This is a genomic window from Paenibacillus sp. UMB7766-LJ446 (assembly GCF_030226665.1).
Lineage (GTDB): Bacteria > Bacillota > Bacilli > Paenibacillales > Paenibacillaceae > Paenibacillus > Paenibacillus vandeheii.
Genome location: NZ_JASOYM010000004.1, coordinates 634,386 through 679,185 on the forward strand (window position 1 = coordinate 634,386; position 44,800 = coordinate 679,185).

Below are 44,800 nucleotides of genomic sequence, written 5' to 3' on the forward strand. Positions count from 1 at the left end.
AAACCACGGTGGGCACAGTCAACCATTTGGGTCCGGAATACATCGCCCATGCGGCTAAAACCGCAGCGGACTTGACGGATATCCCCATCGCACTTCATTTGGATCACTGCACTGATTTTTCGACAATTATTCGATGCATACGAGCAGGCTATACATCCGTTATGATCGATGCATCCATGTACCCTTTTGAAGAAAACGTGAATCTAACCCGTAAAGTGATGGAGGTTGCCCAAGCATCTGGTGTAAACGTGGAGGCGGAGCTAGGCAAAGTCGGAGGCGTCGAAGATGATATTGTCGTTGAGGAACAGCATGCTTCCTTGGCTGATCCCGAAGATTGCGTACAGTTTGTTGAACGTACCGGCGTAACTACCCTTGCTCCGGCAATCGGAACTGCGCACGGTATATACAAAGGCCTGCCGAACATTGATTTCGAACGAATCGAAACCATTGCGAATCGTGTAGCAGTTCCTCTGGTATTGCACGGTGGTTCGGGCATTCCAGCCGAGCAAATTCATCGGGCGGTCGCGTTGGGGATGTCGAAGGTAAACATAGCTACTGAGCTGCGTATTGCGTTTTCCGAAGCCATCAAGGATGTGTTCTTAATTCACCCGGAAGAGAATGATCCACGCAAATACATGGCTCCGGCGAAGGAAGCAGTTAAACGGCTTGCCATGGAGAAAATGCGATTATGCGGATGCACTGGCAGAGCCGGCGTGGCCCGATGATTACCACAGTCACACTCCACGCGGCCATTGACCGGACGTTGTACGTTGACAAGTTTGGCGTAGGCCAGGTGCATCGGGTTACACGGGAGGTTAATGAACCGGGTGGCAAAGGTAATAATGTAGCCAAAGTGATTCGGCAGCTTGGCGGTCAAGTCACAGCTACAGGCATTATTGCTGGCAATAACGGCGGATTTATTGAGAGCAGTCTGACTGAACGGGGGATACGAACTGCTTTTATCCAATCCGCTGGAGACTCGCGAGTCTGCCTTAACATTCTGGACGATTCCAGTGGGAGCTCTACCGAGCTGCTTGGGCAGGGTCCAACCATGTCAGAAGCCGAAGTTGAAGCAATCAAGAACAAAGTACAGGAGCTTGCCATCCAGTCCAGTGTGGTTGTCATGTCTGGGAGTTTACCCCCAGGCGCACCGAACACATTGTACGCAGAACTGATTCGGATTGTCCGTTCAGCAGGCGCGAGAGCTTTTCTAGATACAGGTGGAACAGCTTTCAACATTGGGTTGAGTGCAACGCCTCATTTCGTGAAGCCTAATGAGCACGAGCTAGCCGAATGGCTGGGACAGAAGCCGAGAGACGTAAGTGAGTGGACTCGAGCAGCACATATGCTGGCGGATCAGGGAATTGACGAGGTGTGCATAACACTAGGCAGTAACGGTGCTCTGGCCATTCTAAACGGAACAGCGTATATGGTGAAGCCGCCAGCCATTCAACCCGTAAACACGGTAGGATGCGGGGATGCCTTTGTTGCTGGCATGGCGTATGCGGCAGAGCGCGGCGATTCGGCTGAGTCCAGGCTGCGAACAGCTGTCTCGGCGGCAGCGGTCAATGCCATGTCTTCCAAAGCAGGTGACATCGACTATGTTCTCTTTGAGGAGTACGAACATCAGGTGCAGATTATACTTTTATAAAAGTTGAAGGTTGTACAAATCAGCTTCACATCCCTCATGAATAATCGCCAGAGAGATGCTTTTCTGATGGAATGCAGTTCACGTCGGCATATTGCAATCCATCCTTTCATCCTACACAATAGAGCTAGCACGGGCTGTAGTTAACGGATATCTTACAAGCCCAGACATAATAAAGGAGAGACTTATGCAATATTCAAAGGGTGAACTGCGCAGAGCACAAACATTGGAACTGATTAAATCGCATGGGAAAATATCGCTGCTAGAGATTGTCCAAACGGTCGGTTGCTCGGAAGCTACCGCAAGACGGGATTTGGATGCGCTCGAAAAAGCGGGCGAGATTATTCGAACAACTGGGGGAGCCATTTATGAAGGGAGTCTGACGTCGGCGATATCGGAGCTGCCTTTTGCAGCAAAACGCGATTTCAGACGGTTGGATAAGGAACGGATCGCCGCCACGGCCGCCGCCCTCGTTGAAGAGGGGGACATTATCTGCCTGACAGGAGGTACAACGACGTTTTTTATTGCGAAAGCACTCAAAAAGCACCGTAATATTACGATTGTCACGAACGCGGTGAATATTGCTTATGAACTGGCTGATGCCGAAGATATTCAGGTCGTGGTTATTGGCGGCGTTATGCGGTCCAAAAGCTACGAATTATGCGGTCCGCTGGCGGAAAGTGTAATTGATAAAATTAACATTACGAAAATGTTCCTCGGGGTGGACGGAGTAACGCAGAATTTCGGCTTTACGATGCATTCCGAGCTTGAAGCCCGTATAGCCCAATTAACAATGGAACGTTCCAGCGAGGTTTATGCTGTATTCGATCAAAGCAAGGTTGAGAAAAGTGCTTTGTTTACCATTGCTCCCTTGAATCAGGTGACAGGAGTAATTACGAATAAGCAGCCGGAGGGATGGTTTGAGCAAGCGTGCAGGGAGCAGCAGATTGCTATACATACAACTACAGATCACAATGCTTCTATATAAGTACGCCTGATTCTCAAACGACCCTCTCTTCAGATGCTGGCTAATTTGCAGAACAAGGGAGGATATGCGAATGCATTTTTCCAAGTTTATGCTGATCCTTGCGATGATTTGCGTTGTAATCGCTGAAGCGGGCTGTTCCAGTTCTTCCACTTCCGGCGGCGAACCATCTGCAGACTCGCAAGGCAAGGTGAATCTGGTCTTTTGGAGTCATCAGGAAGACGCCATAGTGGGCGCTTACAAGAAATTAATATCCAAATATCAGAGCTTACACCCCGATGTAACAATCGAGTATCAGACCTTTCCGTATGATGTGTACAGCCAGAAGCTGAAAGCTTCATTCTCCGCGAAGAAACCACCTGACATTGCCGAATTCTTCGGCACCTGGGTGCCCGAATATTCCAAGAACAACCTTCTTGTTGAAATTCCTGATAGTGAAAATGTGAAAAAAGCATATTATGATGCCCCCCTGGGGGGATATTTGCGAGACAACAAGTTATATGGGCTGCCGCTCGAATACAACATTGAGAACGGTGGCATGCTGATTCATCCGCAAATGCTCAAAGAACAAGGCTTGGATCATCCACCTTCAAGCTGGACAGAACTTGTGGATTACGCCCAAAAACTAACCGTACGTGAAAGCGGTATCATCAAAGTAAAAGGCTTCGATTTTGTATCGGCAGACAATATTACGTTCACTTTCCTATCGCTCATTTTGCAGCAGGGCGCAAGTTTTATGAGTGAAGACGGACATGTTAATTTTCACACGCCGGAGGCTCAGAAAGCGATGTCCACCTTGGTTTCGCTTGTAGCTGATGACAAAGTTGCGGATTTAACCACTTTCGGTGGTGAGCTGGACACTTCTGACTATTTTTTTCAGGGGAAATCAGCGATGACCTATCGCGGCCCCTGGACCATTGCTGCAGGGCAGAACAACTATAAGGTAGATGATTTTGAATATGTTTCCGTGCCTTCCTTTACGGAGAATCCACCTGTTTTTGCTGCCGAATCCGGTTGGGGGCTAGCAGTATCTAAGCAAAGCAAACAGCAGGAGGCCGCACTTGATTTCATCCAATTCATCTCGGAGAAGGACAACCTTACGACATGGAATACGGACACCTTTACCGTTCCAGCCAAAAAGGAAATTGCTGAAAATCCGGAATTCCTGAAGAACAATCCCCATTTAAAGCCCTCGCTGGCTATATTGGCGTTAGGTCAATGGATTGGGCCTATAGCAGACCGGGATTTCTTCTTCAAGCAGATCAACGACAATTTTCAATTGATGGCTGGTGGACAGCAAAGTGTTGAAGACGGATTGACGAACATTGAACGGACGATCAACGATAATCAGGATCAACATAAGTGATAGGGGTGCTGGGGCATGAGTACTGCTATATCTACCAAAAAGGCCGAAAAGGGTAACCCAGCGGTAAAGTCGACAGCTTACAGGGCAAAACGAAGGTTCATCATCATTTCACTCGTACCGATCTTGCTTCTGTTCGGGGTGTTTGCTTTCCTTCCCATCGCATGGAGCCTGGGCTTGTCCGCATTCAAGTATGACCCGCTCAGTTCAAACGCGATATTCGTGGGGGCGGAGAACTATATCCGTATGTTCCAGGATTCCATATTTCTGAAGTCACTATGGGTAACCTTCAAATTTGTATTTATCGGGGTACTGATTAACATTGTCATTACGCTTTTAATCGCTTCAGCGATTCAGCGAGTCCGCATCCCGTGGCTCAAAAATGGCTTTCGAACTATATTCTTTCTTCCTACAATCGCTCCGCTGGCGGGAACGGCCATCGTATGGAATACCATGTTCAATTACAATGACGGCTTGTTCAACATGATTCTTGCCAAGCTGAATATGGCTCCAATCCAGTGGCTCAGTGATCCACATTATGCGCTCTATTCCGTCATTATGATGACCTTGTGGGCTGATATTGGGTATAACATCGTTCTTTTCATTGCCGGATTGGATTCCATCCCGGATATGTACTATGAAGCAGCGACACTGGAGGGGGCGGGCCGATGGCATGTCTTTCTTCACATCACACTGCCTTTACTGCGCAGAACGACGCTATTTGTTTCTATCACGACAGTTGTTTCCTATTTTCAAGCCTTCCCGCAATTTCAGATTATGACCAAGGGCGGACCCTTCAACGAAACACGAGTGCTATCACTGCAAATTTATGAGCAGGCATTCTCCAGTTCCAACATGGGGTACGCCTCCGCTATGGCAACAGTGTTTCTAATGATCATCCTGCTTGTGACACTGCTGCAGCTGCGATGGGGACGCACACAATGGGAACATTGAGGAGAACAGGAGGAGAAGCCGATGCGACGTAAAGTAAGTCTATGGGAAGGCGTCACGATCGCAGTTCTTGCAGTCATAGCCTGTATTATGCTTTTGCCTTATGCCTGGATGGTATTGTCATCTCTGAAAAGCAACATGGACATCGTCTCGGGTTCTGGCGGGTTGTTACCAAGCAAGCCGAGCCTCGATGGATACCGAACGGTTTTTAGCGAGGCGCCATTTGTTACGTGGCTGCTTAACAGCCTGATGACATCTGTCATCATAACGATAGTTACCTTATTTACCAGTGCTCTAGCCGGATATGTATTTGCCAAGCATCAGTTTAAAGGCAAGAAACTGCTGTTCATTCTGATCCTGGCAACGATGATGATTCCCTTTCAGGTTATTATGATTCCAACTTATCTGATTACCGCTGAGCTTGGACTGGTTAACCATTTGCTGGCGATCATTTTGCCCAATCTGGTCAGCTCCTATGGTGTATTTTTGGCTAAACAATTCATTGAAGAGATTCCACAAGAGCTGCTGGAAGCAGCCAGGATAGACGGTTCGGGCGAATTCAGGCTGATGCTTCGCATCGTTATGCCGCTTATTATGCCCATGCTATCAGCCTTGGGGATATTCACGTTCATGAACTCCTGGAATAACTATCTGTGGCCATTGATTGTATTAAATGATGAGAGCAAAATGACCGTTCCGCTGGCATTGGTCTATTTTAACGGAACGCATCAGGTCAACTACAACGTCGTCATGTCAGCTGCGGTGCTGATTACGATACCGGTTATTATAATGTTCCTGATCTTCCAGAAGCAATTCATTAAAGGCCTGGCGATGACAGGCATGAAATAACGGGCGAGGAGAAAAGTGATGACTAAAATCTCAATTATCGGAGCAGGCAGTGCATTTACGCGCGAGATCGCTATGGATATTCTGCTGATTGAAGGCTTGGAGGGTGGTACCATTGCCCTTGTTGATATCGACGAACGTCGGCTTGAGTTGGCACGCAGGCTGGTACTCCAGATCGTGGAAATGACAGGGAAGACGTGGGAGGTGCTTGCCTCCACGGATCGCAGAGAAGTAATCGGCGGTTCACAGTTCGTAATTAACCAAATTGAAGTGGGCGGGCTGGAGACGGTTCGTTATGAATATGAAATTCCGCTGAAATACGGGGTAAAGCAATGTATTGGCGATACGTTGGGACCGGGAGGGCTATTCAAGACACTCCGAACCCTTCCCAGCTGGGTAGAGATCGTTCGGGACATTGAAGCGCTCTGTCCAGACTGCATCATTCTGAACTATACTAATCCGATGTCTGCGGTTACACTCCTGACTTCCCGCATTACGAACATTCCGGTAGTGGGATTATGTCACTCCATCCAGAACACATCGGCTCAACTGGCCGAATATGCCGGAGTTCCTTATGAAGAGATGTCATGGAAAGCCGGAGGTATTAACCACATGTCCTGGTTCGTGGAGCTGTCTCACGAGGGGAGAGATCTGTACCCTGTTCTTTTGGAGAAAATACAAACCACTCCTGAACTGCTGCGACAGGACCCGGTCCGCTTGGATGCCATGAAGTATTTAGGCGCTTTTGTCTCGGAATCCAGCGGCCATTTCTCGGAATATATCCCGTATTACCGAAAACGCCAATCGCTTATCGATCAACACTGCAGCACAGGTTATAACGGAGCCACAGGGTTCTATGCGGATAACTGGCCGATCTGGCGGAGAGAAAATGATGAGCAGATCGTTTCGCAGCTTGAAGGTACGGTACCGCTTGAGCTTCAATCGAGTAATGAATATGCAGCCATTATCATCGAAGCGGTATTGAAAAATGAGCCGAAGGTCATTTATGGTAACGTTCCAAATCGAGGATTGATCGAAAATTTGCAGCCTGACGGTGTGGTGGAAGTGGCCTGCCTCGTTGACGGGAAAGGCGTTCAGCCTTGCCGCTTCGGAAGACTGCCTGAACATTTGGCTGCCTTGTGCCGCTCGAATATGGCTTTTTTTGATCTGGCTGTCGAAGCTGTACGGAGAAATGACAAGGAAATGGCCCGCCATGCACTGATGTTGGACCCGTTAACTGCTGCCGTATGCTCCCTAGAGGAGATCGGAAGTATGTTCGATGAACTGTACGAGGCGGAACAAGGATTTGTTCCGGTATTGAAATGATGAAGAGACGGGAAACAAGTCCCGTTGTTGTCATTGCTGGTGAGCTAAATGTAGACGTCATTGTATCCGGAAGGGACGTGATGCCGGAATGGAATCGGGAGAAAATGGTCGATGGCTTCGAGGTTGTACTGGGTTCCTCTTCAGCAATTACAGCTTGTGCACTGGCAAGCTTGGGAGCAGATGTGAGATTCGTCAGCGTCGTGGGGGATGACGATTTCGGAAAGTTCTGTATAGCTGAGTTACAACGTATGGGCGTAAATACAGAGCATGTAACCCGATTGTCTCGCATCAAAACAGGTGTGACCCTATCCCTCTCTACACCTGTGGACCGCGGACTGTTAACGTACGCTGGCAGCATCCCGTTGTTGACACCGGATTATATACCAGAGTCACTGTTGAAGCAGGCCACGCATCTTCATTTTGGTTCTTATTATTTACAGGATGGAATGAGACCCCATTGGGCTGGGCTTTTTGCAAAGCTGCGGGCCAATGGGATCAGCACATCTTTTGATACAGGCTGGGATGTATCCAATCAATGGGACCGCGAGGGAATAAGTGCACTACTGACGGTAACTGATTTGTTTATTCCCAGCGAGGATGAACTACTGCACATTTACCCAGCGGATGGGGTAGCCGATGTGCTTGACTCCATGCTTCCTGCTGTGGCGGGAATTGTAGCAGTCAAACAGGGATCAAAAGGTGCTACACTGCGCGACCTGGACGAAAGTACAATATCTGCTGGATCTTACACTTTGTCTCCTATCGATACGACGGGAGCAGGCGACTGTTTCAACGCTGGGATCATATATGGATATTTACTGGGAATGCGAGGGGGCGAACTGCTGCGCTTTGCCAATGCATGTGGTGCATTGTCCACGCTTGGCATCGGTGGCACAGGCAGCCTGCCGACGATGGAGGCTGTACTTCATTTGCAAGAAGGGCTTAAATCGTAAAGTCTGGCTTTATTCTGCGTAACCTATTAATCAAAGGGAGTTGAGGGTATGTTGAAATTCGGTAAAACATTGCTGGTAGGATTAAGTATGGCGGTAGGTATAGGAATGGTTTCAGGGATTGAATGGTCCTCATCCGCTGCCGCAGCAGGCACGGATTACTATGTGGCGACAAGTGGAAATGACTCCAATGCGGGCACGAGCAGCGCGCCGTGGAAGACACTTCAGCACGCAGCTGATGCTGTTCCTGCAGGCAGTACAGTGCATGTTCGTGGCGGTGTTTACAACCAGAAGCTGAAGTTCACCCGCTCTGGCTCTGCTTCACAGGGACCGATTGTATTCACTAACGACGGCACAGAGACTCCAATCATTGACGGCACCGGACTTTCCGTTAGCGGGATTGAAGGGTTGATTGACCTGACCGATGTAAATTACGTTACCATTCAGGGATTTGAGATTCGCAATTACACCACGGCAACCAAGGACGTTATGCCCGTAGGCATCTATGTTCACGGATCAGGCAGCTTTATCAATTTGTCCAGCAACAAAGTTCATGATATCAAAAATACGGCTACACCAACCGGCAGTGACCTGCTGGGCCGGGATGCGCATGGAATTGCCGTATATGGTACAAAAGCGCCGGACTCCATTCACGATATTACGATTAACGGTAATGAACTGTACAATCTCGTGCTCGGCTCCAGCGAATCACTGGTTCTGAATGGTAACGTAGATACCTTTTCGGTGACCAATAATGTCATTCACGATAACGATAACATCGGTATTGATCTCATCGGTTATGAGGGTAAAGCGCCAAATACGGCTTACGATCAGGTACGGAACGGACTCGTGAAGGGTAACCGGGTATATAATATTTCTTCCAATAATAATCCTTCGTACGGGAAGTCACTTCCGAATAACAGTAATGCCGCGGATGGTATCTATGTCGATGGCGGCAAGGACAGTATTATTGAACAGAACTACAGCTATAACAACGATATCGGTATCGAGATTGCATCCGAGCATGCCGGTAAGTCCACCAGCAATATTACGGTGCGCAGCAATGCAGTCTACAACAACCGACTCACCGGCATTGCTATGGGTGGCTATGATACCAAACGTGGCTCCACAGTAAACTGCAAGATCGTCAACAATACGGTTTACAAAAATGACACGCTTGGCGATGGCAGCGGCCAGCTTTACGTTCAGTTTGATACACAAAATAATGTAATTAAGAACAATATTTTCGTAGCCAGTTCCACAGATGTGTTGATTTACAATGAATACACCAAAAATTCTGGAAACGTTGTGGATTACAATCTCTATTTTGCTCCTGCAGGTAGCACTGGGGCGAACTGGACTTGGAAAAATAAAGACTACACCGGTTTCTCCGCTTATAAAGCGGGAACAGGCAATGACGCACACTCTTTGTTCGTCGATCCCAAATTTGTGAATGCTGCAGCATACGATTTCCATCTCCAAACTTCGTCTCCAGCGATCGATGCCGGGAACACGGACAATGCAATCATTGGAACACTGGACATTGAGGGGAAACCAAGAGTACAGGGAGCTGCTGTAAATATCGGCGCCTACGAGTGAGACGTATAATTTAACGAAATATTCTTCCCTGAAGCCAATCCATCAAAGGCAGCTGATTACTCAGCTGTCTTTGTTCTATTTAAATATAAATAACCCTCTTTATATGGCTGTGCCTGTGTTAGACCCTACCTAAACCCCAATATTTAGGTAAGGAGCGGCATTTCCATTTCGAGCCAGGGATAGTAAAATCGGTTATAGCATAATTAATGCTAAGGTTAATTCATAACTGTAACCAAGAAAGGAGGATATATGGAATGAAAACCAGTTTCATCAAGCACTGTATGTTCATCTATTGGAGCATAATCCTGATGCTAGTCTTGGCAGCGTGTTCCGGGTCAGAGCAAAGTGGAAATCTGTCACCCCCACAACCTACTCACCCTATACAACAGCCAGGTGAATACAAGCCGGACCCCGATGAACCTGCATGGAAGCTTGATACCACGCCTGTGGATTTGACCTGGTTTGTTGGCGCGAACTGGTATGGTCACACCTGGGGTGAAAGTATGACCTCCAAGTATGTAACAGAAAAAACAGGCGTTCATATCAAATTTGAAGTGCCATCCGGGGAAGCGGGCGAACAAATTACGCTGATGATGACCTCCGGCAAAATGCCGGATTTGATGACAATAGGCTCGTGGGAAAGTGCGATTAATAAGTTGTTGGAGAGCGATCAGGTATATGCTTTAAATGAATTGGCGGAGCAGTATGATCCCTACTTTTTCAAGGTCGCGGGCGACGGTACATTGAAGTGGTATCGTCAGAAAAACGGAAATACATATGGCATTCCAAATGATTCATACAGTCCCAGCCAGATGCAAGCAACTGGTTTGACGGCTGCCAACCAAACCTTTTTAGTGCGAAAAGATCTGTATGAAGCTATGGGCAGACCGGATTTGAGCACTCCGGAAGGTTTTCTGAACGCATTGCAATTGTTAAAGGATCAGTATTCTGTGTATAAAGGTCAGCTCATCAGTCCCTTCTTTGCTCAGGGAACTGTCTCTTACGGGATGACCGAGTACCTGCAGAACCTGCTGGCTATTCCACATGAAAAGGACGGCAAATATAACGATCGTATGACCGACCCGGACTATATCACCTGGCTGAAAACCTTCCGCACAGCCTATGAGCGTGGCTTGATTAATGTAGATTTTCTGGTGGACTCGAATGCTCAGGTAGAGGAAAAAACCAGTAATGCCCGCTATTTTATGATGATTCGTGAGTGGAATGGCATGGCGGCGATCAATCCGATATTGGCAGCAGGTGCATATCCGAATTCGTACTACATCGCTGTGGATGGCCCACAAAACAAACACGGTGATTCCGCAACACTGTTCCCCGGCAATATGGACGGCTGGATGGTTACAATGATTAGCAAATCCACCAAAAACCCTGAACGAGCCATCCGCTTCTTGACCTATCTCGCAAGCGAAGAAGGCCAAAGGGATGTATTTCTGGGCAAAGAAGGCGAAACATGGGTGATGAGGAATGGTAAGCCGCAGTTGAAAGCCGATATGGTTCAATTGCTTGATACGGACAGAGAGAGGCTGGAAAAGGAATACGGCATCATGGATACCTACTGGATGCTGCGAAACCCGGCCTTCGTTAACCCATGGAGACCAGAGAAGGCTCCATCCGTTAAGCAAATGGAGGAGTTCGCTAACAAACAGGCCGATATGGACAGCGGCATCTATAAGGGAATAGATCCGGTAGGAGATTCCGATATAGCGTTAGCTTGGTCCCGTATTTCACAGAATTGGGAGGAAGTACTACCGGAATTGATTACCGCCAAGGATGAAGCTGCTTTTGATAAGATATTCGAAAATTTCCTAGCCCGCCGTGTGAATTATGGATTTAATCAGGTAATGGAATACCGTCAGGCCGAACTGGATGCGCGAAAAGCCAAGATGTCGGAATAACCATTCCCTATCAGCCTCGTTACCTATCAGACAACTTGTAATATATGGTATAACAAAGGTGGGGAGGCATCAGAATGAAATATTTACGGACTAGACTGAGGAAGCTTTACCGCAATTCCCGTATTTCCCAAAAGCTGTTTCTTGCGTTTAGCCTGATGATTGCCATACCTGTTATTTTGGTATCCTTTTTATATATTCGGATGCAGGAAACCCAGCTATACAAGGACGCTATGGCGACGGGCAACAGCCATGTGTCATGGCTAAACGAACAATTACGCAGCAGAATGGACATCATTGAGAACGCTTCCACTACTGCGCTTACTCAAAAGGCATTTGTGGATTTTATTCATTCCAACATGATTGTGGATGGATTGCGACTGGTGAAATTCAAACAAAACCAATTTGAGCAGATGCAAAATATCATTCAAAGCAATGCGATGATCAGTGAGCTCAGCTTTTACGTGGATAATCCGAACTTGTATGAAATCTGGCCTGAAATCTATCATTACAAGAAATTTTGGCCGCAGGATTACTGGGCAAAGCTTCGGGATGAAGGCGGGGCCGCATATCGTTTATTTTCCTTTAAGGATGGTGAACATACGTTATCCTATTACCGGCTGGTTCGCCTACAGGGACAGGAGCAGAAGCGTCCCAGTATTATGGAAATTCGTGTTCAGCACAGTATGTTTTTCAGCGACCTGCTCCAGGAGAGCAAGGGAGACTTCTTCTCTGTTTTAATGAATGAAAGCGATCCTCCGCAGTATGTATACAATTCCCAGCATGAGTTTTCTCGAAAGGCCGGGGATGGTCTGGACGAAATCCTTGGCAGTATTCATCGTCAACTGGATGTACTCCCGCAGGAAAGTCCCGTTAAGATTAAGGTAGGTGATCAGAGCTACTATGCACTATACCGCTACATCGCTCCGCTGAATACTTATGTGGTTGACATTGTCTCCCATCAGGCGTTGATGAAGGGGCCGCGCAGCTGGTATGCATTTGTGGTAACGATTACATTGTGTGTACTGCTACTTCTGATGTTACTTGTATCACATACAACTCGGCGCATTTTCCGACGATTGGACAGCGTACTGGCTTCAATGCGCCTGGTACGGAAAGGTGAGCTGGATGCAATGATTGATACAGGCCTTGATGAGAACGAAAGAGGGGATGAAATCGACGAGGTGGCTGTGAGCTACAACAAAATGTTATATGAGGTCAAACGTCTGATGACACAGGTCGTGGATAAACAGTTAATCGCCAAAAACGCGCAGCTGCACTCCCTTCATTCCCAGATCAACTCTCATTTTTTGTATAACGCACTGGAATCTATTCGTATGCTCGCTGAGGTTCAACGGCAACCTGCTATTGCCAATTCTTTGGTATCGTTAGGTTCGCAACTTCGGTACAGTATGCAATGGCGCAGCGATACGGTTGCCCTTCATGAGGAGCTTGCTAATATCCAAAGCTATATTCAATTCATCAATCTAATGGAAGGCGGCAGCATCCTATTGACGGCAGATCTCCCACAGGAAGTGCTCCGCTATGCGATTCCGAAGATGTGCATGCAGCCCATCGTTGAAAATGCAGTTCATCACGCAGCGCCTTCGGGCGGTAAGGTTTGTATTCAGATTACGGTTTCAGTGGAGAATGACCACGTACTCCTTATTAAGATACAAGATGATGGAGTGGGGCTAGACCCTGAGATGTTAGTCCGACTGCAAGCGGCACTGCGGGGAGATTTGGATACGCCTATTGTTACCAGTAAGAACGGACTAGGTCTGGAAAACGTGAATAAGCGGTTGCAGCTTCATTATGGCCAGGATTGTGGTCTTTGGATTGATAGCACGCAGGGCAATTATACGTGTGTCACAATACGGCTGCCTTGGGAGAATGTAAATCTTGGGGGGTGGTAGGAAATGATGAATATTCTGATTGTGGATGATCAAAAGCATATACGTGATGGTCTGCAGGCGATGCTGCCTCAATTTCCTCTGGAACTGAACAACATTTACTGTGCGGCGAGCGGGATTGAGGCGCTAAACCTTTTGCGCCAGCACAGCATCCACATCGTTATAACCGATATTAGGATGCCGGATATGGATGGACTTGCCCTCATGGCACAAACCAAAGAGGAGCGCATTGAGGTGGAATACCTCATTATTAGCGGTTATAGTGATTTTACATATGCCCAAAAAGCTATTGAACTTGGGGCAAAGGGGTACTTGCTAAAACCCCTGAAACGGGAGGATCTGCAAACTTCGTTAGAGCATATATGGCAAGAACTCCAAACACGGCTGGTACTTAGGCATAACATGCAGCATGTATCCCGTCTCGCCCGAGAGACAGATCGTAAAGAATTACGAATGTTTATGCAGGGAGCATTAAACGAGGAGACTTGGACTCTGCAAATCCAGGAACAAAATCCTTCCTTATGGTCCAATTATCGTCTATGCCTGCTGCGGGAGAAATGTTGGATTAATCAGCCCGGGGCGAGCAACGTCCATAGCATGGAAGCTATTGCCTATGGTGTGTTCGGTAGACAAGGTTGTATTTGTCTGCAACACAGCCCTTATCTGATCCTCGCAGTGGATGCAGCCATAGACCCGGATGCTTTGTCAGCGGCGCTTAAGGAAGGAATGATCGATGCCGTAACCGTTATGACTGACCCTCAGCAGGGATTAAAGGTGCTGCCAGGCAGCTATACACAAGTACTTGAGCTATACCGCCATAGTTACCTGTTTCCAGATCAGTACAGCATCCTGCCAGCACATATTGAGCATATGGAGCAGCAGTGGCAGCTTCCCTATGAAGAGCTCTATGATCTGTTCCAATCCGTAGGGACCGACAACAGTGGTAAAATCGCTCAAGGCATTTCCATAATATTTCACAAAAATGTGCTGCAGCGCTATCATATTCGCTATACGCAGCAGCTCTGCGGCGCTACCGTGCAGATGATGGAAGAATACGAGCGTGTTATTCGCCCCTATATGGGGGAGGAGGCGCTGGATCTTGAGTCTTTGCGTAATCTCTTTGATTATCCGGGGATGCGCGATTATATTCAAGCACTGCAGCAGCAGCTGCTTCGGTTAAATCAGTTCTATTTTGAATATAAATGCAGCTATCGCAATTCGCAGGACTTAAATGAAGCCATACGTTTTATACATGAGAGCTACCATAAGCCGCTGGACCTCGCAATGGTATCCAATCATGTGTCACTTAATTATGCCTATTTCTCAAATCTGTTCAAGAAAAATATTGGCAAAGGCTTTGCCGAATACTTGCGAGATGTGCGTCTGGATAAAGCGCGGCGGCTCCTAGCCGAAACCGATTATAAAATTGTTGAGGTAGCTTCTATGGTAGGCTACGAAAGCTACAAAAGCTTTACACGAGCTTTTCGCCTCGTGATGCAGATCCAACCCTCAGAGTACAGACAAATGATGAGGCAAAAGGCAGAACGTGAAGTGCAGTACCACAGCTCAACACCCTGAGGCAGCATGCTTACTTGGGAAATACCATGGGGTGAGTATGCATATGCATCAAAACCCAAAAAAATGGGATACAACAAAAATAAATGTACCTTTTCAGCAGATTATCCTATTCGATAGAATAAAGATATTCCCCCATGTAAGCGATTTCCTTTATACGCATAGATTGGGAGAAACTATGATTCTATCAAAGGAGGGCAATTATGAAACCATCTCACTTTGCGGAGAAACGGTTGATGAAGAAGGTTTTTGGTTTGTTCTTAGTGGTTGTGATGCTGGCTAGTGTTGGCATTTTGCCAACTTCGAAAGTTCAAGCAGCTGGAACCACAGTTACTTCAATGGAGTACTTCTCACCAGCAGATGGACCTGTTATTTCAAAATCTGGGGTTGGCAAAGCCAGCTACGGATTTGTTATGCCTAAGTTTAATGGAGGCTCCGCTACGTGGAACGATGTATACAGTGACGTGGGTGTCAATGTGAGAGTGGGTAACAACTGGGTTGATATTGACCAGGCAGGCGGTTATATCTATAACCAAAACTGGGGGCACTGGAGCGATGGCGGCTTCAATGGTTATTGGTTCACGCTTTCCGCAACAACCGAAATTCAACTGTACTCCAAAGCCAACAATGGTGTTAAGCTAGAATATCAGCTTGTATTCCAAAACATTAACAAAACAACGATTACGGCTATGAGCCCAACACAAGGGCCGCAGATTACAGCAAGTTTCACAGGCGGTGCAGGCTTTACATATCCAACGTTCAATAATGATTCTGCGGTAACCTATGAAGCCGTAGCTGATGACCTGAAGGTGTATGTAAAACCTGTAAACAGCAGCACATGGATTGATATTGACAATAACGCAGCCAGTGGCTGGATCTATGATCACAACTTCGGCCAATTCACCGATGGTGGGGGCGGATACTGGTTTACCGTAACGGAGTCGATCAATGTCAAATTGGAATCAAAGACTTCTTCGGCTAACCTCATTTATACAATTACCTTTAATGAACCGACAAGAAATTCATATGTCATTACGCCATACGAAGGAACAACTTTTACAGCAGATGCAAATGGTTCCATTGGGTTACCGCTTCCCAAAATTGACGGAGGTGCGGCAATCGCCAAGGAACTGGGCAATTTCGTATACCAGATTAACATTAATGGTCAATGGGTGGATTTGAGTAACTCCAGTCAGAGCAAATTTGCATACTCCGGTAATGGCTACAACAATATGTCTGATGCCAATCAGTGGGGATACTGGGCTGATTATATCTATGGCCTTTGGTTCCAGCCAATCCAGGAAAATATGCAAATCCGTATCGGCTATCCGTTGAACGGACAGGCGGGCGGAAATATCGGCAACAACTTCGTGAACTATACCTTCATCGGTAATCCAAATGCTCCTCGCCCGGATGTATCGGATCAAGAGGATATCTCCATCGGAACACCAACCGACCCGGCTATCTCGGGTATGAATCTCATCTGGCAGGATGAATTCAACGGAACTACGCTTGATACAAGTAAATGGAACTATGAAACAGGCTATTATCTCAATAACGATCCTGCTACCTGGGGTTGGGGCAACGCAGAACTGCAGCATTACACGAACAGCACCCAAAATGTATTTGTACAGGACGGAAAGCTGAATATCAAAGCCATGAACGACAGCAAATCTTTCCCGCAGGATCCGAATCGGTATGCACAGTACTCCTCCGGTAAGATTAACACCAAGGATAAACTCTCCTTGAAGTACGGCAGAGTAGATTTTCGTGCCAAGCTGCCTACGGGCGATGGAGTTTGGCCGGCACTATGGATGCTTCCTAAAGATTCTGTATATGGCACATGGGCAGCATCGGGTGAAATCGATGTCATGGAAGCGAGAGGACGTTTGCCAGGATCTGTAAGCGGAACCATACACTTTGGCGGACAATGGCCTGTGAACCAGTCTTCGGGTGGCGATTACCACTTCCCAGATGGGCAAACTTTTGCCAATGATTATCATGTATACTCGGTAGTCTGGGAAGAGGACAGCATTAAATGGTATGTCGACGGCAAGTTTTTCTATAAAGTCACCAACCAGCAGTGGTATTCCGCAGCTGCACCGAATAATCCGAACGCACCTTTCGATGAGCAGTTCTACCTTATTATGAACTTGGCAATCGGCGGAAACTTCGACGGTGGGCGTACGCCAAACGCGTCCGATATCCCGGCAACGATGCAAGTGGATTATGTACGTGTGTATAAAGCACAGTAATAAGACAGACGTCTCCACGATGCGGTCGTGTTAAGGCTATCCACCATAACTATTACTGTTTGAGAAGGGAGCTATTCAATTCAAATAGTATCTCTCTTCTTAAAATAATGAAGCAGCCTTCGTTCAATTGTTGAACGAAGGCTGCTTCAATTTTGTATATAATGCCTAGTTATTTTCCAATCGGTTAAAAATGATTTTAATGACTATTAGAAGCTTCTATCGCTGGACTACGGACTACAGAAGGTTCCTCACGGACCGCCGTTTGCTCCGATGGACGTGACACCACAGAAGATTCCTCACGGACCACTGTTCGCTCCGATGGATGTGCTACCACAGGAGTTTCTTCGCGGACAACCACCCGTTCCGATGGACGTGTTACCACAGGAGTTTCTTCGCGGACAACCACCCGTTCCGATGGACGTGTTACCACAGGAGTTTCTTCGCGGACAATCGCCTGTACCGATGAACGTGTTACTACAGGAGTTTCTTCGCGGACAACCGCCTGTTCCGTTGAACGTGTTACCTGGGAAGCTTCCTCACTCGCAACCACCCTGGGAGTATTGCTGGAAGCCCAAGCCGTTGACACCGTAGTAATTGCAGTTACTAGAAATAGTGTTGATATCGCTATAACAAAGGTTTTCTTATTCACATTCTTTACGTTAAGCATCATAGTTAATCTCCTTTTTAGTTGTTTCCCATCCCCGGATAAAGAGGAGCAGAATTGTAAAGGTAAACTCCTTGATCCGGCCACTACGTTAAGAATTGTTTCTCCATAGCGTTTACGATCCGCATAGGACATTCCCTTTACAACTTCTTCATCGCAGGACAGTTCACTCCATGTCTGAATATCTTTGGAAAGCATATGCACCAATGGATTGAACCAATGCAATGCACGAGCTATTAATATGAGCGCCTTGATCCATAGGTCTTTCCTTTTCAGGTGGATCAGTTCATGATGGAACACCATACCGATATCCACATTTGCAGAATTCTTCACAGGCAGATAAATAGTAGGTTTTCTCAGCCCGATTAGAAAAGGACTGCGAATCATAGCGCTGTAAGCAAGCCTAACCTCGCTCTTGAGACCCAGATTGCCCTTGATTACCGGGAGCAGCATAGCCACTTCACTGTTATTCGGAACAGTGGTTCGCGTAAGTTTTAATTTCTTGAGAAACCTGCGATAACAATAGATTTGCCATGCTATAAAAGCTATGGCTCCGATTACCCATAAGCATATAAAAACGAGAGCAACGTTTGCCGAAATGGTCTGTACCTGAATGGCAGGAGCCGGATTCAATGCTCCAGGGAATACATGTTCAACATTTAAGGGTAACTCGTTTACTGTAGTACTAGAAGTGAATAATGGAAAAATCCAGTTAAAAACAAGAAAGACGGGAAATAGATATAGACTTAAAGCCATTTTCCCAATTCCAAAACGCCATTTTGCAGGGAAGACTTGAAAGGGAACAAGACGTAATAACAAAATGAAAGCGACGATGACACTTCCGGCAACAGTTAGAGTAGACAGTAATACAAGAAGGGTATTCATAGACTACACCTACTTTTCCGAAAACCATTGTCTCAGCTCTGCAATGTCTTGGTCAGAGAGCTTGTCGCCATCATACAAAGCTGAAATCAAATTTTTTACCGAGCCTTGATATAATCCATCCAGGACTTGTTGTGTCTCCAACAGCTTGTAATCTTCGGGGGAAATACGGGGGACATACTTATTGGTACGTCCATGCCTTGTAGCTGTTAGCGCCCCTTTGTCTACCAGCCGAGAAAGAAACGTGGAGATCGTTTGTGCTTTCCATGCTTTACCTCTTTGTGAAAACATGTGCAGCAGTTCGGTGGAGGTGACAGGTGGCTCACACTCCCAGATGACTTCCATCAGCTCCATTTCAGTATCTGATAATTTTTGAAGTTGGTTCACGGTGAACACTCCTTACATCGCTATGCGTCCATAACGAATGGTATTACTACACTACGTAGTACGATCAATTTACTACATCACGTAGTAGATAGTCAAGTGTCGAAAATGTTGAGGAGCAACAGATGATGGATTGTACTAGCTATAAATATCAATCGGAAGGTTGTTCTGTTAGGGCGTGTCAGTGTACATAGTAAGCTCAATCTGCGATTTATTTTAATGCAGAGACGAATGTCTGGAGTATATACTTAGGCATACATCCTGAAATCACAATAGGGAGGAACCACATGAATCTGTTTCATATACAATCCGTACTGCAAGAGATCAACTGGAATGCTTCGTTTCTGGAGAATAACTTTATCGGCATTGGTTGGCCTGCAACAGGAGATTTGGAGCATGAGCCTGCAGAAGAATGGAAAGAGCAACTGGTTCAACACTATAGGATAGGAGAGACGGAACTTAGTGATGTCCTGGAAACTCTCCATACTTTTGTGTCTATCATGCAGGATGGAGACTACGTCTTGGTAAACGATGATGAATGGGCATACGTTGGAGATTTGGGCGATTATTTTTACGATGATTCCAATGGTACCGGAGAGGAATACATATGCCACCGGCGAGGAGTTACCTGGCTAGGTCGTCTTCCCTTATCAGAGTTAAATGATAAAGTATTGGCACTAGTTAGTCATGATTCAATCATTGCGAAATTCGAACATGCAATTACTCAGGCGCAACTGGACCCCTGGATTTCAATCCCCTCCACAACGACTGGAGAAGAAAATCATTCTTCAGTTAGGGTAGGTGAAGACACAATTCAAGAAGCACTCTATGTTCTGAAAAAGGCATTGCAGAGCGAAGAAGAAGACCTGCGAATTCGTGCAGCGACGGCAATTTTGCAATATGCAAAAGCCTAGAGAGTTTAGGGTTTGGTGCCATGCGGTGGGAAAAGGACACATCGTATATAAGCTGAATTACAGCTAGTCTTGACCAGACAGCGAATGGTGTCATAATATTTAAGCGACGCTACATGGTGTTGAATGAAATGAAGGGTTTTTTCTTGGCAATCATATGTAGAGAGCACGTTACGAACGAGAATAACCATTCGCTGGATGTGTCGCCATATGATTAGAATGATGAAGGATGGTCCCTGATGACAACGAATAAAACAAACCCCAAAGTTGATGGATATTTAAACAAAGCAAAGAAGTGGAAGGAAGAATCGGTAAAGTTAAGAGAGATTATCCTTGACTGCGGTCTGACCGAAGACTTTAAGTGGATGCATCCCTGTTACACGTTGGAGAATAAAAACGTGGTGATCATTCATGGATTTAAAGAATATTGTGCGCTGCTGTTTCACAAAGGTGCCTTATTAAAGGACAAGCAGGGCATCCTAGTCCAACAAACAGAGAATGTACAGTCCGCCCGGCAAATTCGGTTCACCAATATTCAACAGATCGTTGAAATGGAAAACATCTTGAAAGAGTATATTCAAGAAGCCATTGAGGTTGAAAAGACCGGCTTGAAAGTAACTCTTAAACAGCATACAGATTATGATGTTCCAGAAGAGTTTCAACATCAATTGGATGAAAATCCTGCTTTGAAAGAGGCTTTTGAAGCATTGACGCCTGGACGTCAACGAGCATACCTATTTTATTTTTCCCAACCCAAGCAATCCAAAACCCGGGTATCAAGGGTTGAGAAATATACGCAGCAAATTCTGGACGGAAAAGGTTTAAATGATTAATGTACTTTAACCCTTTGGTGTGAATGTAGGCCAAAGGGTTTTTCAAAATCATTTTCATGATAATATGAGATGAAGTATGCGAAATAAATCTTGGTTAGGAGAAGATATGATGGAAGTTTTTGCAGAATATTTAGCACGTATTGATAACCTTGGACATCGGGATCGAACGGAAGAAGTTCTAGAATGGATTACCAAGGAGTACCCAAATTTAGTGCCAAAGATAGCGTGGAATCAGCCCATGTTTACCGATCATGGCACATTTATTATCGGATTTAGTGTATCGAAGCATCATTTGGCTGTGGCGCCTGAAAAGGCTGGCATTAATCATTTTTCCGACGAAATTGTGAAGGCCGGCTATGATCATACCAAAGAATTGGTGCGTATCCGGTGGGATGGCCCGGTTGATTTCTCATTACTGGGGAAAATGATTGAATTCAATATTACGGAAAAGGCAGACTGTTCAACTTTTTGGCGGAAATAGGCATCGCGGATACTACATCAGAAAAGACCTCGCTCAGACATTCAATGATGAGCGGGGTCTTTGCAATGGTCAATCATGAATTGGTTGGGACATTCCACCAAAATAGTCTATAACAACGCTGCGAAACGCGATAGCTGCTTTCGAGATATATCTGTTTTTAAGCGACAATAAAGCAATTTCCCGCACAAGGTTCTGATCCTCAATTGGAAGATATACAATGCGTTCCTGTGGATTTCTTGCTGTACCTGGTATAAAGGCAAGCCCAATCTCGGCTTCCACAAGTGCAGTTAATCTTGCAGGTTCATCTCCTTCGTAAACATACTTCGGTACATACCCGGCCGCCAGGCATTTGGAGTCCACCAAATCACGAATACCATATCCTTTTTTCACCCCCACAAACCACTCATCCTTAAGCTCTGCTAATGTTATGCTGCTTCGATCCGCATATCGATGACCCAGAGGCACAGCTACGACAATAGGGTCCAAGAAGAGCATCTGACATTCGATGTCATCACCCTGGATTGGAGGGGAGGACAGGCAAAAATCAATTTCGCCTCGATGAAGAAGCGTGGACATGTCTTCCAAAGTAACCATTTGTACATGAAACTGTACATTCGGCTTATTTTTGCGGAATTCCCGCAAGATCCCTGGTAATGTGCTTGCTGTAGTGACCGCCAACTGAAGTTTGCCGTGATCCGGGTTGGAGAGATCCGCAATTTCCTGTTTTCCCTGTTCTAATTCGAATAGGGCTTTTTCGGTCCGTCGAAGGAATGTTCTTCCGAATTCGTTTAAACGCAGCTTTCTGCCCAATCGATCAAATAATGGTGCTCCCAAGTCATCCTCCAATCGTTGTATCGTTTTACTCAATGAAGATTGAGTGACATGCAACTTACCCGCTGCCTCCGTAACATGTTCACACCGGGCTAACGTCAAAAAATAGCGTAGTTGAAGAAGCTCCATTTCGCACCACTCTCTTATTCCTTTTAGTTCATCAAATCATAACATAAAATGCGTTGGAATAAATAAAGGAATTCCATTAAGATGACAACAGAAGAAGGAGGTGCACACATAATGAACACTCGAAATATATGGTTAATGTTAGCTGTCGGCTTGGGAATCATGTTGAATCCGTTAAATTCCTCCATGATATCTATAGCGATTGCAAGACTTCAACAAGTATATTTACTTGATGTTACGGCAGTTTCGTGGATCATTTTTTCCTTTTACATTGCCAGTGCTGTGGCTCAACCTGTCATGGGCAAGTGCGGTGATCTGTTCGGCCGCAGAAAGATTTTCCTTACTGGTCTTGTTGTTGTCTTCGTTTCCTCCATGTTAGCTCCGTTATCTCCAAATTTTTCGTGGCTCATCGTAATCCGCATCATTCAATCTGTTGGCACAAGCATGATGGTAGCCGTTGGCATGGCGATTGTAAAAATCCATGTTACTGAGAAACAGGCTGCCGCCTTGTCAGTCCTCGCAATGTTTCTGTCTGGTGCAGCAGCGGTAGGCCCTTTTATTGGTGGTGTATTGATTCACTGGTGGGACTGGCCAAGCATTTTCCTTGTGAATATTCCATTGGTAATCGCAAGCTTTATAATCGCCTGGAAAACGATTCCCAAAGATGGGGCACTCATATCCAACCATGGTGACATATCCATCAGGAAATGGTTCCTGCTGATTGATGCGCCAGGCATACTTTTGTTCACAATCGCTTTGGTAACTCTGCTAATGAGCTTGCTTTCAGTTAATTCAACCGGACATCTTTCAACATGGCACCTTATGGCAGGCGGAGTCGGTTTGATTGCATTAGCGACTTTTATACGGCATGAATGGAAAACGGCGTCCCCCTTTATTCCGCTGCGGGTATTTGCCAAACATCCCGAGATGACATGGGTAAATGTACAATTTATGCTGGTTAACACTCTGTTTTACGCTCTGTTTTTTGGCATACCATCTTATTTGCAGCAGGTTCGCCATCTCAACGAAGTTCATACAGGAATAATCATGCTCACCCTCGGTTTATGTTCACTCATCAGCTCTCCTCTAGCAGGACGGTGGATTGACAAATCAGGGACACGACCAGCCTTGATCGTTTCTGCCGTGTTAATGACGCTCGGGTCCATCATGATTGTGGTATTGGATAAAGCTTCGCCGGTTGTGAATGTAATCATGCCCCTAGCTGTATTTGGTATAAGTAACGGGTTGAACAGTGTCGGTATGCAGGCGGCTTTGTTTAAGAGCACACCCGAAGAAATGATTGGTGTCGCATCGGGTATTTTTAATACATCGAGATATCTGGGTACTATTTTGTCGTCATTGTTGATTGGCATTGTCATGGGAGATACTTTCAGTTTTATCGGTTTCCAAACGCTCGGAATCATCCTGACGATATTAGCTGCATCTTTAATCTTGATGACCGTACGACTCCAGAGAATATCAGGAAAGCAAGTGTTATAGCGTTAAATTTATCATTATGAGTAAATGAAAAAAGGACGGAGCATAACGAAAACCGATTTCTCCCAACCTGGATAATCGTTCATCATGCTCATTTAATACAAATAGCCACTTTTTTTAAACGAAATTTAAGATACACATTAAATCAGTGTAAGGTTGGTCTCCTATACTTGCATTTGTGCTTCAAAAATCATTCGAGGGAGAGATTTATATCAATCATTCACGTTCCTTAACATCCAATCGAGTCAAAATAACAGCAGTCACCGCACTCGCTTTGATTCTGACCGCATGCCCATTAATAAGTACGGGTAGTGCTGCTGCTCAAGCATCTCCTGTATCTGCTATTTCACAAGCCGCAGACGACGTTAATGCTCAGGCGCCTATTCAATACCGAATTCAAGCCCGGCTGGATGAGAAGAAGATGACGATTCAGGGCAATGAATCCATTACTTACCGAAATACAAGCAAAGATACATTGAATCAGCTGGTTCTTCATACTTACGCGGATGCCAACCTTTCGAAATCGACACAGACGAGCATGTTTACACGTTCAAATGAAGAAATCAGCAAAAATAATCCTGATAAGAAGCCGGAAGATTTTCTTGGAGGCATTGATATTGAGAAGGTGGCGACCGGCGGGAAAGCCCTTGATTTCAGTAATAAAAACCAAGCCTTGACGGTGAAACTGGAGCAGCCTCTTCAGCCCGGAAAATCCGTTTCGGTTCAAGTCCATTTCAATCTGAAGATTCCCTATGGCTCACAGCGCTTGTCGTATTATAAAGATATTATTAATGGGGCTCACTGGTTCCCTGTGATGTCAGTTTATAACGAGGCCAAGCATGAATGGGATAGCAAACCATATAGTCAAACCTTTGAAACGGATTATTATACGTCCGCGGATTATGAAGTTCAGTTCAATGTTCCCGATCAATATCAGGTAATGATGCCTGGTGCGTTAACTACACAAGATGACGTGGAGAAAGGGCGGAAAGTGGTATCCACCGTGGCAAAGAATACAAGGGAGTTTGTTTTCTTTGCCAGCCCAAACTTCAAAGTGGACAGCGTAACCCGCAATGGCCTCACCGTAGAGTATTATTATTTTGATAACCAGCCAGGTAAGAAAAAGATCGTTGATGGATATATTGACCAAGCATTCAAAGCCATTGATTTTTTCAGCGACAAATACGGTAAATACCCTTATCCTGAATTCCGAATTGTTGAGTCGTATGTGGAAGGTGTGGCTATCGAGTATTCTAGGGCCATTCAAATGGGACAAATCGGAATAAACGCGGCTCCTGAACAGGACACGGTATTTGTCCACGAAATTGCACATCAGTGGTTCCATGCGTTAATCGGAAATGATTCGGAGACGGAGTCCTTTCTGGATGAAGGCTTTGCGGATTTTTCCAAAGTTTATTTTGCTGAGAAGCACGGGGATAAGCTGAATGGTTTCAAATCCATCCAATTTGACGATTCCACGGTGGATAAAGCCATTGCTTCTACCAATGATGAAGTGGGAGATTTGGCAAGCCCTGTTTATTACGATAAAGGTCGCCAAGCGATATACCAATTGTACCGCTCCGTCGGGGAAGAGAAATTTGATGCATTTATGAAAGAGTATTTTAAACGCTATGTGTATCAAAACGCTACGATTGACGGATTTCTCCAAACTATAGAAGATGTACTGGGGGAAGAGGCGCGAAAGGAAATGAAGACGGCTTTGTATGAGCCCAATTTTGTGCTGAAGCCTGAATATCAACTGTCCAAGGAGGAGAAAGCTGCATATCTGCATGATCAATTTCAATTGCTGTATGAATCAGCCTTAACTCAGGTTCCGAATTTGCCTTTTGAAACCATGAGCCGCGTGATGGACAAAACCCTTCAAGGTGAGCCATTAGCCATTGTGCTGAGAGATCAGATGAGCAAGTCAGCGAGCAAACAACAGGAAGCTATGGTTAAACAACTGACAACTCTTCTGGATTTAAGCGGAGTGAAGTATGATGTGATTCGGGACCGTTCGGTATTGAAGCAAAAAATGAAAAAGGAGCTGGCCACCAGCAATCTGATTGTAATTGGTAATGCCAAATCCAATGGTTTTGTACAAGCTTTGAAACCCAGCATCATGGACCGTGCCACCCGTATCGGCTTTCAATGGAAGACGACCATGAATCAACCGTCGGCAGCCGGAGCGTATATAATCAAACATCCTTATAATCAGAATCGCTTAATGCTGCACTATTTCTGGAATGAAGATCTTCTGAGCGGTGGCAGTCTTGAATCGTTTATGATGAAAATGCAGGAATCCATTGGATTCACGAACGCTTATTATCAGTACTATGTACTTGATAAGACCGGCAAGGTAACACTGGATAAAAAAGTGGAAAATCCACTTTCAAAATTTTTTGCTGAAGAATAATTTGCAGTGTTCAATCTATAAAGAAAGATTAAAATCCTTTGGCAATTGTCATGGGAAGATCATAATATCGTCTGTTATAGAGTCGCCTATATGGCGACTTTTTTATTTAAGTTGAATTTAGGTTTTTAAAAGCTATCCTGAAGGGTAAATATAACGTGGATCTTTAAATGGATGTAAAATATAACGTTGCGGAGGAAAGTGAAGAATATAAGGGAGAGCATTGATTGTTAATTTGTTAATATCCTGCAAATAATAACAATATAATGTGTGAAGACACCTGAAAATGAACGAGAGTAACATGAACGACAAGAAAATGATCAGAATTCGGAGAACGCCGAGATGAGGAGGACATATGAAAACAACCAAGGTCTCATTTTTTGTACTATCACTAATTCTGCTCCTAGTAGCGGGGTTATCCGGATGGTCGGGGGATGCCAATGCAAACTCCAATTCAGGAAAAACGTATGTGATCGGCACGGACATTACATTTGCACCGTTTGAATATCAAGATGAAAATGGGGATTATGTAGGCATTGATATGGATTTGCTGGATGCCATCGCCAAAGACCAGAATTTCAAGTATGAAATCAAAGCCCTGGGATTTAATGCAGCAGTGCAAGCACTTGAGTCCAATCAGGTAGATGGCGTCATCGCGGGAATGAGTATTACGGATGAACGTAAACAAAAGTTTGATTTCTCAGAGCCTTATTATCAATCAGGCGTAATGATGGGGATAAGTGCCAATAATGATACTGTAAAAAGCTACGAAGATCTTCGCGGTAAAAAGGTCGCCGTGAAAACGGGCACAGAAGGATACAGCTTTGCTGAATCCATTTCCTCAAAATATGGCTTCACCATCGTTCCATTTGATGATTCTTCGCAGATGTATGATGATGTGAAAACCGGTAATTCGGTTGCATGTTTTGAAGATGAACCTGTTTTAAGGTTTGGGGTAAATCAGAATAACGGTTTGAAAATCGTTACTGACAGAGAAGATGGGGCTTCCTACGGATTTGCAGTAAGTAAGGGTAAGAATCAGGAACTACTTAAGATGTTTAACGAGGGTTTAACGAATATTAAGGTAAGCGGCGAGTATGAACGTATTAAAGAGAAGTACCTTGGTGAAAATGCCCTAGTGGCAACCCAGAGTCGTTGGGAATTGATTCAGAAATCGCTTCCTGCGCTGTTCAAAGGTTTGGGAAACACACTCTTATATACGATTGTATCTCTGTTTTTTGCCTTTATCATCGGCTTGATATTTGGCTTTATGAAAGTGGGACAAAATAAATTCCTTCGTGGTGTTGCGACCGTATTTGTGGATATTTTCCGCGGGATACCATTGATTGTCCTCGCGTTCTTTATCTATTTCGGGATTCCGCAGGCTATGGGCTTTACGATGCCGCTGTTCCTGGCCGCCATTCTGACACTGAGTCTGAACGCAGGGGCATACGTAACCGAAATTATTCGTGGCGGGATTCAATCGATTGACCGTGGACAGATGGAAGCCGCCCGTTCACTGGGTCTTCCTTATCGTAAAGCCATGATGAAGATCGTAATTCCTCAAGCCATACGTGTTATGATCCCTTCATTTATTAATCAGATGGTCATTACACTGAAAGATACGTCGATCTTATCCGTCATTGGCCTTGTGGAGTTGACGCAATCCGGTAAAATTGTCATCGCAAGAACATTTGCCTCTTTTGACATTTGGTTAGTTGTTGCGATTATGTACCTGATTGTTATCATCACATTGACTAAAATCGCTGATTATCTGGAGGTGAAGGTTCGTCGTGGGTAAAATTATGGTTGAAGGATTAAAGAAAAGTTTCGGTTCGAATCAGGTTCTAAAGGGAATTGATATGTCCGTCCTCGAGGGTGAGGTTGTCTGTGTCATCGGACCTTCAGGTTCGGGCAAAAGTACGTTTTTGCGTTGCATTAACCAATTAGATGAGATTACAGCTGGACGGGTTATTGTGGATGATCGGGATCTGAATGATCCAAAAACCAACATTAACAAAGCACGGGAGAATATTGGTATGGTATTTCAGCATTTTAACCTGTTTCCCCATTTCAGCGTGCTTAAAAATATCATGTTTGCACCCAGAGAACTGGGGATATTAAATGAAAAAGAAGCCCGCGATACCGCACTTCGTTTGCTTGATCGTGTTGGTTTGTCGGATAAAGCAGACAGCTATCCAAATCAACTATCAGGCGGACAGAAACAACGTGTAGCTATCGCAAGGGCGCTTGCCATGAACCCTGATGTTATGTTATTCGACGAACCAACATCAGCGCTTGACCCCGAAATGGTAGGCGAAGTACTTGGTGTAATGAAAGACCTTGCGAGCGAAGGCATGACGATGATGATCGTCACCCATGAGATGGGGTTTGCCCGTGAAGTTGCGGATCGGGTTATCTTCATGGATGGTGGATTTATCGTAGAACAAGGGACTCCCGAAGAGATATTCGGAAATCCGAAGAATGAGCGCACGATCAGCTTCCTGGAGAAAGTACTCTAAAACGCCAAATTAAAACCCTTTTTAAGATCAGTGAAATGCACCCCTTAGAATAGACATTGGAAAAACCGTTAGGTTACCGATGAAATTCTGAGGGGTGTATTTAGCATTCTTTTCAATCAACACTGGCCTCTTCGGCCGTCGCATAAACCAATCGGTTTCGGACAAGTGAGTGGAGGGCGATATCTCCCATCTCCCAGAAGCATTATGATGCAACGCAAGCGGATCACATGAATGCGAATCACTCTTCCAAATGGAAATTTTCCAACGAATGTGCAGTCATTTGCATGTTTTTGGGGTAGTCGATTTGAAAAATACAGGAGTAAATCACGTTTAATACGTAATCGAAGGCAATTTGTGATGAAAATGTACCGATCTTTGCGTGTTTTGTTTCATCATTCGGCACCTGAATACAGATCGTACTCATTTTGGCCAACTCACTTTGATGATTAGCGGTAATCGTGATGAATGGAATTTTTTCTCGCGAGAAATGTTGAGCTGCTTTTAGGAAAATGGGCGATTTTTCATGGTAGGTCAAAAAAATGGCGCAATCCTGTGATGTCAGATTGATGGTGTGGTAGGCCCATTCGAATAGCTCTGTTGTAATCACGACGTATTTATTGATTTTAATCAGTTTATTTTGAAAGCTCTTCGCGCGAATTTGAGAATCACCCAATGCATAGATGAAAATTCGTTTCGCCTGATCCAGCAAATGGGCTGCTTCTGATAGAGAGGTTTCATCCATAAAGGCAAAGTTTTTCTCAATCGTTTCTTTCATTAATTCAGCAATATCTTTTGCTACCTGGAGTGAGGATTCACCTAGAGCGAATGGATAATTGGGATCGATATTGGAGATGTTCTGAGCATCCTGCTGAAACTCTCGAGCAAGCTTAATACTGAACTCCTTGAACCCCGTCAGTCCAAGCTTATGAGTTAAGCGGTTAATGGCAGAATGTGATGTGTATGTAGCTTTGGCAAGCTCTTGAATATTGAACTGAAGCATGAGCTCCTTATGCGTCAGAATATAAGAAGCAATGCTTTTTTCATTTGGTGTAAAGTTGTTCATGTCTGTTAATTGAGTCAATATTTTCAACAGGTTCACCCCGGATTCATTAAAATAACGTTGATGTAGAGCGTTCAGTAAACATTTTGTTTGAAAAAAGGGCATTAGGAATACATAACATTGGTCAAAAGTACCGTAATTTCTTCAAAGCTCCTATGGAGGATTTTGTTCTTCTATAATAATTGAAAAAGAGGCTTAGGGGGAATTCACATGAAATTAGGAATTGTCGGAGCCGGAATGATTGTAGGGGATCTATTAAGTTTTATTCATGAAATTCCTGCAATTACGTTGGAGGCCATATGCTCCAGACCTGGTCATTTGGAACAATTGCTGTCTCTGCAAGAGCAGTATGGTATTACGCGTATATATTCGGAATATGGCGATATGATTGCGAATGACGAAGTAGATACGATCTATATCGGACTTCCAAATCATCTTCATTATGCTTATGCCAAAGAAGCGTTATTGGGTGGCAAACATGTCATCTGTGAGAAGCCGTTCACTTCCAATCTGCAAGAATTTCTTGAACTCAAAGAGATTGCACAGCAAAAAGAGCTTGTGTTGGTTGAAGCCATCTCAAACCAATACTTGAAGAATTATTTATCCATGAAGGAGTACTTGCCTAAGCTGGGTGACATCAAAATCGTGGAGTGCAACTATTCCCAATATTCATCCCGCTATGCGGCTTTCCAGGCCGGAGAAGTGCTGCCGGTATTTAATCCGGAAATGTCTGGTGGAGCCTTAATGGACATTAATTTATATAATATTCATCTGGTCGTGGGGCTTTTCGGGAGCCCGAAGAAGGTCGATTACTGGGCTAATATGGAACGCGGGATTGATACTTCAGGCATGTTGCTTCTGGACTATGGTGAATTCAAGTGCGTTTGTATAGGCTCTAAAGACAGCTCAGCTCCCAATGCAATGAACATACAAGGTAATAAAGGATATATTCACATGACGAGCTCGGCGAATAAATGCGAATCCTTTGATTTAGCGCTTCATATGGAAACACCGGTTCGAGTAGATCATAAGGATCACCCTCATCGGATGTATGACGAGTTTGTTGAATTCGAGCGTATAATCCGTGAGCAAGATCTGGAGAAGGTTACTGCTATGCTTAAGCATAGTGAGAAGGTGATGGAGGTTATTGAACAAGCCAAACAATCCGCAAATCTTGTATTTGGACCTGATCTATAATATATCCTTGAAATTTTTGATCGATTGTATCTTTTTGTGCATTTCCCAAGATGACGTGTTAAAATGCGGTGAATGAGATAAAATGCATTTACCAGTGAACCAATAACAGTCTTCTTGGGGAGTATTTCATGATAACGATTAAAGATGTAGCAAGGTTAGCGGGTGTCGCAAGTTCAACCGTATCCTGTGTACTTAACGGCAAGAAATATGTAAGTGAGCACACAAGACAGAAAGTACTTGCAGCGGCAAATGAGCTTAATTACATCAAGCATGGAGCCGCATCCGAATTAAAGCGAAAAAATACACAAACCATCGGTATTATTGTTCACGATATGTCCGTCCCCTATTTTTCCGAATTGGTCAGTGCGATTGAATCCGTCGCCATAAGTCAGGGATATGACCTGATCGTATGCAGTTCGTTAGGTGGAGATCGATCGACAGCCGCACGCTTCATCAGGGAGAGAAGGCTGGACGGCGTGATTGTAATCGCTGAAAATATTGAAGATGAATTGTTGCTGCAGGCTGCTGACACGGAATTTCCTATTGTTGTGATGGATCGGGAACTGCACAGTGAACATATAGTAAATGTTCTGATGGATGATGAGCAGGGTGGTTATATGGCAACCCGTTTCCTGCTGGATAAAGGGCACCGTGCAATAGCGTATATCAGTGGACCTTTAAGTTCGGAGTGCAATTTGATGCGATATCAGGGTTATTTGAGAGCTATGCATGAAGCAGGAATGGAAGAGAATAAGAATTGGAGATTAGGCGGACAATTTATAAAAACAGGCGGCTACAACGCAGCCAAGATGTTAATGGAAGGAGAACTTCCAACCGCGGTCTTTTTTGCAAATGATGAAATGGCCATTGGAGGCTTGCAGGCATTTAAAGAAAATCAGGTCTCCGTACCTGAAGATCTATCCATTATCGGTTTTGACAACATACATTTATCCGAATACCTGAATCCACCGCTTACCACTTTTCGACAACCCAAAACAGATGCCGGATCCCTTGCCGGACACGTATTATTTCAAATGTTAAAAGGTGAGGCTGTAGAATCGACTTATAAGGTCAATATACAGTGTGTCGAACGTGACTCTGTTTCCTGTTATTCTATAATGAAAAGCTAAAAAGGCGGGTCTGCTCATGTCCGTGAGAAGCAAAAAAGTAATCAAGGCACCACAAGAGCTGGAACGTGCACCAGACAAGCAAGGAAGTTTAAAGCAGAACGGGTTATCCGTCATTAAATTTTGTTTGCACACACAAGGGACAACAGGTTCCTATTTTCTGAAAGATCACATGTTGCTGTTCGTCATATCTGGCGTGTATACGGTTCGATTCAAGGATCAGGAATACACCTTGCGCAGTAATGAAATGGTTTTTCTTCACAAATCCATTCGAATTGATTACATAAAGTCGGGAGAACTCGGCTCTGAATTCATGCTGGACTACATGATGTTTTTCCTGAACGAAAATATGCTTGAGGAATTTGTTCAGTTCTCTGGTTTCAAACCGACAGAGATCGTAAATGAGTTCATTCCAGTATCCGTTATTCCGGTCAATGAGCTCACTCGCTCTTATATAACGTCATTGAAACCCTATTTTGAAACACCGGAAGAGGTAAATGACGGGCTGGTACGGATCAAATTCATGGAACTCCTGTTTCATCTGGCGAATGCCAATGAGCATTTCTTACAGCAACTCCTGCAGCCGAATCATGATATAAACAGTAACTTCGGCAAAATGATAGAGGAGAATATCACCAATCCCATATCCATAAGTGATCTGGCTTATTTGTCCGGCAGAAGCCTGTCTACCTTCAAAAGGGACTTTCAGGCTGTATACCATACTTCACCTCTGAAATATATTCGTAATCAGAGACTGGATAAAGCCAAAAAACTGCTGGCAGAGACGTCTCTGTCTGTCACGGATGTCTGTTTCTCAACAGGTTTCGAAAACGTTGCCCATTTTTCCAAAGTATTCAAACTTCAGTTTGGGCTTCCACCGTCGGAGTATAGGCTGCAATGCAAGCACAGTGAGGAAAATGTAAAATAAGCTCATCTGGACCTCTTCAGCCTTTAAAAAAGATAGTTATGGTTATATAACGTTATTGTGTAAAGCGCTTCGCGATAAAATGTCGTGAAGCGCTTTTTTGTTTATCTATAGAGACAAATGGGCTAAATAAACAAATCAGATGAACTTAATAGCAAAGAAACGTATCTCTTTTCTTGTTATTCTTGACTCATGGGTACGACGTTGTAGCAACCAAAAAGACTGAGACTGAGGAGAGGATTAACTAATGGAATATGTCAAATTAGGAAATACAGGTATGGATGTATCTCGGCTTTGTCTTGGCTGCATGGGTTTTGGTGAACCAGGGCGTGGATTTCATCAATGGGTATTGGATGAGGAGAATAGTCGTCCCGTGATTCAAAAAGCCTTGGAGATCGGCATTAATTTCTTTGATACAGCAAATGTATATGCAAGTGGAACAAGTGAGGAGATCCTGGGGCGGGCTCTCAAGGACTATGCAAATCGGGATGAAATTGTCCTTGCGACAAAAGTGTTTTCCCGCATGCATGATGGTCCGAATGGCGCTGGACTTTCTCGAAAAGCAATTATGAGTGAGATCGACAAGAGCCTCAAGAGACTGGGTACCGATTATGTGGATCTGTATCAAATTCACCGTTGGGACAACCATACCCCGATCGAAGAGACTATGGAAGCATTACATGATGTGGTGAAAGCAGGGAAGGCAAGATATATTGGCGCTTCTGCCATGTCCGCATGGCAATTCCAAAAGGCTTTATATGTCGCTGAGAAAAATGGATGGACCCGATTTGTATCGATGCAAAATCACTATAATCTGATCTACCGTGAAGAGGAAAGGGAAATGATGCCTCTTTGTCAGGAAGAGAAAATTGGTGTGATTCCATATAGTCCGCTTGCTTCTGGTCGACTGACCAGAGATTGGGAGGAAACGACAAAGCGTTCTGAAACGGATCAGGTGCAAAAAGCAAAATACGATGCAACAGCCAGTACCGATCGGTTGGTGGTAGAGCAGGTTGCAGATATCGCAGAAAAACGCAGCGTTCCCCGGGTCCAAATCGCCCTTGCCTGGTTGCTGCACAAGGATCCGGTTACAGCTCCGATTATTGGCGCTACGAAGATATCCCATCTCGAAAATGCTGCCGAAGCTCTGGCGATTACGTTAACTTCTGAAGAAATTGCATGTCTGGAAGAGCATTATGTACCTCATCCGGTATATGGACTTAATGTTGGTTTTAAGTAATAGCAGTTGGCATGGCAGTGTATTTTTGGGCAAAATCCGTGCCTCGGCGAATCGCCGGTTTCAATTCAGAAGTATTGGTTCTGGGAGGAATACCCCAAAAAGGTGATGTTGTTCTATTAAAACCAGATATCGAACTGCCCGTTGGGACACCGATTGGTTAATAGAGCGTTTTGTCATATTGGTGTAACAGACAACGGGTAAGATGGCTATCGAGGTGATTGATTATGAAGAAAATATCAACAAAATCGAGTTGGCCAATCGGAAAAAATGTTTTACTCTCGGCTGTCATTATGCTTGCATTGGCTGGTTGCAGTTCTAATACAGCCTCTCCAAAACCATTGGAGGTTTCAGGGATGAACAGCCATCAGGAGGAGAAGGCAGCAGTTCCTTCAGAGAAAATGAGCTATTGGAATGAACAGCGGAAAGGGACAAATTTTATGAATTCCACGTCTCTTCCGGAAAACTATGAAGCGGCCAAGGATGAAGGCATAGCGTTCGTCCGGCTCGCGCCGGATAAGTGGAGCAAAGATCGGGATTTTTTGTTTAACGATCAGCCGGATAAACATATGAATGCAGATTTTTTGATCGGGAGCTCGGATAAGTACGAAGGTATCGTGGAAGCGGATTTTGCCCGTCTCAAAGCGGACCTGGATGCCGCCGAGGCTAAAGGGATGAAGGTTGTGGTTACAGTGCTTAGTTTGCCGGGAGACCGTTGACGACAGTTCAATGGAGCCAAAAATGATGATCGGATCTGGAATGATGTTGAATATCACAAGCAAGCTGCTCAGTTCTGGAAGGATCTTGCGACACGATTGAAGAATCATCCTGCCGTCATCGGCTATAACCTGATTAATGAGCCTCATCCGGAAACGGCAACGGGCTTCCACGACTTCTGGACACAGGATTATATGGAGTGGTATAGCAAAGTGGAACATACCGCAGCGGATCTGAATTCACTCTATGACACAATCGTAAAAGAGATCCGGACGGTTGACCAGGTGACCCCCATTATTGTAGATTCTGGACTCTATGCAACGCCTTGGGCCTTTACGTATTTGAAGCCGATTGATGATCCTAACGTGCTGTATGCTTTTCATATGTACGAGCCTTATGAAATGACAAGCCAAAACAAGAAAAAAGGATTTACGTACTCTTATCCGGGAAGTGTAAAGGTCGGGAATGACCAGACGGAAAAAGAATTTAACCGCCAGGCTCTCAAACAATTTGTCGAGCCAGTTGCCAAGTGGGCATCGGATCATGACATACCTGCGAACCGGATTATCGCTTCGGAATTCGGAACGAACCGAATGGTTCAAGGTGCAGATCGCTACATGGCTGATCTGATTTCTATCTTTAATGAGTATGGATGGCATTGGGCTTTCTACGCATTTCGTGAAGATACGTGGGACGGGATGGACTATGAATTAGGCAGTGAGAAGCCGAACTGGAAGTATTGGGATGCGATTGAAAAAGGGGAGCTGCCTGCCCGCAGTAAGGCAGATAATCCAATTTGGAATGAAATAAAGGGAAGCCTGACGAAGTGAACCCGTTATTGTGTTATTAACAGGCAAGCAGAGGAATTGTTAAAGGAGGTGCGTTCCTAGTAAAATAATCTTGTCAAAACATCCGTATCATGATATCGTTGATAACGATTATCAATATCAATGAAGAGGATGGGTTTATTTTGCTGAAACGAACTAATTCGATATTTCTTGTGCTTGCACTGATGGCCCTTCTCATAGTGAGTGCGTGCAGCCAGTCTGCAACGACGGATAAGGCGACTGGGACCAGTACAAATGCAGTTGCGGAGACAGGTACAACGACTGATGCAGCTTCAGCTGATGAATCAGGAGAAACCATTGCGTATCAATCGGATGCAGGAGAAGTACAAGTTCCTAAAAACCCCAAGCGCATTATCGATCTAACTGCATTTTCGACAGGATACTTTGTTGCTCTGGACGCTCCGGTAGTCGGGGCGCTGTCAGGTGCGATGGACAACAAGTACATTAAGGATCAGCTGACTAATAAAGGTGCAACAGATCTGGGTGAGAAGCCAACAGCCGAGCAACTGGTCAGCTTAAAGCCTGACCTGATCATCGTTTATACAGGTACAGAGGGAATCGATCAGTTCTCACAGATTGCACCTGTAGTACAGATCAAGTATGGTGAGCGCAACTATAAAGACCTCATGCTGGAACTGGGTAAGCTGACGAATAGAGAAGATGCGGCGAAAGACTGGATCACGAAATGGGAAGCACAGATTAACGAGCTGAAGCCGAAGGTGCAAGAGGTCGTAGGCGACCGCACAGTTTCGATTTTGAATCCATATACCAAGGGACTGTATGTTTTCGGCCATAATTTCGGTCGTGGCGGCGAGATCATCTATGGTGAATTTGGCCTTAAAGCCCCAGCCAAAGCTCAGACAGAGGCGATTGACAGTGGTACAGGTTGGGCCTCCATTTCGATGGAAGTGTTAACGGATTATGCCGGTGACATCATCTTCACCAGCCCGTGGTCGGGAGATACAAGCGATCCGCAGATTGTTTACGATAATGCTCTGTGGAAAAATCTACCTGCAGTCAAGGCAGGCAATGTGTTCCAGCTTGATCCGACATCCGACACATACAACGACCCTGTATCACTGGAAGGCCAGCTGAAGTTTATCTCGGACAGCCTTCTTTCGGTGAAGTAAGGTTTGTACCAAAGAATCTTCCAAATCATTTAGCAATACGCGCAGGAGCAACGTTGATAGTTTCCATTGCTCAGAACACGATTGTACAGAACTCACCAGAATGTTTAATTTTATCTATCAACTTCAATGGAAAGTCGCTAAAACAGCGGCTTTCTTTGTTTGTTTTTTGTCCTGAATTTCAGATCTCCACCATAGTTTCCAAAAGGAATATCCATAAAGTTATAATAAAGTGAAGTTCTTCTCATCCATAGACCCTTACCGGACAAATCAAAGCACATCCTGACAGGATCGTGGATACCCCTTCGTCTATTATTGAAATTAAGGAGTGATTAACCGTATGAACTGGATCGAATCATTACAACAAGCTATTCAATACATGGAAGATCACTTACTGGAAAATATAACTATCGAGCAGATATCGGCTCAAGCGCATATCTCTCCTTTTCATTTTCAACGTACATTTGCGTTGTTAACGGATGTTACTGTCGGCGAATATATAAAGCGGAGACGATTGACTTTGGCAGCAAATGATCTTCTGTTGACCGGTCAAAAAATCATTGATCTGGCGTACAAATATGGCTACGACACTCCTGAATCTTTTTCCAAAGCTTTTCGGAGACTACATGGAATTTCACCTAGTGAAGCACGTAAAAATAGTACCTCCGTCAAAGCGTATAATCGTTTGGTTATTCAAGTCAGTCTGAAAGGAGCAGAGCCCATGAATTACAAAATTGTTGAACATCCCGGAATGACGTTAGTAGGAATAAAGCAAACTTTCTCCTATGTAGAGGGTGAACATTTACGAGGAATCGGGCAGATGTGGCAAGAAGCCTACACGAGTGGTATGGAAGATCGTTTATTTGAATTGAACAATGATGGGATCAAAGGATTACTTGGTGTCTGTGTGGATCAGAGCGAAATCCAGGAGAAACAAATGGAATACTGGATTGCTACAGCCTATGATGGTAAAGTGCCGGAAGGGCTAGCCTCATTCACGATCCCTTCTTGCAAATGGAGTGTATTTGAAGTGCAAGGACCGATGCCCGAGAGCATGCAGAGCCTATGGAAACAAATTATTTCCGAATGGTTCCCTTCGAATCCATATGAGCATGCGGGTATACCCGAACTAGAAGTATATCCAGGTCCGGGTCACCCTCCGCAAATCTGGATTCCGATTAAATAAAGATGCTACATAGTGCCACACTGCGTTCCAGCAGTGCTCAGCCTGTTACGAAATGCCCCTGGAAATATTCCAGGGGCAATTTTATTTCTCTTGTTGCGATTCTTTCCCGGCGTTTGGAAGATGCAGGCTTTCATAAGCTTCCATTCTTCGGTGGTCTTCTGGCTGCGGCTGGATTCATCTGGTTAAATGAGCTGCCAATGCATCCGAACTATGTTACTCAATTACTTCTTCCGAGCTTGCTCATTGGAGGTGGCTTGGGGTTGATGTTGATGACAGCTACTCATGCCGTACTTGCAGGCATTCCATCGCAAGACTCCGGCATCGCCGCAGGACTTCAAAACACAGCCCGCCAGCTCGGCGGCGCGCTCGGAATTGCGGTACTTGTAACGGTGAAGCATATAGCGGCAGGGGGACAAACGAATCAAGGTGATATAACTGCAGCTTCACAGCTGGCCGGATATCATGCTGCTTTCCTGGCATGCGGCGTAATTAGCGGACTATCAGCTCTAGCTTCATTGTTTCTGCAGCGCAATGAAGACCAGTAATCTTCGGCCAATAAAAGACAAAAGGGCAAGCAATCATAAGCGATCGCTTGCCTTTTTTTGTTTCTAACTGGCAGGGATACAAAAATAAAATTGAACAAGAAATAACGCAATGATATAATCATTAGCGTTATCGACAATTCAACATAAAAGGTGTATACATTTTAATTCCTAATTTAATTGTACATCTGGAACTTTGATTTGTCAATGCTCTTTTTTATCCCAAAAAAAGGAATAAGGAGTGTGTTGGGAGAGATGGAAACGAAGGATTGGCGATTGGAACAGGAACGGTTGGAATGGGTAAGAGAGAAACTTCAGGCGAGAATTACCGAACTGGAGCCTGAGGTTGCGGGAATGCACGATCAGGCTGCGGACATCCGCAAGCGGTTTTGGGAAGAAGTTACGATTAACACAAGCACTCATGAAGATTTCGAAGAGACCTTTTACACGATTAACCAGCAGTCAGCGGTATTGGCCGAGCGGGAAAGAGGTCACAAGCGGTTGACGCAGCAATGGAATAGCATGAAACGTCTGCTCCCGTCTCCTTATTTCGGACGCATCGACTTCCAGGAGAAGGGTCTTGGCATCAGCGAGCAGATCTATATCGGGGTATCCTCTTTCGTCGACGAAGACGGCTTGAGCTTTCTGATCTATGACTGGCGTACGCCGATTGCGAGCATGTATTATGACTCCTCCCCAGGTCTGGCGTCTTATATGACGCCGATCGGACGAATCGACGGAACGATGGAGCTCAAACGGCAATTTCAAATTCAATACGGCCAGATTCGGAACATGTTTGATGCGAGTGAAACAATTGGAGACGACTTGCTGCAGCAGGTGCTTGGCAAAGGAGCCGACTCGCAAATGAAGAGTATCGTGGCAACCATCCAGAAGGAACAAAATGCCATCATTCGTGATGATAAAAGCCGGATGCTTATCGTACAGGGGGCGGCCGGCAGCGGTAAAACTTCCGCAGCCCTGCAGCGGGTAGCGTACTTGCTGTACAAACACCGTCAGACGATCAGTGCTGATCAGATTGTTCTTTTCTCACCGAATCCGATGTTTGCGAGTTATATCTCCACCGTCCTTCCGGAGCTCGGTGAAGAGAATATGCAGCAGACCACATTTCAAGAGTATCTCGACTATTGGCTAGGATCTTCGTTACGGCCAGAGGATGCCTTTGATCAGATTGAGTATGTACTGACTGCAAAAGGAACGCCAGGGTATGAAGCTCGTCTTCAGGGAATTGAGTATAAAGCTTCCGATGCTTTCCTGCACGCTTTGCAGAACTATGGAATATGGCTGGGTCGGGAAGGCATGCAATTCAACAGTATTCGGTTTCGGGACCACGATTTGATTACCGCAGAGCAGATCAGAGCAAAATTTTACGGTTATGATCTTTCCTTGCCACTGTCCAATCGTGTCGTTCTCTTGCAGGAATGGTTGCAAAATGAACTGACTATGTTGGAACGCATGGAACGGGAGGCGGCTTGGGTACAGGAAGAAATGAATTATCTCGACACCGAGCAATATGCAGAAGTGTTCGGAGTGCTGCATAAGGATAGGGAAGTATTCGACGTTGCGGAACAATATGCCAAAGTTCGTGAGATAATGAGCAAGATGCGCCGGCAAGATGAAGGGGACTTTGACTTTGCCGGGAAGGAAGAGGATATGCTCCGCCGGAAGATCGTGAAAGAAAGCTTTAAACCGCTAAGGAAAAGTGTGAGGAAATTCTCATATGTAGATGTCAAAGGCATATATGAACAATTGTTTGTAGACGAAGCTGCTTATAGGGAGAAAACAAATGGGGCGGTTACGCCCACGCTGTGGCCTGAGATATGTAAGCAAACGAGGGAAAGCATGCTCCGGAACGAGTTGTTTCATGAGGATGCGACTCCCTATTTGTATGTAAAAGAAATGATTGAAGGCATCCGGACAAACACGGAAATTCGGTATGTCTTCGTTGATGAGGGTCAGGATTATTCATCGTTTCAATATGAATATCTCAAAAAGCTGTTTCCACGTGCCCGTATGACGGTGCTTGGCGATTTCAGGCAAGCGATCTTCACACAGGCTACAAATTTGGCCGCAGCCGATTCACCCCTGATCCGCCTCTTTGGCGAAGCCGAAACCAATCTGATCTCCCTTGTACGCAGTTATCGCTCAACCAGAGAAATCGTTGAATTTACAAGAGTGATGCTTCTAGACGGAGATGAAATTGTACCATTTGAAAGAAAAGGCCAGAAGCCACTGTTGACGAATCTCAACGAAAAAGATGACCTAATTGCACAAATGGTGGCAAATATCGCTGCTCTAAAGGCAGAGGGCTTTGATTCCATTGCCGTCATTACGAAGACTGCTGCCGAAAGCCAGAAGGCCCATGAATCGTTACGGATTCAAGGAGGTGAAGATTTGCAGCTCATTACTAAAGAGACGTTCAACTTCGAAAAAGGCGTAATGGTCATTCCTGTTTATCTCGCCAAGGGTGTTGAGTTCGATGCAGTCTTGATCTACGATGCTTCGTCTGAGATGTATGGTCGTGACAATGAACGCAAGCTTCTTTATACGGCGTGCACGCGGGCTATGCATCGACTTCATCTGTACACGACGGGTGATTGGTCGCCTTTCGTGCAGGCATTGCCAGCGGATTTGTATGAGGAATGGAACTTCCATACATCGGAATAAACATGTCGGCATTGACGGAGGTAACCCAATAAAGAATCACACGAGTCGCCTTTCTGGCGACTTTTTTTTCATTTCTAATTAATCGTAGAGGTGAAATTTGATTAGCAACTTTCTTTGAATTATTTCCATATTGTTATACTCAGCATAATTATTATTATATGGGTGGACTAAGATTACAGTTATATAATAGGAATACGTACTATTAATTTTGGGACTTCTATTTATCGAAACATAGAGCCAGAAGTAAAGATTACATACATCAGTTCATAGAGGAGTTGAAATCATGTTAACCAGAATTAACTTGCAGGGAAGCTGGGAGCTTCAACTAGATGAACATAAACAAGGCGTTCAAGGCCCATTTGGCGACACTATAACACTGCCGAATACGACCTCTCATGCACGCAAAGGAAGAAAGACTGATGCGGCTCACATCGGGTCTTTGACCGATGAATATTCATATGAAGGCTGGATTTGGCTGAATCGGGAGATTGATATACCCGCAGCGCTTGCTGGCAAGAAATGCGATTTGTATCTGGAACGCACGCGCATAACCAAGTTGTGGGTTGATGCTGAAGAGTATGGAGCACAGGATAGTCTCAACACCCCTCATGTGTATAGCTTGCCTGAAGGGCTTTCCGAGGGGAAACACACCCTCACCATCCGGGTCGATAATACGGACTATCCGACGAAAGGCGGTCATCTTACATCCGTCGATACTCAAACCAACTGGAACGGAATTACCGGAAAGTTGGAGCTTCATTTTTACCACGAGCTGCACATGAGTGAGGTACAGATCTATCCCGATGCTAAAGAGCGAACATTCAGAATCGCAAGTACGTTATCACAATCCATACCAGGTACGGTACTGTCCGTTACTGCGCAAACCTTCAATCCCCTTTTAAAAGAGACTCATGGATATGTGCCTTCCGACAGAAATCATGCGGTGTTTGAGCAAACCTATCCATGCAACCAGAACGAGGTTAATGTGCTCTACAAGATGGGTGACGACGCATTGCTCTGGAGTGATTCGGACCCCAATCTCTATGTGCTGACCCTCACTCTGTTAGGGGAACAAGGAGATGTGCTGGATACAACTGAAATCATAACAGGACTACGAGATTTTGAAGCCAAGGGAGAGGCTTTTACCATTAACGGCCGAAAGACCTTTCTTCGTGGAAAACATGATGGTCTCCTATTTCCGCTTACGGGTTACGCGCCAACCGATGTGGAAGAGTGGCTACGAATCCTGAGCATTTCCAAATCATATGGCATAAATCATTATCGTTTCCATACCTGTTGTCCGCCGGAGGGAGCGTTCACTGCTGCAGATATGCTGGGTATCTACATGGAGCCTGAGCTTCCATTTTGGGGTACGATTACAGATGAACTTGATCCACAGCATAATCAGGCTGAACAGGACTATCTCATTCGTGAAGGCTTCGCCATGCTGAGGGCGTATGGGAATCATCCTTCTTTTGTAATGATGTCACTCGGTAATGAACTTTGGGGCAGTAAAGAAAGACTTAATGCCATTCTAAAAGCGTATAAAGCATTTGATCCACGCCATCTGTACACCCAGGGTTCAAACAATTTTCAGTTCACTCCGCTTATTCTGGAGGAAGAAGATTTTTACTGTGGCGTACGATTCTCCAAAGATAGACTTTTTCGCGGGTCCTATGCCATGTGTGATGCCCCGTTGGGTCATGTGCAAACGGATGTGCCTGGTACCCTGAAGGACTACGACGACATGATCTTGCCGGATGGGATGGTTTCGGAAAAAGAGGGAATTCAAGCAGCTGAATCGGAAATTCAGATTCAATATGGTACGGAAGCGAAGACCGTGAAAGCCGCGTCGGCTGAACAACAGCTTATTCCACATCTACCCGTCATATCCCATGAAATTGGACAATATGCCATGTACCCCAACTACGAAGAGATCGAGAAGTACACCGGGTCGCTGAAAGCAAAAAATTTCGAGGTGTTTCGTGAGCGATTGCAAGCCAAAGGAATGGCACATCTGGCTGAACCATTTTTCCAAAGCTCTGGCAAGCTTGCCGTAGCCTGTTATAAGGAAGAGCTTGAAGCGGCATTTCGATCCATTCATCTGGCAGGATTTCAATTGCTTGATCTTCAGGACTTTAGTGGACAGGGGACAGCGCTGGTAGGCATTTTGGATGCCTTCATGGATTCCAAAGGATTGGTTACGCCCGAGGAGTGGAGAACATTTTGCTCCGATGCCGTACTTCTGGCACGATTCGAGAAATACAATTACACTTCGGGAGAAGATTTTAATGCCCACATTCAATTAAGGTACTTCCGATCACAATCATTGAAAGGTCATACCGTGGAGTGGGAGATGCGTGATTCGGATCATCTAATTACATCAGGAACAGAAGAGATTCCCTTTATTGCTGGAGAAACTTGGTTTGAGATAAGCCCAATAAAGCTCAAGTTTCCTGCTGTGAAAAAGATGACGTCCATCGTTCTATCCCTGTATATTCCGGGTACCGATATCCGGAAACAGTATGAACTTTGGGTATACCCTGATCATGATGTGACAGCTATGGAGCATGACCCTATTTATAAGGAATTGTCCGATGAAGTTATTAATTTACTGGAAAAAGGCGAGAGCGTGCTGCTGCTTCCAACATTGGGAGTTAACGATAGTTCAGTCGAAGGTACATATTGTACCGATTTCTGGTGTTATCCGATGTTTCGATCCATCTCGGAAAGCATGAACAAGCCCGTTCCTGTCGGTACGCTAGGCTTGCTTATTGATAATTTGCACCCGGCATTGAAGCACTTTCCAAGTGAGACCCATTCCACTTACCCGTGGTGGCATATCGTCATGAACTCACGTTCTCTAATTTTGGATGAGGTATCCACGAATGTTCAGCCTTTCGTTCAAACCATCGATAATTTTGAACGTAATCATAAGCTGGGTCTGCTGTTTGAATGCCAGGTTGGAAAAGGGAAGCTGCTGGTTGGGGCGCTAAATTATGATGAATTGATTAACAAGGCGGAAGGGCGGCAATTACTTTACAGCCTAGCACAATATGTAAAAAGTGAAGAGTTTAATCCGGAAACCAAGTTAGGGCTGGAAGAGCTGCAGCGGTTGTTGGGCAAAAAATAGATTCACCATATTCAACGAGAAGTCTGTTCTCAGGAACTAACATTAAAACCCTTCAAGCTGTTTTTTCAGTTTGGTCTTACCCCTGTCAAGTAGACAGATGAAAAAAGCTATGCTGCCAGTGCGCATCGATATTCAATCGGTGCGCGCT

The 44,800-nt window shown here is 45.0% G+C and carries 33 protein-coding genes and 2 pseudogenes (1 of these 35 running past the window's edge); 31 read left to right on the forward strand and 4 right to left on the reverse strand.

All coding sequences use genetic code 11. The annotated features are described in order from the left end of the window. From fba to QP794_RS13850, 13 genes are all read left to right on the forward strand, one after another. Positions 1–725 carry the 3' portion of a class II fructose-1,6-bisphosphate aldolase gene (fba, locus tag QP794_RS13790; RefSeq protein ID WP_094936618.1) on the forward strand. 142 nt of this gene lie to the left of the window's left edge, so 725 of the gene's 867 nt are visible here — the last part of the coding sequence; its start codon lies off the left edge, out of view; the stop codon is at positions 723–725. Then, on the forward strand, positions 722–1,651 hold the full coding sequence (locus QP794_RS13795) for a 1-phosphofructokinase family hexose kinase (RefSeq protein ID WP_285077348.1): 930 nt from the start codon (positions 722–724) through the stop codon (positions 1,649–1,651). Before fba ends, QP794_RS13795 begins: the two co-directional genes overlap by 4 nt. Before the next feature lie 184 nt (positions 1,652–1,835). Continuing rightward, positions 1,836–2,636, forward strand: a complete 801-nt coding sequence (locus QP794_RS13800; RefSeq protein ID WP_285077350.1) for a DeoR/GlpR family DNA-binding transcription regulator — start codon at positions 1,836–1,838, stop codon at positions 2,634–2,636. A 70-nt stretch (positions 2,637–2,706) separates the two neighbouring features. Continuing rightward, a complete protein-coding gene (locus QP794_RS13805) occupies positions 2,707–3,999 on the forward strand; it encodes an ABC transporter substrate-binding protein (RefSeq protein ID WP_285077352.1) in 1,293 nt (430 codons plus the stop codon). Positions 4,000–4,014: 15 nt separating this feature from the next. Beyond that, the gene (locus QP794_RS13810; RefSeq protein WP_285077354.1) at positions 4,015–4,950 is read left to right on the forward strand and encodes a carbohydrate ABC transporter permease; all 936 of its coding nucleotides are present in this window, start codon (positions 4,015–4,017) and stop codon (positions 4,948–4,950) included. Positions 4,951–4,971: 21 nt separating this feature from the next. Continuing rightward, positions 4,972–5,796 carry a carbohydrate ABC transporter permease gene (locus tag QP794_RS13815; protein ID WP_285077356.1) on the forward strand — a complete coding sequence of 275 codons (825 nt, stop codon included), beginning with the start codon at positions 4,972–4,974 and terminating at the stop codon, positions 5,794–5,796. A gap of 18 nt (positions 5,797–5,814) precedes the next feature. After that, positions 5,815–7,119: an alpha-galactosidase gene (melA, locus tag QP794_RS13820; RefSeq protein WP_285077358.1), complete on the forward strand. Its 1,305-nt coding sequence runs from the start codon at positions 5,815–5,817 to the stop codon at positions 7,117–7,119. Further along, positions 7,116–8,072, forward strand: coding sequence for a carbohydrate kinase family protein (locus tag QP794_RS13825; protein WP_285077360.1), 957 nt, complete (start codon positions 7,116–7,118; stop codon positions 8,070–8,072). The genes melA and QP794_RS13825 overlap by 4 nt, the downstream gene beginning before the upstream one ends. Before the next feature lie 48 nt (positions 8,073–8,120). Then, on the forward strand, positions 8,121–9,668 hold the full coding sequence (locus tag QP794_RS13830; protein ID WP_285077361.1) for a right-handed parallel beta-helix repeat-containing protein: 1,548 nt from the start codon (positions 8,121–8,123) through the stop codon (positions 9,666–9,668). Between the two features lie 254 nt (positions 9,669–9,922). Beyond that, positions 9,923–11,584 carry an extracellular solute-binding protein gene (locus QP794_RS13835; protein WP_285077363.1) on the forward strand — a complete coding sequence of 554 codons (1,662 nt, stop codon included), beginning with the start codon at positions 9,923–9,925 and terminating at the stop codon, positions 11,582–11,584. Between the two features lie 74 nt (positions 11,585–11,658). Next, a complete protein-coding gene (locus QP794_RS13840) occupies positions 11,659–13,497 on the forward strand; it encodes a sensor histidine kinase (protein ID WP_285077365.1) in 1,839 nt (612 codons plus the stop codon). A gap of 3 nt (positions 13,498–13,500) precedes the next feature. Beyond that, positions 13,501–15,072 (forward strand): response regulator, encoded by a 1,572-nt coding sequence (locus tag QP794_RS13845; protein WP_285077367.1) that lies wholly within the window; start codon positions 13,501–13,503, stop codon positions 15,070–15,072. A 200-nt stretch (positions 15,073–15,272) separates the two neighbouring features. Further along, complete coding sequence (locus QP794_RS13850; protein ID WP_285077368.1) at positions 15,273–17,324, forward strand: glycoside hydrolase family 16 protein; 2,052 nt, start codon at positions 15,273–15,275, stop codon at positions 17,322–17,324. A gap of 196 nt (positions 17,325–17,520) precedes the next feature. Here QP794_RS13850 and QP794_RS13855 read toward each other — a convergent pair whose 3' ends face one another. Next, a complete protein-coding gene (locus tag QP794_RS13855) occupies positions 17,521–18,873 on the reverse strand; it encodes a M56 family metallopeptidase (RefSeq protein WP_285077370.1) in 1,353 nt (450 codons plus the stop codon). A gap of 9 nt (positions 18,874–18,882) precedes the next feature. Continuing rightward, entirely contained in the window at positions 18,883–19,257 is a 375-nt protein-coding gene (locus tag QP794_RS13860; RefSeq protein WP_079344546.1) for a BlaI/MecI/CopY family transcriptional regulator, read from the reverse strand. A 284-nt stretch (positions 19,258–19,541) separates the two neighbouring features. On the opposite strand from QP794_RS13860, the gene QP794_RS13865 reads away from it, so the two are divergent. The 3 genes from QP794_RS13865 (at position 19,542) to QP794_RS13875 (ending at position 21,479) form a co-directional block, all read left to right on the forward strand. Beyond that, positions 19,542–20,168, forward strand: coding sequence for a hypothetical protein (locus QP794_RS13865; RefSeq protein ID WP_285077373.1), 627 nt, complete (start codon positions 19,542–19,544; stop codon positions 20,166–20,168). 236 nt (positions 20,169–20,404) lie between these two features. Beyond that, positions 20,405–20,998: a YdeI/OmpD-associated family protein gene (locus tag QP794_RS13870; protein ID WP_285077375.1), complete on the forward strand. Its 594-nt coding sequence runs from the start codon at positions 20,405–20,407 to the stop codon at positions 20,996–20,998. Positions 20,999–21,107: 109 nt separating this feature from the next. Then, complete coding sequence (locus QP794_RS13875) at positions 21,108–21,479, forward strand: iron chaperone (protein WP_285077484.1); 372 nt, start codon at positions 21,108–21,110, stop codon at positions 21,477–21,479. Positions 21,480–21,548: 69 nt separating this feature from the next. Here the strand turns inward: QP794_RS13875 and QP794_RS13880 are convergent, their stop codons facing one another. Continuing rightward, positions 21,549–22,439 carry a LysR family transcriptional regulator gene (locus tag QP794_RS13880; RefSeq protein WP_285077377.1) on the reverse strand — a complete coding sequence of 297 codons (891 nt, stop codon included), beginning with the start codon at positions 22,437–22,439 and terminating at the stop codon, positions 21,549–21,551. Positions 22,440–22,550: 111 nt separating this feature from the next. On the opposite strand from QP794_RS13880, the gene QP794_RS13885 reads away from it, so the two are divergent. The 4 genes from QP794_RS13885 (at position 22,551) to QP794_RS13900 (ending at position 28,868) form a co-directional block, all read left to right on the forward strand. After that, positions 22,551–23,936 (forward strand): MFS transporter, encoded by a 1,386-nt coding sequence (locus tag QP794_RS13885; RefSeq protein ID WP_285077378.1) that lies wholly within the window; start codon positions 22,551–22,553, stop codon positions 23,934–23,936. A gap of 175 nt (positions 23,937–24,111) precedes the next feature. After that, the gene (locus QP794_RS13890) at positions 24,112–26,349 is read left to right on the forward strand and encodes a M1 family metallopeptidase (protein ID WP_285077380.1); all 2,238 of its coding nucleotides are present in this window, start codon (positions 24,112–24,114) and stop codon (positions 26,347–26,349) included. A 352-nt stretch (positions 26,350–26,701) separates the two neighbouring features. Next, complete coding sequence (locus QP794_RS13895) at positions 26,702–28,147, forward strand: amino acid ABC transporter substrate-binding protein/permease (protein ID WP_285077382.1); 1,446 nt, start codon at positions 26,702–26,704, stop codon at positions 28,145–28,147. 4 nt (positions 28,148–28,151) lie between these two features. Further along, a complete protein-coding gene (locus QP794_RS13900; protein WP_373456367.1) occupies positions 28,152–28,868 on the forward strand; it encodes an amino acid ABC transporter ATP-binding protein in 717 nt (238 codons plus the stop codon). A 238-nt stretch (positions 28,869–29,106) separates the two neighbouring features. Here QP794_RS13900 and QP794_RS13905 read toward each other — a convergent pair whose 3' ends face one another. Continuing rightward, the gene (locus QP794_RS13905; protein ID WP_285077385.1) at positions 29,107–29,958 is read right to left on the reverse strand and encodes a MurR/RpiR family transcriptional regulator; all 852 of its coding nucleotides are present in this window, start codon (positions 29,956–29,958) and stop codon (positions 29,107–29,109) included. A gap of 180 nt (positions 29,959–30,138) precedes the next feature. Between QP794_RS13905 and QP794_RS13910 the strand changes: the two genes are divergently transcribed. From QP794_RS13910 to QP794_RS13960, 11 genes and pseudogenes are all read left to right on the forward strand, one after another. Continuing rightward, complete coding sequence (locus tag QP794_RS13910; protein ID WP_285077386.1) at positions 30,139–31,125, forward strand: Gfo/Idh/MocA family protein; 987 nt, start codon at positions 30,139–30,141, stop codon at positions 31,123–31,125. A 128-nt stretch (positions 31,126–31,253) separates the two neighbouring features. Next, positions 31,254–32,255, forward strand: a complete 1,002-nt coding sequence (locus QP794_RS13915) for a LacI family DNA-binding transcriptional regulator (RefSeq protein ID WP_285077388.1) — start codon at positions 31,254–31,256, stop codon at positions 32,253–32,255. Positions 32,256–32,271: 16 nt separating this feature from the next. After that, on the forward strand, positions 32,272–33,180 hold the full coding sequence (locus QP794_RS13920; RefSeq protein ID WP_285077390.1) for a helix-turn-helix domain-containing protein: 909 nt from the start codon (positions 32,272–32,274) through the stop codon (positions 33,178–33,180). 244 nt (positions 33,181–33,424) lie between these two features. Then, on the forward strand, positions 33,425–34,417 hold the full coding sequence (locus QP794_RS13925) for an aldo/keto reductase (RefSeq protein ID WP_285077392.1): 993 nt from the start codon (positions 33,425–33,427) through the stop codon (positions 34,415–34,417). A 41-nt stretch (positions 34,418–34,458) separates the two neighbouring features. Next, positions 34,459–34,578 (forward strand): annotated as a pseudogene (locus QP794_RS13930) (tRNA-binding protein); the annotation flags it as partial. A gap of 192 nt (positions 34,579–34,770) precedes the next feature. Next, positions 34,771–35,961: pseudogene (locus QP794_RS13935) on the forward strand (glycoside hydrolase family 5 protein). Positions 35,962–36,101: 140 nt separating this feature from the next. Next, positions 36,102–37,109: an ABC transporter substrate-binding protein gene (locus QP794_RS13940; RefSeq protein ID WP_285077394.1), complete on the forward strand. Its 1,008-nt coding sequence runs from the start codon at positions 36,102–36,104 to the stop codon at positions 37,107–37,109. Positions 37,110–37,446: 337 nt separating this feature from the next. Further along, positions 37,447–38,292: an AraC family transcriptional regulator gene (locus QP794_RS13945; protein WP_285077396.1), complete on the forward strand. Its 846-nt coding sequence runs from the start codon at positions 37,447–37,449 to the stop codon at positions 38,290–38,292. Between the two features lie 2 nt (positions 38,293–38,294). After that, positions 38,295–38,837, forward strand: a complete 543-nt coding sequence (locus QP794_RS13950) for an MFS transporter (protein ID WP_285077398.1) — start codon at positions 38,295–38,297, stop codon at positions 38,835–38,837. 252 nt (positions 38,838–39,089) lie between these two features. Then, entirely contained in the window at positions 39,090–41,519 is a 2,430-nt protein-coding gene (helD, locus tag QP794_RS13955; RefSeq protein WP_285077400.1) for an RNA polymerase recycling motor HelD, read from the forward strand. 283 nt (positions 41,520–41,802) lie between these two features. Beyond that, on the forward strand, positions 41,803–44,652 hold the full coding sequence (locus tag QP794_RS13960) for a glycoside hydrolase family 2 TIM barrel-domain containing protein (protein ID WP_285077402.1): 2,850 nt from the start codon (positions 41,803–41,805) through the stop codon (positions 44,650–44,652). The last annotated feature ends 148 nt before the right edge of the window (positions 44,653–44,800 follow it).

Coding starts and splice junctions, on each gene's coding strand:
- melA (WP_285077358.1), top strand. CDS start 5,815: ATGACTAAAATCTCAATTATCGGAGCAGGCAGTGCATTTACGCGCGAG.
- QP794_RS13895 (WP_285077382.1), top strand. CDS start 26,702: ATGAAAACAACCAAGGTCTCATTTTTTGTACTATCACTAATTCTGCTC.
- QP794_RS13950 (WP_285077398.1), top strand. CDS start 38,295: ATGCTACATAGTGCCACACTGCGTTCCAGCAGTGCTCAGCCTGTTACG.
- QP794_RS13835 (WP_285077363.1), top strand. CDS start 9,923: ATGAAAACCAGTTTCATCAAGCACTGTATGTTCATCTATTGGAGCATA.
- QP794_RS13815 (WP_285077356.1), top strand. CDS start 4,972: ATGCGACGTAAAGTAAGTCTATGGGAAGGCGTCACGATCGCAGTTCTT.
- QP794_RS13825 (WP_285077360.1), top strand. CDS start 7,116: ATGATGAAGAGACGGGAAACAAGTCCCGTTGTTGTCATTGCTGGTGAG.
- QP794_RS13880 (WP_285077377.1), bottom strand. CDS start 22,439: ATGGAGCTTCTTCAACTACGCTATTTTTTGACGTTAGCCCGGTGTGAA.
- QP794_RS13800 (WP_285077350.1), top strand. CDS start 1,836: ATGCAATATTCAAAGGGTGAACTGCGCAGAGCACAAACATTGGAACTG.
- QP794_RS13920 (WP_285077390.1), top strand. CDS start 32,272: ATGTCCGTGAGAAGCAAAAAAGTAATCAAGGCACCACAAGAGCTGGAA.
- QP794_RS13795 (WP_285077348.1), top strand. CDS start 722: ATGATTACCACAGTCACACTCCACGCGGCCATTGACCGGACGTTGTAC.
- QP794_RS13900 (WP_373456367.1), top strand. CDS start 28,152: ATGGTTGAAGGATTAAAGAAAAGTTTCGGTTCGAATCAGGTTCTAAAG.
- QP794_RS13840 (WP_285077365.1), top strand. CDS start 11,659: ATGAAATATTTACGGACTAGACTGAGGAAGCTTTACCGCAATTCCCGT.
- QP794_RS13925 (WP_285077392.1), top strand. CDS start 33,425: ATGGAATATGTCAAATTAGGAAATACAGGTATGGATGTATCTCGGCTT.
- helD (WP_285077400.1), top strand. CDS start 39,090: ATGGAAACGAAGGATTGGCGATTGGAACAGGAACGGTTGGAATGGGTA.
- QP794_RS13850 (WP_285077368.1), top strand. CDS start 15,273: ATGAAACCATCTCACTTTGCGGAGAAACGGTTGATGAAGAAGGTTTTT.
- QP794_RS13875 (WP_285077484.1), top strand. CDS start 21,108: ATGGAAGTTTTTGCAGAATATTTAGCACGTATTGATAACCTTGGACAT.
- QP794_RS13830 (WP_285077361.1), top strand. CDS start 8,121: ATGTTGAAATTCGGTAAAACATTGCTGGTAGGATTAAGTATGGCGGTA.
- QP794_RS13855 (WP_285077370.1), bottom strand. CDS start 18,873: ATGAATACCCTTCTTGTATTACTGTCTACTCTAACTGTTGCCGGAAGT.
- QP794_RS13805 (WP_285077352.1), top strand. CDS start 2,707: ATGCATTTTTCCAAGTTTATGCTGATCCTTGCGATGATTTGCGTTGTA.
- QP794_RS13810 (WP_285077354.1), top strand. CDS start 4,015: ATGAGTACTGCTATATCTACCAAAAAGGCCGAAAAGGGTAACCCAGCG.
- QP794_RS13845 (WP_285077367.1), top strand. CDS start 13,501: ATGATGAATATTCTGATTGTGGATGATCAAAAGCATATACGTGATGGT.
- QP794_RS13960 (WP_285077402.1), top strand. CDS start 41,803: ATGTTAACCAGAATTAACTTGCAGGGAAGCTGGGAGCTTCAACTAGAT.
- QP794_RS13945 (WP_285077396.1), top strand. CDS start 37,447: ATGAACTGGATCGAATCATTACAACAAGCTATTCAATACATGGAAGAT.
- QP794_RS13870 (WP_285077375.1), top strand. CDS start 20,405: ATGACAACGAATAAAACAAACCCCAAAGTTGATGGATATTTAAACAAA.
- QP794_RS13865 (WP_285077373.1), top strand. CDS start 19,542: ATGAATCTGTTTCATATACAATCCGTACTGCAAGAGATCAACTGGAAT.
- QP794_RS13885 (WP_285077378.1), top strand. CDS start 22,551: ATGAACACTCGAAATATATGGTTAATGTTAGCTGTCGGCTTGGGAATC.
- QP794_RS13910 (WP_285077386.1), top strand. CDS start 30,139: ATGAAATTAGGAATTGTCGGAGCCGGAATGATTGTAGGGGATCTATTA.
- QP794_RS13915 (WP_285077388.1), top strand. CDS start 31,254: ATGATAACGATTAAAGATGTAGCAAGGTTAGCGGGTGTCGCAAGTTCA.